The following is a 45384-nucleotide window of genomic DNA, read 5'->3' as shown; positions in this document are numbered from 1 at the left end:
GTCCGCGCCCGCCACCGCCGCTTCACCCCGCACACGTGGACCAACGGGCTCGGCCTGCTCGCGAACCTGCACGTCGCGGCCGGCGTCGGTGCCGGGCCCTACCTCGAGTTCCCCGACGACCCGGCCGCCCGGGTCGCCCAGGAGGAGATCTTCGGGCCGGTCCTGGCCGTGAGCACCTGCGACGGCCCGGCGGAGGGGATCGCCGTCGCCAACGGCACGCGCTTCGGGCTCGCGGCGTCGGTGTGGAGCGCGGACCTCTCGACCGCGCACCGCACGGCGGCCGCGCTGCGGGCGGGCACCGTGTGGGTCAACACCTTCGACGCCGCGTCGGTGACCACGCCCTTCGGCGGCTTCGGCGACTCCGGCGGCGGCCGGGACCGCGCGCTGCAGGCGCTCGACGCGTCCTCCGCGGCCAAGACGACCTGGTACGCGCTGTGAGCGGGCCGGTCACGACCTCGCCGTGCGCCGGCGTGGCGGCGGGCACCTTCCTGTCCGGCGCGGGGCCGGTCGTCGACTTCGGGCCCGGCGCGGTGGCCCGGATTCCCGACCACCTCGCCGGGCTGGGGGCCCGCCGCATCCTCGTGGTGACCGACGCCGGGCTGCGCGCGGCCGGGGTCGTCGACGCGGTCACCGGCCCGCTCTCCGCGTCCGGGGTCGGGGCCGAGGTGTTCGACGCCGTGCGCGGCAACCCCACCGTGACGGTCGTCGAGCAGGGCGGCGAGCACGCGCGGGCGCTCGGTGTCGACGCCGTCCTCGCCCTCGGCGGCGGGTCGAGCCTCGACGCCGCCAAGGGGATCGCGCTGCTCGCGCCCAGCCCCGGCGCCCGGGCCGACGGCAGCGGGGCGACGCCCGCCGCGGGGCTGCCCGTGGTGGCCGTGCCGACGACGGCGGGCACGGGCGCGGAGACCAACGGCTTCGGCGTGCTCGAGGACCTCGACACCCGGCAGAAGGTCTACTGCGGCGACGCCAGCGTGGTGCCGCGGGTCGCCGTCCTCGACCCCGAGCTCACCTACGGCCTGCCCGCGGGACCCACGGCCGCGACCGGTGTCGACGCGCTGGTCCACGGCCTCGAGTCGCTGGCCTCGCGGGGCCGCGACCCGATGTCCGAGGCCTTCGCCGCCGAGGCGGTGCGCCGGGCGTGGGCGTGGCTGCCGGCGGCGGTGGCCCACGGTCAGGAGACGGAGCGCAGCGGAGCACGACTCGACGGGACCGCTCGACGGGCGCGCGCGGAGATGCTCGTCGCCGCGCACCTGGCCGGGCAGGCGCTCACGCGCAGCGGGCTGGGCCTGGTGCACGGGTTCGCGCACGCGCTGAGCCTGCACACGGGCGCGGTGCACGGCCTCGCGCTGGCCGCGGTGCTGCCGGAGGTGGTCGCCTGGCAGCTCGACGCCGAGCCCGCCGGGTGGGGGCGCGCCGCCGAGGCGGCCGGGCTGCCGGGCGCCGCGGCGCTGCCCGACGCGCTGGCCGCGGTGCTGGAGACGGTCGGGACACGGGTCACCGTCGCCGACCTCGGCGCCCGTCCCGAGCAGCACGAGGCGCTGGCGCGCACGGCCCTCGCCGACCCCGTGACGCGCAACACGCCCCGTCACCCCGGGTCGGTGGCGGAGCTCGTCGCGCTGCTGGAGCGCTGCTGACCGTCACTCCGTGCCACCGACGGCGCCGGATTTGTGGTTGTGCAACAGGTTTGCTCCCCGATCCCTCGCTGCGCGCGTAGAGACCGGGGCAAGGCGGTCCTTACCGTCGAGAGTGATCGACCAGCGGGCACACGTGGGCGACGACCCGACCTCGTAGCCCCGCTCCCCCGGATCCCTCAGGAGGACCCGTGACCGCACTCGAGACGATCCCCGAGCACGTCACCCGCATCAACGACGCCAAGACGCCGACCGGACCCGGTCGCCCGGGCGCCAGCACGGCCCACATCACCCCGTCGACCGAGCACCTCACCGTCGAGGACATCGAGCGCCTCGGCGCCGAGCTCGAGCGGCTCCGCGAGCGCGTCATGTCCTCGCTCGGCGAGGACGACGCCCGCTACATCCGCCGCGTCATCCGCGCCCAGCGCGGCCTCGAGGCGGCGGGCCGCGTGCTGCTGCTCGGCGCGCTGTTCCCGCCGGCGTTCCTCGCCGGCACCGCGTCGCTCGCCCTCGCCAAGATCCTCGAGAACATGGAGATCGGGCACAACGTCCTGCACGGGCAGTGGGACTGGATGCGCGACCCGGAGATCAACTCCACGACGTGGGAGTGGGACCACGTCTCGACGGCCCGCAGCTGGCAGCAGACCCACAACTACCTGCACCACACGTACACCAACGTGCACGGCAAGGACCGCGACATCGGCTACAACGTGCTCCGGGTCGACCCGGAGCAGGAGTGGAAGCCGATCTACCTCTTCCAGACCGTCACCAACGCCGGCCTGGCGATGATCTTCGAGTGGGGCATCGCGGCCTTCGACCTCGAGCTGGACCAGATCCAGCGCGGCGAGGCCACGTGGAAGGACAAGCTGCCCGAGCTCAAGGCGATGGGCCGCAAGGCGGGCAAGCAGGCGCTCAAGGACTTCGTGGTCTTCCCGGCGCTGTCCGGGCCCTCGTTCGTGCCGGCGCTGGTGGGCAGCGTGCTCGCCAACGTCATCCGCAACATCTGGTCCCACGCGGTGATCTTCTGCGGCCACTTCCCGGTCGAGGTCGAGACCTTCGACGAGGAGCGGCTGGAGGACGAGTCGCAGGCCGAGTGGTACGTGCGCCAGATGCTGGGCTCGGCGAACATCGAGGGCTCGGTCCTGCTGCACGTCATGACCGGGAACCTGTCGCACCAGATCGAGCACCACCTCTTCCCGGACATGCCCTCGCGCCGCTACCGCACCATCGCGCCCGAGATCCGTGACCTCTGCCGCCGCTACGGCCTGCCCTACCACTCGGGGCCGATGTGGAAGCAGTACGGCGGCGTGCTGGCGAAGATCGCCCGGCTGTCCTTCCCCGGCGGCCACGAGCGCACGCTCAAGCAGCGGCTGCGCGCCCTGCCCTTCGGCCGCCGCCGCGCCGAGTCGCTGCGCGGGCGCCGCGCGGAGGCCGTCGCGGCCTGAGACCCGTGCCCGCGGCTCCGGTGGCCCGAGCCCTCAGCCCTCGGCGAGGGACGGGCCGCCGGCGCGCAGGGCCAGCGCGACCTCGAGGCGCCCGACGGGGTCGTCGAGCACGCCCGCGAACGCCTCGCGCAGCCGCGCGAGCCGGTAGCGCACGGTCTGCGGGTGCACGTGCAGGCGCGTCGCCGCCTCGGCGACGTCGCCGTGGGCGTCGAGCCACGCGGTCAGCGTCGTCACGGCCCGGTCGCGCGCCGTGGCCGTCATCCGGCGCAGCGGCTCGAGGCGCTGGGCGACGAGGTCGGCGGTCAGCGTGACGTCGGCGTGCAGGAGCAGGACGAGCAGGTGGTCGTCGGCGCGCACGAGGCCGTCGTCGGGCAGGTGGCCGTCCTGCTGCAGCGCCCAGGCCGCGCGGGCCCGGGTGACGGTGCGCGGGGTCTGGTCAGGTGTCACCGTCGGTCCGAGGACCGCGGCGGTCCCGCGCAGGGCGTCGGCGACGGCGTCGAGACGTCCCGGCCCGTCGGGGTCGGGCACGAACACCACGCCGACCCGGTCGACGACCGACGCCGCGATGTCCGGCGGCAGGCGCCGGCAGACCGTCGCGAGCGACTCCTCGGCCACGACCAGCGCGCCCACCGACTTCGGCGGCGCCCACTCCGCCTCGCGGGCCAGGGCGTCGAGCTCCGGGGGCTCGGGGGCCGGCGTGCGGCACAGGCGCTCGACGAGCGCGTGCTGGCGGGCCTGGCGCGACCCGGCCGCGAGCGACTGCTCGTAGGCGTAGCCGGACACCGACGCCGCTGCGAGCTGCTCGATGTAGGCGAAGAGGGCCTCGGCCAGCCGGAAGATCGCGTCGGGGCCCAGGCCGAGGTCGTCGGCGGCGCGGTCGCCGTCCCCGTTCCCGGTGTCGCTCGCCGCCGCTATCCGCCGCCACAGCACCCGCGAGCCGATCCGGTAGGCGCTCTGTAGGGCGTCCATCGTGCGGCCGTGGCGGTGCTCGACGCGGCCGAGCTCGAAGTAGACCCGGGTGTCGGGCAGTGCGGCGTCGGTGCCCAGCAGGTCGAGGAACTGGTCGAGCGCCACCGACACCCCGAGGCGGATGCGGCGCCCGAACTCGCCGTCCATCGACAGCGCGTACTCGGCGACCTCGGCGCGCACCGTCGCGATGATCTCGTCGCCGGTGCCCAGCACGATCGGGCGCAGGCGGGCGCGCGCGGTCGCCGGCACGTCGGCCCACGGGTGCCGTCGCGATGCGTCCGTCACCGGGCACACACCGTCGCTCACCCCGCCAGTGTCGCAGGATCGCGGAGGGACGCCAGGATCCGAGCGCCGTCAGCGTCGGGGACGTGGCGCACGTGACTCGGCGCGCCACCGCGGGGGCGGGGGGTCCACGATGGCCGCGTGACCTCGCCGGTGCGTGCGCTGCCGGGCGCGCTCCGGAGGACGCTGCAGACCGAGCTGCGCGAGCCCGGCGCGCGCACGGCCCTGCTGGTGGGCACCGTGGCGCTGCTCGTCGCCGGCTCCGGGCTGCGGCCGCTGACCCGGCGCTGGCCCGCCGCGGTGGTCGGCAGCCTGCTCTCCTCGACGGCCACCGAGACCCCGCGCGCGACCGCCGTGCTCGTCGGGGCGGCCGCAGGCGTGGCGGTGCGCCGGGGCGCGGCGGGCAACCCGGCGGGCCGCGTCGGGCTCGGGGCGGCGGCCGCCGCGGTCGCGGTGCTCCTGGCGCTGGACCGCGGCGCGCGGGCCGACGCCGAGACCCTCGCCGACGCCCTGTCCGCCGAGCTGGGGCCGGTCGATCTGTCCGCGCGCGGAAGGGTGCTGGGCTCGGTGCTGGCCCGCCGGCGCTACGCCTCGGCGCGCGACGTCGCCTACGGCCCCGACCCGGTCGCGAACCTCCTCGACGTCTGGCGCGACCCGGAGCTCCCGCGCGACGCCCGGGCGCCGGTGCTGCTGCAGATCCACGGCGGGGCGTGGTCGTCGGGCAGCAAGGCGGCCGACGCCCACCCGCTGATGGCGCACCTCGTCGCCCGCGGCTGGGTGTGCGTCAGCGTCGACTACCGCCTCGGGCCCGCCGAGCGCTGGCCCGCGCAGATCGTCGACGTCAAGCGCGCGCTGGCCTGGACCCGCGCGCACATCGCCGAGCACGGCGGCGACCCCGACCGCATCGCCATCACCGGCGGCTCGTCGGGCGCCCACCTCGCGGCGCTCGCCGCGCTGACGCCCGGGGCCTGGCAGCCGGGGTTCGCCGACGCCGACACCTCGGTCGCCGCCGCCGTCTGCCTCTACGGCATCTACGACCTGACCAGCGACGACGGCAGCGGCACCCTCGACGAGCTGCTCGCCGAGACGATGATGCCCACGGTGCTCGACGAGGACGCCCACCCCTACGTCGCCGCCTCCCCGGCCGCGCGCGTGCACCCGGACGCGCCCCCGTTCATGGTCCTGCACGGCACCGGCGACGCGATCGTCGTGCCCGCGCAGAGCCGTGCCTTCGTCGCGCGGCTGCGGGCGGTGTCGCGGGCGCCGGTGGTGCACGCCGAGCTCGCGCGCGCCCAGCACGGCTTCGACCTCGTGCCCACCGCCCGCACCCTCGCCACGGTCCGGGCCGTCACGGCGTTCCTCGAGGCGGTGATGGGGACGGGGGCGGGGACGGTGGTGGGGGACGCCACCGCCCCCGCGACCGCGCCCGCCACCCGGCGTCGCCGGGGTCGATAGGCTCGGGGAACCACCCTCGACACCGGAGGAGAGACCGTCGTGTCCTCGCTCGCCCCGCCCCAGCCCCTCGTCGCCGACAGCGTCCGGGTGACCGCGGGCACCACGGCGGGCCAGGCGGTCCGCGATGCGGGGTTGCCGACCACGGGTCCGCAGACGGTCGTCGTCGTGCGAGCCCCCGACGGCACGCTCAAGGACCTCGCCTGGAGCCCGGCCGAGGACATCGACGTGCAGCCGGTCGCGGCCGACACCGAGGACGGGCGCGCCGTGATCCGCCACTCGGCCGCACACGTGCTGGCCCAGGCGGTCCAGCAGATGTTCCCGGAGGCCAAGCTCGGCATCGGCCCGCCGGTCACCGACGGCTTCTACTACGACTTCGCCGTCGACCGCCCGTTCACGCCCGAGGACCTCGAGGCCCTCGAGAAGGCGATGCGCAGGATCGTCAAGGCGAAGCAGCGGTTCGTGCGCCGCGAGTACCCCTCGCTGGAGGCCGCCCGCGAGGAGCTGGCCGACGAGCCGTTCAAGCTCGAGCTGGTCGACCTCAAGGGGTCGGCCGAGGACGACGGCGTCGACACGTCGGAGATCATGGAGGTCGGGGCGGGCAACCTCACCGCCTACGACAACGTGCACGCCCACACGGGCGAGCGCGTGTGGGGCGACCTGTGCCGCGGCCCGCACATCCCCACCACGGGCTTCATCCCCGCCTTCAAGATCACGCGCAGCGCCGCCGCCTACTGGCGCGGCGACCAGCGCAACGCCCAGCTCCAGCGCATCTACGGCACGGCGTGGGAGTCGCCGGAGGCCCAGGACGCCTACCTGGAGCGGGTCGCCGAGGCCGAGCGCCGCGACCACCGCCGCCTCGGCGCCGAGCTCGACCTGTTCAGCTTCCCCGACGAGATCGGCTCGGGCCTGCCGGTCTTCCACCCCAAGGGCGGCATCGTCCGCAAGGAGCTGGAGGACTACAGCCGCCGGCGTCACGCCGAGGCCGGCTACGAGTTCGTCAACACCCCGCACGCCACCAAGGGCGAGCTGTTCCAGGTCTCGGGCCACCTCGACTGGTACCGCGAGGGCATGTTCCCGGCGATGCACCTCGACGCCGAGTACGGCGAGGACGGCGAGGTCAGGCGGCAGGGCGTCGACTACTACCTCAAGCCGATGAACTGCCCCATGCACAACCTGATCTACCGGGCGCGTGGGCGGTCGTACCGCGAGCTGCCGCTGCGGCTCTTCGAGTTCGGCACGGTGTACCGGTACGAGAAGTCCGGCGTGGTGCACGGGCTGACGCGCGCCCGCGGGTTCACCCAGGACGACGCGCACATCTACTGCACGCGCGACCAGATGCGCGACGAGATCCGCTCGCTGCTGCAGTTCGTGCTCGACCTGCTGCGCGACTACGGCCTCGACGACTTCTACCTCGAGCTCTCCACCCGCAACCCCGAGAAGTCGATCGGCTCGGACGAGGCGTGGGAGGAGGCGACCGAGGTCCTGCGCGAGGTCGCCGAGGGCGCGGGCCTCGACCTCGTCCTCGACCCGGGCGGTGCCGCGTTCTACGCGCCGAAGATCTCGGTGCAGGCCAAGGACGCGATCGGGCGCACCTGGCAGATGTCGACGATCCAGGTCGACCTCATGCTCCCGGACCGCTTCGAGCTCGAGTACACGGCGCCGGACGGCTCGCGGCAGCGGCCCGTGATGATCCACCGCGCGCTGTTCGGGTCGATCGAGCGCTTCTTCGGCGTGCTCACCGAGCACTACGCCGGCGCGTTCCCGGCCTGGCTGGCGCCGGTCCAGGTCGTCGGCATCCCGGTCTCGGGCGACCAGGCCGAGTACGTCGCGCAGGTCGCCGCCCGCCTGCGGGCCGAGGGGCTGCGGGTCGAGGTCGACGACTCCGACGACCGGATGCAGAAGAAGATCCGTACCCACACGCTGCAGAAGGTGCCGTTCCTGCTGCTCGCGGGCGGGAAGGACGTCGAGGCCTCGGGCGAGCGGAGCGACGGGTCGGTGTGGAACGGCGCGGTGTCGTTCCGGTTCCGCGACGGCTCGCAGCGCAACGGCGTGCCCGTGGACGACGCGGTCGCGGCCGTCGTCGACTGGGTGCGCCGCCGCGAGAACGCCTCCCCGGACGCGGAGAAGTTCACCCCCTGATGTCGGAGGACGTGGGCCGGGAACCGGGAGACGGAGCGCAGCGGAGCTCGACCATGGGGGCGACGGACCTGGACGAGCTCTGGGGTGCCGGCACGCCCGACGGCTTCCGCCGGCTGTGGGCACCGCACCGGATGGCCTACATCGCGGGGGAGACCGGGACCGGCGAGGAGTCCGGCAAGTGCCCGCTGTGCCGCATCCCGACCCTGTCCGACGGGGACGGCCTGGTCCTGCACCGCGGCGAGCGGGTGTACGCGGTGCTCAACCTGCACCCGTACAACCCCGGGCACCTCATGGTCGTGCCGTACCGCCACGTCGCCGGCCTCGACGAGCTCGACGAGGGGGAGTCCGCGGAGCTCGTCGCCGTGACCCAGCAGGCGGTGCGGGCGCTGCGCGCGGTCGCGGCGCCGCACGGGTTCAACGTCGGCATCAACCTCGGCCACGTCGCGGGCGGGTCCCTCGCCGACCACCTGCACCAGCACGTCGTCCCGCGCTGGGGCGGCGACGCCAACTTCATCACCGTCGTCGGGCAGACGAAGGTGATCCCGCAGCTGCTGGCCGAGACGCGGTCGCGGCTCGCCGAGGCGTGGCCGGGCGACGGCGTGCAGCGGAGCTCGACCCGTGGAGTGAGCTCGTCGTGATCAACGAGTGGGCCCGCGCCGCGATGAGGGGCGGGGTCGAGCCGACGGCGGCGTGGCTGGTCCGCCGCGGCATCCACCCGGACGCCGTCACGATCTTCGGCACGGTCGCGTCGACCGCCTCGGCCCTGCTGCTCATCCCCACCGGACACCTGTTCGCGGCGTCGCTGATCGTGTGGGGCTTCGCGATGCTGGACGTGCTCGACGGCGCGATGGCCCGCGCCCGGGGGGTGAAGAGTCCCTTCGGGGGCGTGCTCGACTCCGTCGGCGACCGGCTCGTGGACGGCGCGGTGTTCGCCGGCATCGCGTGGTGGGCGTTCACCGTCGACCGGCCCCTGCTCGCCGCGCTCGCGCTCACCTGCCTCATCACCGGCCAGCTCATCTCGTACATCAAGGCGCGCGCCGAGGCGGCCGGCCTGCGCGCCGACGGTGGCCTGGTCGAGCGCGCGGAGCGGCTCATCCTCGGGCTCGGCGGCTGCGGCCTCGTCGGCCTCGGCGTGCCCTACGCCCTCGATGTGGCGCTGTGGCTGCTCGCGGTCGGGTCGGTGATCACGGTCGGGCAGCGGGTCGTCGCCGTGTGGCGCAGCGCCCGCGACCAGTACGGCGCGGCCACCGGACACACCCCGGAGCGGCAGCAGTCCGGTGAGCCCGGGGAGCCGGCCGAGTCCGCCGAGCCCCGCCGGACGACCCCGGACGACGGGGCGGGGGGCACGCCGTGAGCGCGCGGACCCTGTCGCTGCCCGCCCTGCGGTCGCAGGTGGCGGAGCGCGCGGGCGAGCTCGGCTACGCCGCGGGGTGGCGCCTGGTGCGCACGATCCCGGAGCCCGTGGCGCGGTGGGCGTTCCGTGCCGGGGCCGACCTCGCGGCGCGCCGCGGCGGGCCGGGCACCCGGCGGCTGCGCGCCAACCTCGCCCGCGTGCGCCCCGACCTGGGTCCCGAGGCGCTCGACGCCCTCACCCGCGCCGCGCTGCGGTCGTACGCCCGGTACTGGCGCGAGGCCTTCCGCCTGCCCGGCACGGACCACGCGGTGCTCGCGCGCCGGCCCGTGGTGGAGGGGCAGGAGCACCTCGACGCGGCGCTGGCCGCCGGGAAGGGCGCGGTCGTCGCCCTGCCGCACTCGGGCAACTGGGACATGGCCGGGCTCTGGCTGGTGGCGCACTCGGGGCGCTTCACCACGGTCGCGGAGCGGTTGAAGCCCGAGTCGCTCTACGAGCGGTTCGTCGCCTACCGCGAGTCGCTGGGCTTCGAGATCCTGCCCATGACCGGCGGCGAGGCCCCCGTGCGCGGGCTCCTGCGGGCCCTGCGCGAGGGCCGGGTGGTGTGCCTGGTGGCCGACCGCGACCTCTCCGCCCACGGCGTGCCCGTCACGTTCTTCGGCGCGCGGGCCACGATGCCGCCCGGCCCCGCCTCGTTGGCCGCGACCACCGGCGCGGCGCTCCTGCCGGTCGGGCTGTGGTTCAGCACGGATCCGGTCACGGGGGAGGAGGGCTGGCACTTCCGCATCCACCCGCCCGTCCCCGTGCCCGGCCGCGAGGCCGTGCCCGCGGCCACCCAGCGGGTCGCGGACGCCTTCGCCGGCGACATCGCCGAGCACCCCGAGGACTGGCACATGCTCCAGCGCATCTGGACCGACCCGGCCTGACCGGCTCGCCGGCGGGTCGTGTCGTGGGGAGCATGCGACGTCGCGGAACGGACGGGCGCTCCGCGTCGGTGTGTCGTCGTTCGCGGACGAGGTGACGTGGAGCACACGTGCGCGCGGTAGAGTTCATCTCATGAACACGGCGTCACGCCCCGGCTCGCCGGCCGGCCTGCGCGACGCGAACCGCCGCCGGGTGCTCGACGCCGTGCGCGCGGGCGGGGCCCCGACCCAGGCCGAGATCGCCGCGGTCACCGGCCTGGCGCCGGCGACGGTGTCGAACATCGTGCGCGACCTCGGCGCCGCCGGCGTGCTCGCGGCCGGTGACGAGGTCCGCGGGGGGCGCCGGGTGCGCGCGGTCCGCCTGGTCCGCGGGGCCGGCGTCGTGGCCGGCATCGACGTCGGGCACCGGCACGTGCGCGTGGCGCTGGCCGACGTCGCCGCCCCGGCCGTCGCCGCGGCCCCCGAGCGCACCGAGGTGCGCGCGGACCTGCCCGACGGCCACGGGGTCGCCGACGGCCTGGCCACGGCCGCCGACCTGCTCGAGCGGGCGCTGGACGAGGCCGGGGCCCGGCGCGCCGCGCTGCGGGGGGCCGTCCTCGGGCTGCCCGCCCCGCTCGACCTCGCGACCGGGGCCGTCGGCGCCTCCGGGGTGCTGCCCGGCTGGGTGGGCGTGCCCGTGGCCGGCCGGGTCGCCGAGCACCTCGGCGTGCCGAGCTGGGTGGACAACGACGCGACCCTCGGCACCCTGGCCGAGCAGCGGTGGGGCGCCCTGCGGGGGGTCGACGACGGGATCTTCCTCAAGCTCTCCGACGGGGTCGGCGCCGGCCTGGTCCTGGACGGCCGGCTCTACCGCGGTCCCGACGGCACCGCCGGCGAGATCGGCCACGTCGCCGTCGACCCGGGGGACCGGTTCGCGGCGGTGTGCCGGTGCGGGCACCGTGGCTGCCTCGAGACCCTGGTGTCGACGCGCACCGTGACCGCCATGCTCGAGCCGCTGCTCGGTGCCCCGCTCACGGTCGCCGACGTGGTCGCCCGCGCCCGCGACGGCGACGCGCCCTCGGCCCGGGTCCTCGCCGACACCGGGCACCACGTCGGGGTCGCGCTCGCCGGCCTGTGCACCGTGCTGACCCCGCGGCGCATCGTCGTCGGCGGGGAGCTCGCCCAGGCCGGTGACCTGCTGCTGGGCCCGTTGCACGCCGCACTCGGGGCGGCCGCGCTGCCCGGCACCACGCGCACCGCCGACGTGGTCGTCGCCGAGCTCGCCGAGCACGCGCCGGTGCTGGGGGCGCTCGCGCTCGCGCTCGACCGCTGCGCCGTCTGAGCGCGCGCTCCACCGGCCGGCGGAACGCTCCGGACGGGTGGTGTCCCAGCGTGCGGGCGGGGCCCTGGTGGTCCAGGATGCGCGACGCTGTGTTCATCCGTTGACGACGTCCGGGTGCCGTCCTAGCCTGTGGTTCGCATCACACGACACCGGCGCCCCGAGATGCGGAGGCCCCTCGTGACCGTGCCCGCAGACGACGGGCGGGCTCCGCAGCGCGGCGCGCCCGTCACCACGACGGCGGACCGGTTGCCGCACGCGCTCGACGCCCCCGAGGTGTCGCAGCGCCTGGCCGGGCGCCGCCCCGCGGTCTTCCTCGACTACGACGGGGTGCTCACCCCGATCGTGCCGCGGCCCGAGGACGCGATCATGAGCGACGCGATGCGCGACGTGCTGCGCTCACTCGCGGCCCGCTGCCCGGTGTGCATCGTCTCGGGACGCGACCGGGCCGTCGTCGCCGAGCTGTCCGGCGTCGACGACCTCGTCATCGCCGGCAGCCACGGCTTCGACATCCACGACCCGCAGCGCGGCGTCATCGAGCACGAGGCCTCGCGCGGCTGGGAGGACCTGGTCGCCGAGGTCACCGAGCGGGTCCGCACCGGCGCCGCGGCGATCGAGGGCACGCAGGTCGAGCCCAAGCACGCCTCGGTCGCCGTGCACGACCGGCACGTCGCCGACGCCGACCGCCCGCGCGTGCAGGAGCTCGTCGACGCGGTCCTCGCCGAGCACCCCGGCCGGCTGCGCGTCACGCCGGGCAAGTTCGTCCACGAGATCCAGCCGAAGATCGACTGGAACAAGGGCAAGGCCGTCGAGCACCTCATCGGCGTCCTCGACCTGGACCACCCCGCGCCAGACGGTCGACCCAGCGTGCCGATCTACCTCGGCGACGACATCACCGACGAGGACGCCTTCCGCGCGCTCGCCGCCCGGGGGAGCGGCGATGGTGATCACCGCGAGCCCGGACTGGGCATCCTCGTCATCGACCCGTCCGATGCGCCGTCGCGCGACACCGCCGCGACGGCCGTGCTCGCCACGGTCGACGAGGTCGCCCGCTTCCTCGACGGCCTCGCCCGCTGAGTCCGCCGGCCCTGCCGAGCCCGCTCCCACGACCCGCCGCCCGCTCCTGGAGACCGGAGACGTCCGTGACCACGACGACGACCGAAGACCAGACCCCCAGCACCACGACCGACGGCCGGAGCACGCCGTCGTCGTCCGACGTCCTGCCCGGCGGCGCCGTCGCCGACGACTTCACGCTCACCTGGACCGGCCTCGAGCCCGACGACGAGGGCCTGCGCGAGGCGCTGACCAGCACCGGCAACGGCTACTTCTGCACCCGCGGCGCGGCCGAGTGGGAGGACACCGACGCGCCCCGGCACTACGCCGGCACCTACGCCCACGGCGCCTACAACCGCGAGACGACCATCCTCGGCGGCCGCCCGGTCCTCAACGAGGACCTCGTCAACCTGCCGAACTGGCTCGTCCTCAAGCTGCGCATCGAGGGCGAGGAGGCCATCCGCCTCGACAACGTCGAGGTGCTGGACTACCGGCACTCCTACGACATCCGCACCGCGACCGTCAGCCGCGTCTTCCGCTTCCGCGACCGGGCCGGGCGCGAGACGACGCTGCAGAGCCGGCGCTTCGTCTCGATGGCCCACAGCCACCAGGCGGCGATGGAGTGGACGGTCACCGCCGAGAACTGGTCGGGCCGCATCGGGATCGTCTCGGCGATCGACGGCCGCGTCGACAACACCATGGTCGCCCGCTACCGCGACCTCGAGGGCCGCCACCTCGACCCCGTCACCCCGCGGACGTTCGGGCCGGAGATCATCGCGCTGAAGGTGCGGACCCGGCAGTCGAACCTCTACGTCTCCGAGGCCGCCCGCACGCGGGTCTACCGGGGCCGGGGCCGCGGCTGGGAGAAGATCGAGCCCGCCCGCACGCTCCACCAGATGAACGACTACGTCCAGCAGGTGCTCGACCTCGACGTCACCGAGGGCGAGACCGTGCGGGTCGAGAAGATCGTCTCGTTCTTCACCAGCCACGACAACGCGATCACCGAGACGCTGACCGCGGCCGGCCGCCACGTCGAGCGCTACCCCGACTTCGCCGGCTGCCTCGCCGAGCACGTCGACGCCTGGGACGAGTACTGGGACGTCTGCGACCTCGAGGTGCCGCGCGAGCCGCGCGTCCAGCTGCTGCTGCGCTTCCACATGGCCCACGTGCTGCAGGTGTGCTCGCGGCACACCGCGCGCCACGACGCGGGCGTCCCCGCCCGCGGGCTCAACGGCGAGGCCTACCGCGGGCACGTGTTCTGGGACGAGCTCTACGTCTACCCGTTCCTCAACTACCGCCTGCCGGAGATCACCCGCGGCCTCCTGATGTACCGCTACCGCCGCCTCGCCGAGGCCCGCGCGGCCGCGGCCGAGGCCGGCTACCGCGGGGCGATGTTCCCCTGGCAGTCGGGCAGCGACGGCACCGAGGAGACGCAGGTCGTCCACCTCAACCCGCTCTCGGGCCAGTGGGACCCCGACCACTCCCACAACCAGCGCCACGTCAACGCGGCGATCTTCTACAACGTCTGGCAGTACTACCAGGCCACCGACGACCTCGAGTTCCTGCGCGACTACGGCGCCGAGCTCATGCTCGAGATCGCCCGGTTCTGGGCCTCGATCGCGCACCGGAACCCGAACACCGGCCGCTACGAGATCCACGGCGTGATGGGGCCCGACGAGTTCCACGAGCGCTACCCGGGCGCCGAGGACGGCGGGCTGCGCAACAACGCCTACACCAACGTCATGGTGGCGTGGATCTGCGCGACCGCGCCGAAGGTGCTCGCGCTGCTGCCCAAGAGCCGCCGCCGCGCGCTGCGCAGCCGCCTCGGCATCACCGACGACGAGATCACGCGCTGGTCGGAGATGTGCACGTCGATGATGGTGCCGACCCACCTCGACGACGACGGCCACGCGGTGATCACCCAGTTCGAGGGCTACGAGGCGCTCACCGAGCTCGACTGGGAGGGCTACCGGTCGCGGCACAAGAACATCCAGCGGATGGACCGCATCCTCAAGGCCGAGGGTGACGACCCCGACCGCTACAAGCTCGCCAAGCAGGCCGACGCGGTCATGCTGTTCTTCCTGTTCGGCGACGACGAGCTGCGTGAGATCTTCTCCCGGCTCGGCTACGACGAGATCGCCGACGACGGCGACCTCGCGCGGCGCACCATCGCCTACTACGACCGCCGCACCTCGCACGGCTCGACGCTCTCGCTCGTCGCGCACGCCGCGGTGCTGGCCGGCATCGATCCCGAGAGCTCCTGGGAGCGCTTCCTCGTCGCCGTCGAGTCCGACATCGGCGACGTGCAGGGCGGCACCACCAAGGAGGGCATCCACATGGGGGTCATGTCGGGGACCCTCGACCTGCTCCAGCGGGCCTACCTCGGTGCCGGGGCCCGCGACGGCGTGCTGACGTTCTCGCCGCGCCTGACGCCGCGCCTCGACGGGCTCGCGCTCTCGCTGGTGTTCCAGGGCACGACGCTGCGCGTCTCGGTGGGCGACGGCGCGCTCACCGTCGCCGTGCAGTCCGAGGGCTTCAGCCACCCGGTGCGCATCGGCCTCGGCGACGAGGTGCGCGAGCTCGGCGCCGGCCAGGAGTGGACGGTGCCCCTCGACCCCGACGGCCGCATCCGTGCGGGCTCCTCCACGGCCGCGACCGTGACGTCCGGCGCGGGGGACGACGGCACCGCCCCCATCTCGACGACCACCGGCGGGCACGACCACGAAGGGAACGGCGCATGAGCGGCACGGCACGGTCCGGATTCGGCGGAGCGATCTTCGACGTGGACGGGGTCCTCGTCGACTCGCCGCACGAGGAGGCCTGGCGCGAGTCCCTGCGCGAGCTCATGGAGGGCCCGTGGTCGGACATCGTCGACCAGACGAGCTGGTCGCCGGAGAAGTTCACGCCGACGCTCTACCACGAGCGGATGTCGGGCAAGCCGCGCACGGCCGGCGCGACCGCGGCGCTCGAGTACTTCGGCGTCCCCGACATCGAGCGGCGCGTGCAGGAGTACGGCGAGTACAAGCAGGAGATGATCATCCGGCTGATCTCCGAGGGGCGCTTCTCGGCCTATGACGACGCCGTGCAGTTCGTGGTGAGCGTCAAGCAGTCCGGCATCCCGATCGCCGCGGCGTCGTCGTCGAAGAACGCCAAGCTGTTCCTCGAGCGCGTCGACCTGTCGCGCTTCGGCGCCGAGGGGAACCTGCACGGCTACTTCGACGTCGACGTCTCCGGCCGCGACTTCGCGCAGGGCAAGCCCAACCCGGAGATCTTCCTGACCGCCGCGTCCGAGCTCGGCGTCGAGCCCGCGAACGCGTTCGTCGCGGAGGACGCGGTCAACGGCATCCAGGCGGCGAAGGCCGGCGGGTTCGGTGCGCTCGGGGTGTCCCGTGCCGACGACGTCGACGCGCTGGCCGCCGAGGGGGCCGACGTCGTCGTCACCGACATGGGCGAGATCGACCTGTCCGCACTCGCGCGCGGGGAGCTGGTGAAGAAGTCATGAGCGAGCTGACCGTCGGCGTCGACGTCGGTGGCACCAAGATCGCGGCGGGGGTCGTCGACGAGGCGGGCAAGCTGATCGCCTCGACCCGCCGGGAGACCCCGGCGACCGACACACGGATGGTGCTCGAGGCCATCGCCGACGCGGTGCGGGAGCTGCGCAGCGGTCACGAGATCGTCGGTGTCGGCATCGGCGCGGCCGGCTTCGTCGACGCGGGCCGCGCGAAGGTGATGTTCGCGCCGAACCTCGCGTGGCGCGACGAGGACCTGCGCGGCCAGCTCTCCGTGGCCCTCGACCTGCCGGTGGTCGTCGAGAACGACGCGAACGCCGTCGCCTGGGCGGAGTCCCGCTTCGGGGCGGGCCGCGACCACGACGACCTCGTCGCCATCACCATCGGCACCGGCGTGGGCGGCGGCATCGTCACCGGCGGGCGGCTGGTGCGTGGCGGGTTCGGGGTGGCCGCGGAGATCGGCCACATCACCATGGTCCCGTACGGGCGCCGGTGCGGCTGCGGGCTGCAGGGCTGCTGGGAGCAGTACGGGTCGGGGCGCGCGCTGCTCACCGAGGCCCTCGAGATCGCCCGGCACTCGCCGGCCTTCGCCGCGGGCCTCATCGCGGCGGCCGGCGGCGACCCCGAGGCGATCACCGGGGAGATGGTCACCGCGACCGCCCAGCAGGGCGACGTGGGCGCGCTGCACTGCTTCGACGAGATCGGCCGCTGGATCGGCCTCGGTCTCGCCCAGCTCGCGGCGGTGCTCGACCCCACGCTCTTCGTCATCGGCGGCGGCGTGTCCGCCGCGGGCGAGGTGCTGCGGGGCCGGGTGGAGGAGGTCTTCCGGGCCAACCTCACGGGACGCGGCCACCGGCCCGTCGCCGAGGTACGGCTCGCGGAGCTCGGGTGGGAATCCGGCATGGTCGGCGCCGCCGACCTCGCCCGGACCAATTTCGACAGTGCCGTACCGGGGAGTGACCGATGACCAGTCCAGGATCGGGGTCGGGCGCGCCCGGCTCACGGGAGAAGACGACCGCCAAGGCGATCCTCATCTCCATCGTCGCCGCCGTCGGCGGCTTCCTCTTCGGCTTCGACTCGAGCGTCATCAACGGCGCCGTCGAGGCCATCAACGCACAGTTCGGGCTGGAGAACAGCCCGTTCCTGTCCGGCTTCGCCGTGGCGGTGGCGCTGCTCGGCTCGGCCGTCGGCGCCTGGTTCGCCGGCCCGACGGCCGACCGCTACGGGCGCGTCCGCGTCATGCTCATCGCCGCCGCTGCGTTCGCCATCAGCTCCGTGCTGTCCGGCCTCGCGTTCGCGGTGTGGGACCTCATCCTCTGGCGCTTCATCGCCGGCATCGGCATCGGCATCGCCTCGGTGATCGCGCCCGCCTACATCGCCGAGATCGCGCCCGCCCACATCCGCGGACGCCTGGCCTCGCTGCAGCAGATGGCCATCGTGCTCGGCATCTTCGTCGCGCTGCTCTCGGACGCCCTGCTCGCCTACGGCGCCGGGTCGGCGGCCAACGTGCTGTTCCTGGGTGCCGAGGCGTGGCGCTGGATGTTCATCGTCGGCGTCATCCCGGCGATCATCTACGCGGTCCTCGCCCTGCGGATCCCCGAGTCGCCGCGCTACCTCGTCGCCAAGCAACGCAACGAGGAGGCCGCGCGCGTGCTGGCGAGCGTCAACGGGACGAGCGTCGACGCCGTCCAGCCCAAGATCGCCGAGATCGCCGAGACGCTGCGCCGCGAGGACAAGCCCAGCCTGCGCGACCTCACCGCGCCCGGCACCGGCCTGCGCCCGATCGTGTGGGTCGGCATCCTGCTGTCGGTCTTCCAGCAGTTCGTCGGCATCAACGTGATCTTCTACTACTCGACGACGCTGTGGCAGGCCGTCGGCTTCTCCGAGCAGGACTCGTTCACCGCGTCGGTGATCAACGCCCTGATCAACGTCGTGTCGACGATCGTCGCCATCCTCATCGTCGACAAGGTCGGCCGGAAGCCGATGCTGCTCGGCGGCTCGGCCGGCATGGTCGTGACGCTGACGATCATGGCCGTCGCGTTCTCGCAGGCCGTCGAGACGGTCGGGGCCGACGGTGAGCTGTCGCCGAGCCTGCCCGGCGTCTGGGGCCCGGTCGCCCTGGTCGCCGCGAACCTCTACGTGGTCTCCTTCGCGGTCACGTGGGGCCCGGTCGTCTGGGTGCTGCTCGGCGAGATCTTCCCGAACTGGCTGCGGGCCGCCGCGCTCGCCGTCGCCGCGGCCGCGCAGTGGTTGGCGAACTTCGTGGTCACGGTGACGTTCCAGGCCCTCGCCGACCTCAGCCTGGCGTTCGCCTACGGCATCTACGCGGCCATGGCCCTGATCTCCTTCTTCTTCGTCAGCCGCTACGTGCAGGAGACGAAGGGCAAGGAGCTCGAGGAGATGGTCGGCTGACCCGCCGCTGATCACCCCGCCGCTGATCACCCGGCCGAGGGGCACCTCCTGTGCGGGGTGCCCCTCGTCCTGCTGCTCAAGGCCCCGGGCCGCGACGGGGAGCCCACGCGGCCGTCGTTAGGCTGGGCGCGCCATGCGCATCGGGATCGTGTGTCCGTACTCGCTGGACGTGGCCGGCGGGGTCCAGGCGCACGTCCTCGACCTCGCCCGCGCGCTGACGGGCCTGGGCCACCGCGTCGACGTGCTCGCGCCGGCCGGCGAGGACACCCCGGTGCCGGCGGGGGTGACGCGCGCGGGGCGCTCGCTCGGCATCCCGTACAACGGCTCGGTCGCCCGGCTGACGTTCGGGCCGGTGTCGCTCGCGCGGGTCCGGCGGTGGCTGCGCGACGGCGACTTCGACGTCCTGCACGTCCACGAGCCCACCGCGCCGAGCCTGTCGTTCCTCGCGCTGGTCGTGGCCAGCCAGGAGGATCGGGTCGGCCCGGTGGTGGCGACGTTCCACACCTCGACCCCGCGCTCGCGCACCATGACCTTCTTCGAGCCGGTGCTGCGCCCGCTGCTCGAGCGCGTCACCGCCCGGATCGCGGTGTCGCCGCTGGCGCGCCAGGTCTACGTCGAGCACCTCGGGGGCGACGCCGTCGAGATCCCCAACGGCGTGGACGTCGCCGCCTTCGCCGACGCGCCGCCGCTGCCCGGGCACGCCCACCACGGGAACGGGGCGACGGTCGGCTTCGTCGGCCGCTACACCGAGCCGCGCAAGGGGATGCCGCTGCTGCTCGAGGCGCTGCGCCCGCTGGCCACGACCCGTCCCGACCTGCGGCTCGTCGTGGTGGGCCGGGGTGACGAGGACGAGCTGCGCGAGCAGGCGGGCCCGGAGCTCGCCGACCGCATCGAGCTCCTCGGCGCGGTCGACGAGCCGACCAAGGCCTCGATGCTCGCCTCGGTGGACCTGCTCGCGACGCCCAACACGGGCGGCGAGAGCTTCGGGGTCGTGCTCGCCGAGGGCATGGCGGCCGGGGCGCCGGTGGTCGCGAGCGACATCGACGCGTTCCGCCGCGTGCTCGGCGAGCCGCCGGCGGGCGTCGCGGTGCGCAGCGGGGACGCCGCGGCGTGGGGCGCGGCGATCGCCGCGCTGCTCGACGACCCCGCCCGGCGCGACGCCCTGCGCACCGCCGGCCGGCGTCGCGTGGCGGCGTTCGACTGGTCGGTCGTCGCCGCCGCCGTCCTGCGGGTGTACGAGGTGGCCGTGGCGGCCGATCCCCGCCGCGTGGGGGCGAGTCCGCTCCCGAGAAGGGCGGACCGCGCGCCGGCCGGCGCGGGCCACGACCTACCGTCCTCCCCGTGACCCTCCTCGGCCCCACCGGCGTGCTGGTGGTCATCGTCGTCACCGCGGTGCTGCTGCTGGTGATCGTCACCGCGGCCGTGCTGATCGGCCGGGCCCGCCGGCTGGACCGGTTGCACGTGCGCACCGACGCCGCGGCCGCGGGGCTCGCGGCCGTGCTCGACCGGCGCGCGGCCATCGTCCGGGCGATCGCCGCGACGGCCGGCCCCGTGGCGCTCGCCGACGCCGACCGGCGGGCCCTGCGGTCCGCGGCCCGGGCGGCCACCGCGACGCGCGCCGCCGGCGAGGGTGTCCTCGACGCCGAGCGCGAGGAGACCGAGAACGACCTCACCCGCGCGCTGGCCCCGCTCGACACCGCGGCCCTGCCCGCCGACCTCGCCGCCGAGCTCGCCGACGTCCACGCTCGGATCTCCGTCGCGCGGCGCATCTACAACGACGCGGTGCGTGACACCCGCGCCCTGCGCGGGCGGCGGATGGTGCGCTGGCTGCGCCTCGCCGGCACGGCCCCGATGCCCCCGTACTTCGAGATCGCCGAGCCGGGTCCCGACGGCGTCGTGCTCGAGCCCGCCGCGGTGCGCGTGGCGCAGGACGCGGTGCGGGCGGTGGTCGTCGACGACGACGGGCGGGTGCTGTTGTTCGAGGGCGTCGACCCGGCCCGGCCGGCGGAGGCGTTCTGGTTCGCCCCCGGCGGCGGCGTCGCGACGGGCGAGGACCCCGCGGCCGCCGTCGCGCGCACGGTGGGGGAGGAGACGGGCCTCGCCGTGGACACCGAGCAGGTCCGCGGGCCGCTGTGGGTGCGCGAGGTGGTCTTCGAGGCTGACGGCACCACCTACGCCGGGCGCGAGCTCTTCCACGCCGTGCACGTCCCGTCCGGCGACATCGACGCGACCGCGTTCACCGAGCACGAGGCCCGGACCGTGCGCGGGCACCGCTGGTGGACCCCGGCCGAGCTCGCGGTGACCCTCGACGTCGTACACCCGCACCAGCTGCCCGACCTGCTCGCCGACCCGCGCGCCCTCGAGCCGGGCCCGGTGCCGCTCGCGATCCACTAGCCCACGACCGCCTCCTCGTACGCGGCCCCGACCGGGATCTCGGTGATCACGTCGACGAGCACGCCGGCCGGGTCGGCGACGATGAAGTGGCGCTGGCCGAACTCCTCGGAGCGCAGGTCGAGCTCGGGGCGCAGGCTCCCGCGGACGACGAGGCGCTGGTACTCCGCGTCGACGTCGGGCACCTCGACGTTGAGCAGCAGCCCGCGGACCTCCGCGCGGAAGCCGGCGGGCACGGTCGGGTGGTCGGCGGCGACGAACGCCAGCTCGTGGTGGCCGCGGCGCAGGCTGACGTACCAGTCGACGGCGAAGACGACCTCGAAGCCGAAGTGCTCGACCCAGAAGCGCCGCGAGGCCTCCACGTCGGCGACACCGAGGACGGGGTAGAAGCCGGTCGGGTCCATGACGGTTCCTTTCGCGTACCTTTGGTACGTCAGATGGTGCTCACGTACCATCGGTACGTCAAGTGGGGCGGGGAGGCGTCGTGGCCGGGGTGCGGGTCGAGCAGAAGGCGCGCACGCGTCGCACGCTCGTCGGGGCGGCACGCACGCTGTTCGCCACGCGCGGCTACGGCGACGTCGGCCTGGCCGAGATCGTCGCGGCCGCGGGCGTCACCAAGGGCGCGCTGTACCACCAGTTCGACGGCAAGACCGCGCTGTTCCGGGCGGTGCTCGGCGAGGTCCTGGACGAGGTCGCGGACGCCGTCGTCACGGCGGCGCGGGCGGCGGGCGACGACCCGTGGGCGCAGCTGCGGGCCGGGTGTCGGGCCTTCCTCGTGGCGAGCACCGACCCCGCCCGGGTCCGGATCGCTCTCGTCGACGGCCCCGCGGTGCTCGGGTGGGCGCAGTGGCGCGCGCTGGACGAGGCGACCTCGCAGCGCCACCTCGTCGAGGCGCTCGAGGGCCTCGTCGCGCGGGGTCTGCTGGCGCCGCGCCCCGTCGCCCCGCTCGCGCACCTCCTCGGCGGGGCCATGAACGAGGCGGCCCTGTGGCTCGCCGACGAGCCGGACGCGCTCGAGCCGGCGTGGACGGAGCTCGCCGCGATGCTCGACGCCCTGCGGTGAGGGTGCGCGCAGGGTGCACCGCATCACGTCACCCGGACCTCACCCGGCCGTACGATCGCGGGGGACCCCTCAACCGACACAGCCGTCGTACGCGCACCGGAGGACCACCGTGACCAGGCCCGACACCGCTCACACCACCGGCACCGGAGGGGTCAAGCGCGGCCTCGCCGACATGCTCAAGGGCGGCGTGATCATGGACGTGGTCACCCCCGAGCAGGCGAGGATCGCCGAGGACGCCGGCGCCGTGGCCGTCATGGCCCTCGAGCGCGTGCCCGCCGACATCCGCGCCGACGGGGGTGTCGCCCGGATGTCCGACCCCGACATGGTGCGCGGCATCGTCGACGCCGTCTCGATCCCGGTGATGGCCAAGGCCCGCATCGGCCACTTCGTCGAGGCGCAGGTGCTGCAGTCGCTCGGCGTCGACTACGTCGACGAGTCCGAGGTGCTCACCCCCGCCGACGAGGCCCACCACATCGACAAGTGGGCGTTCACCGTGCCGTTCGTGTGCGGGGCGACCAACCTCGGCGAGGCGCTGCGGCGCATCGGCGAGGGCGCGGCGATGATCCGCTCGAAGGGCGAGGCCGGCACCGGCAACGTCGTCGAGGCCACCCGGCACATGCGGGCGATCCGGTCGGAGATCCGGGCGCTGTCGCGCATGGACGCCCAGGAGCTCTACGCCGCCGCCAAGGAGCTGCGCGCGCCGGTGACGCTGGTGCAGGAGGTCGCCGAGTCCGGGCGCCTGCCGGTGGTGCTGTTCACCGCGGGCGGCATCGCGACCCCCGCCGACGCCGCGATGATGATGCAGCTCGGCGCCGAGGGCGTGTTCGTCGGCTCGGGCATCTTCAAGTCCGGCGACCCGGCGCGCCGCGCCGAGGCGATCGTGCGGGCGACGACCTTCCACGACGACCCGGACGTCATCGCCAAGGTCTCGGCGGGGCTCGGCGAGGCGATGGTCGGGCGCACCACCGCCGACATGCCCGACTCGGAGCGGCTCGCCACCCGCGGCTGGTGAGGCTCACCGGACGATCACACCGGCGCGTGGGACGATCGGCACGATGACCACCTCGCACGGCTCCCCGCGCCGGCTGGTCGACCTCCAGGGACAGGCGCAGGCCCCGTCGCAGCCCCCGTCGGAGGCACCCGTCGACCCGGACGCCCGGACCGACGTGATGCGGGCGGTGGGGGACCAGCCCCCCGCCGCACCCGCCCCTGCCCGCCGGCAGCCCGCCGAGGAGCCCGAACCGGTCGAGGAGCCCACCCGGCGCAACGGCATGGGCACCCCGGCGCTGGTGCTCGGCCTGCTCGCCGCCGCCACGTGCTGGACCGGCTGGGCGGGCGTGGTGCTGGGGCTGCCCGCGGTGATCGCCGGCTACCTGGGGGCGCGGCGCGCGTTCCACGACCTCGCGACGGACGGCGCGTCGTCGCTCGGCGGGCTCGTCGCGGGCGCCGTCGGGCTCGTCGTCGGCGCGGTCGTCGTGTGGCCGACGCTCTTCGGCTCCGGCGGGTTCGGCGACGGGCTGACGCTCGACCAGTGCATGGCCCAGTCGACGACGGCGCGCGAGATGCACATGTGCAAGTCGCAGCACCTCGCCGAGTTCAACCAGCGCTACCCGAACGCCGCCGAGTGAGGGCCGCTGGCACGATGCCGGCATGACGTCGGCGCCGCCCCCTGCCCGGCAGGACCGCGACCAGCGGGACCCGCGTGAGCGCGACGGCGGGCTCGGCACCGCCGCGCTCGCCCTCGGCCTCGTCGCCGCGGGGACGGGGCTGACCGCGGCCCTGTGGGCCGGCATGGACTGGCTGGGCTGGGTCGCCCTCGTGCTGGGCCTGGTCGGGCTGGTCGTGGGGTTCATCGGCTCGCGGCGCGCGTTCCACGACCCGCAGCGCAGCGGCGGGATGTCGCTCGGTGGCTTCGTGCTCGCCCTCGTGGGGCTGATCGTCGGGGCGTGGCTGGTCGTGCCCGGCCTGCTCGGCATCGGCACGTTCGGCGAGGGCCTGACCCTCGACGAGTGCATGGCCCAGGCCCAGGGCCAGCAGGAGGAGCGCATGTGCGCCTCCCAGCACCTCGACGAGTACCGGGCCCGCTTCGGGGATCCGGGCGGGACCGGCGGCTAGACGGATATCGCGCCGCCCGATCGGTGACCCCCACCGGATGAGTGGTCACCAGCAGGAGCACCCCGGGTACGAGCACGCGATGACGCCGCCGAGCGACTGCGGCGAGGAGAGCTACACCGGCTCCGGCCGGCTGACCGGCAAGGTCGCGCTGATCACGGGCGGCGACAGCGGCATCGGGCGGGCCGTCGCGATCGCCTTCGCCCGCGAGGGCGCCGACGTCGCGTTCGGGCACCTGCCGGCCGAGGAGGAGGACGGCAAGGAGGTCGAGCGCCTCGTCACCGACGCGGGCCGCCGCGCGCTGCGTCTGCCCGGCGACCTCACCGACCCGCAGGCGTGCCGCGACCTCGTCGCCCGCACCGTCGAGGAGTTCGGCCGCCTCGACGTGCTGGTCAACAACGCGGCGTTCCAGATGGTCCGCGACCGCCTCGAGGACATCCCGGACGAGGAGTGGGACCGCACGATCGCCACCAACCTCGATGCGATGTTCCACATCACGAAGGCCGCGCTGCCCCACCTCGGCGCGGGGGCGTCGATCATCAACACGACGTCGATCAACTCCGACAACCCGCCGCCCGGGCTCATCGCCTACGACACGACGAAGGCCGGCATCGCCAACTTCACCGCCGCGCTGGCCCGCCAGTACGGCGACCGCGGCATCCGCGCCAACAGCGTCGCGCCCGGCCCGATCTGGACCCCGCTGATCCCCGCGACGATGCCCGCCGAGGCCGTCGAATCCTTCGGCCAGGACACGCCGCTGGGGCGCGCGGGCCAGCCCGTCGAGCTCGCCCCGGTGTACGTGATGCTGGCCTCCGACGAGGCGAGCTACGTCTCGGGGGCCCGGATCGCGGTCACCGGCGGGACACCGATCCTGTGACGGCCCGGCGGCCGCCCTCACTGCCACTGCACCTGTCCACCCCGGTCGCGCGCCACGTCTTCGGCGGGCGCGCGATCGTCGACCGCCTGGGCCGCGACGACCTGCCCGGCGGCCGGATCGCCGAGGCGTGGGAGGTCAGCGACGTCGACGGGACGGCGTCGGTGGTCGTCGACGGGCCGCTCGCCGGGCGGCCGCTGCGCGAGCTGGTCGCGACCTGGCCCGAGGAGCTCCTCGGGCCGGGCTGCGACGACGCGGTCTTCCCGTTCCTCACCAAGCTCATCGACGCCGCGGGCACGCTCCCGGTCCACCTGCACGCCGACGACGAGACCGCCCGGCGGCTCGAGGGCACGCCGACGGGCAAGACCGAGGCCTGGCACGTCCTGGACGCCGCGCCCGGAGCGACCGCGCTGTGCGGCACGCAGCCCGGCGTCGACGCCGACCGCCTGCGCGAGGCCCTGCTCGCGGGCGACTTCGACGACGTGCTGCGCCGCCTGCCGGTGCGCGCGGGCGAGACCATCTACGTGCCGGGCGGGACGCTGCACTCGTTCGGCCCCGACACCCTCGTGCACGAGATCGAGCAGACCTCCGACGTCGTGCAGCACGCGATGCCCTGGCACATGGAGGACGGCTCGCCGGTCCCGCCCGGCGAGCAGCGGGCGAACATCGAGGCGCTGCTCGCGGAGTGGGACCCCGCGCCGCGCCCGGAGTTCCGGCCCGGGCTCGCGATCGACGTCGACGACGGCGTCTCGCGGGTGGTGCTCACCGCCGGGCCGTACTTCGCCCTCGACCGCTGGCGCGTCGCCCGGCGCGCCGCGATCGACGTCGCCTCGGCGACGGTGCTGACCAACGTCGGCGCCCCGGTGCGGCTGCGGGTCGGCGACCACGTCGAGGGCCTGGGTCGCGGGCGGTCGGTGCTGCTGCCGGCGGCGCTCGGGTCGGTCACCGTCGAGGGGCCGGCCGACGTCCTCGCCGGCTACCGCCCCGACCTCGAGCGGGACGTGTCGGCGCCGCTGCGGGCGGCGGGGTACGGGGCGGACGCGGTCGCACGCCTGGGTGCGGGAGACCGTTGACCCGGATGCGAGCGGCGCGCTCCGCCGGGCCGGGCCGGGGCTCCCCGGTCCGTAGCGTGGGGGAGCATGAGCCGCCCCCTGACACCGCTCGAGGTCTGGACGCGCGCCGTGCGGATCTACGTCGAGACGCCCGTGAAGGCGTGGGACGAGGGCGTGACCGCCGTCGCGCTGTCCCCGATCACGGCGTGGACGCGGGCCGCGAGCTCGATCGCCGAGGCCCCGATCGACGCCTGGAGCCGGGGCGCGAAGTCCGTGGTCACCGCCCCGATCAGCGCGTGGGGCCACGCGGCGACGTCGGCGACCCAGCGCGTGCTGCGTCTCGTCCTGCCGCGCTGACGGGTTCCTAGACTGGAGGGCGTGAGCGCACCCGTCGGCGTCCTGGCCCTCCAGGGCAACGTCCCCGAGCACCTCGACGCCCTGCGTGCGTGCGGGGCGGACGCCCGACCGGTGCGCCGCCCGTCGGAGCTCGCCGAGGTCGCGGGCCTCGTGCTGCCGGGCGGCGAGTCGACGACGCTGTCGAAGCTGCTCGAGGCGTTCGAGCTGCTCGAGCCCCTGCGCGAGCGCCTGCGCGCCGGGATGCCGGCGTTCGGGTCGTGCGCCGGGATGATCCTGCTGGCCCGCGAGGCCGTCGACGCGCGCCCCGACCAGCACCAGCTCGGCGCGCTCGACATCACCGTGCGCCGCAACGCGTTCGGGCGTCAGGTGCAGTCGTTCGAGACCGACCTCGCGGTCACCGGCATCGCCGGCGGCCCCGTGCGGGCGGTGTTCATCCGCGCGCCGTGGGTCGAGTCGACGGGACGCGGCGTCGAGGTGCTCGCCCGCGTGCCCGGGACGGTGCGGGGCCCGGCGTCCGGCAAGATCGTCGCCGTCCGCCAGGGCCCGGTGCTGGCCACGGCGTTCCACCCCGAGCAGACCGGCGACGCCCGCCTCCACGACCTGTTCCTGCGCCAGGTCCGCGACCGCGTCACGTCCGCGGGGTGAGGCGGTCGCGGATCAGCCGCGTGGAGCCGGCGGGCAGGCTCGCACACCCCGCGGCGGGCGTCCTGGCCATGCGCGTCGGTGCATGACTCCGTCGCTGGATATCGGGGACGCACCCAGCTCGGTAGGCTCCTCGCGACGCCGTTGTCGACGCCCGAGGAGGACGCCCGTGCGCTACGCCGACTGCCCCACCGTCGAGGCGTCCGTCCACGTCGCGGCGCCGCCCGCGCGGGTGTGGCCGCTGGTCAGGGACATCGGGGTCGTCGCCGAGACCTCCGAGGAGCTGCAGGAGGCGCACTGGCTCCCGGCTCCGGACGGGCCGGGCGAGGGCGAGGAGCCGGCGGTCGGCCATCGCTTCCGCGGCCGCAACGCCCACCCGCAGGCCGGCGAGTGGGAGACGGTCTCGACGGTCGTCGAGTGTGACGAGGCCCGCTGCTTCTCCTGGGTGGTCATGGACCCCGACAACCCCACCGCGACGTGGCGCTTCACGCTCACGCCCACCGCCGACGGCACGGAGCTGCGCCAGTGGGCCCGGATGGGGCCGGGGCCGTCGAACCTCAACGGCGTCATCGAGCGCATGCCCGACAAGGAGGAGCGCATCGTCGCCGGGCGCGTGCGCGAGTGGCAGCAGAGCATCGAGCGCACGCTGGCCGGGATCAAGGAGCGCGCCGAGCGGTGAGGGCGCGATGAGGACGGCGACGACCATCGAGGCCTCCGGCGCGCCGTGGGGCGAGACGGTCGACTTCGTCGTCGAGGCCGAGCGCCTCGGGCTCGACGTGTGCTGGGTGGCCGAGGCGTGGGGCTCGGACGCGCCGTCGCCGCTGGGCTACCTCGCCGCGCGCACCGAGGGGATGATGCTCGGGTCGGGCATCGTGCAGGTCGGCACCCGGTCGCCGGCGCTGATCGCGCAGACCGCGCTGACCCTGCAGACCATGTCGCAGGGCCGCTTCCTGCTCGGCCTGGGCAGCTCGGGGCCGCAGGTGCTCGAGGGCCTGCACGGCGTGCCGTTCGCCCACCCGCTGGGGCGCATGCGCGAGACCGTCGAGGTGGTCCGCCGGGTGATGGCGGGGGAGAAGGTCACCTACGACGGCCGGCACGTGACGCTCCCGCTGCCCGGCGGCGAGGCCCGGCCGATGCGGGTGTCGGTGTCCGCCGACGTCCGCGTCCCGATCCACCTCGCCACCCTGTCGCCGCGGATGCTGCACCTGACCGGCGAGGTCGCCGACGGCTGGCTCGGCACGAGCTTCGTGCCGGAGGGGGCGGCCACGTCGCTGGAGCCGCTGGCCGCGGGCGCGGCGGCGGCCGGGCGCACGCTCGCGGACCTCGACCTGTGCCAGGGCGCCGAGGTCGCGTTCGCGCGGGACGAGGCCGAGCTCGCGACCATGCTCGACGACCGGCGCGCGGGCCTCGCGTTCAGCCTCGGCGGCATGGGCTCGGCGACGCGGAACTTCTACCACGACGCCTACGCCCGCCAGGGCTTCGCCGACGTCGCCGCGGAGGTCCGCGCGCTGTGGCAGGCGGGGCGGCGGGAGGACGCGGCTGCCGCGGTGCCGCGGGACATGGTCGTCGCGACGACGCTGATCGGCACCGAGGACGGGGTGCGCGCGCGGCTGCGGGTGTGGCGCGACGCGGGGATCACGACGGTGCGGCTCTACCCCGCCGGGGCGGACCTCACGGCGCGCCTGGAGACGCTGGCGCGGGCGATCGAGCTGGTGCGGGAGGTCTCGGCATGACGGAGGTACCCCTGCGCTGGCGCGACCTCGACAGCGGCGCCTGCTCGATCGCGCGCACGATGACGGTGCTCGGCGAGCCGTGGACGGTGCTCGTCGTCCGTGACCTGCTGCACGGCGTGCGACGCTTCGACGACCTCGTCGCCCACCTCGGGATCGCGCGCACGGTCCTCGCCCGGCGTCTCGCGGCGCTGGCGGAGGCGGGGCTCGTGGAGACCGCGGAGTACCGCGAGCCGGGGCGTCGGACCCGCCGCGAGTACCGCCTCACCGACGCCGGGCAGGACCTGCGCCCGGTGCTCATGGCGCTCATGGAGTACGGCGACCGGCACCGCGCCGACGAGCCGCCGGTGGTGGTGCGCCACGAGGGCTGCGGGGAGCCGGTGACGCTGGTGGCCGAGTGCGCCGCCGGCCACCGCGTCGGCGCCGGCGACCGGGTCCGCAGCACGCCGGGGCCCGGCGCGCGCGGCCCGGACCCCGGCTGACGACCGGGAGGTCGCTCAGGAGGTGGCGGCCTCGGCGACCCGGTCGATCGTCTGCCCCATCTGCTCCTCGGTGACCAGCGGGAAGAAGCCCTTGAACTGCTCGTCCCGGACACCGCTCCAGTCGTAGGTCTGGGTGACCTCGGTGCCCGTGCCGGACGGCTCGAGCCGCCAGCGCCACACGTGGCCCTTGCCCTCCACGTCGCCGAGCTTGTCGGTGTAGCCGTCGAGCGGGTGCAGCTGCGGCGCCCAGGCGATCTCGCGGTCCTGCTCGTAGGTGGTGACGGTGTTGAGCATCTGGTAGTCGCCCAGCGCGTCGTTGCGCATGTTCATGACGAACTGGTCGCCGACGCCGCTGACCGTCGCGTTGCCCTCGACGCCCTGGAGCATGCCCGCCCCGTCGAACTCGTGGTGACGCCCCGGCGTCGCCAGCAGCGAGAACAGCTGGTCGGGCTTGGCGTCGACGGTGCGGGTGACGGTGATCTGCTCGCTCATGGGGTCCCCTCCGTGGTCGTGACGGGGGTCTCGTGCCCGGCCCGCGCGCGCCACAAACGGTGGGGCACGACCAACCGGAACCGCTCCCCGTCAGCGCCCCGGCGGCGCCACCCGGTAGACGGCGTCGGCGCCGTCGTCGGTGACGTACACGGCGCCGTCCGGGCCGGGCACGGCCGCGACCGGGCGCCCCCAGCGCGAGCCGTCGGGGCCCTGGAAGCCGCCGACGAGCGTGCGCTGGCCGTCGAGGCCGCCGCCCCGCCAGCGGTAGAACGACACCTCGGGCGCCCGCGGCGTCTGCCGGTTCCACGAGCCGTGCACCCCGACCAGCGCGCCCTGCCCGTACGGCGCGGGCAGCGTCCCGAACGCCATCCCGAGCGGCGCGGAGTGCGCGCCCATCGTCTGCTCGACCGGCGTGAGGGTCGCGCACTCCAGCGCCCGCCCGTCCGGGTTGGTCTCGGCGTCGGCGACGAACGGGACGTCGGAGGGGTCCAGCGCGCTGTTCGGGACGCCCGGGTCGACGTCGGGGTCGGGGTTGCAGTACGGCCAGCCCACGTCGCGTCCCGGGTAGAGGCGCACGAGCTCCTCGGGCGGGTGGTCGTCGACGTAGTCGGGGATCACCCGGCCGCGGGCCGAGCCGTCGTCCTCGCCGTAGGGCCGGTCGTAGGGGAACGGGATGTTGTCGCGGTTGTTCACGGCGGACCAGACGGCACCGTCGGGGGCGACGGCGAGCCCGGTGCCGTTGCGCACGCCGCGGGCGAAGGGCTCGGCGGGCCCGCCCTCGGGCGGGACGCGCAGGATCGCGGCGCGCTGCGGCGTCGACTCGCGGTCCTGCGGCGAGACGTTGCCGGTCGACCCGACCGAGACGTACACCGAGCCGTCCGGGCCCACCGCGACGCTCTTGAGCGCGTGGGCGTAGGCCCCACGCAGGTCGGGGCTGCGCGCGTCGGGCAGGCCGTCGACGACCGTCGTCGCCTCTCCGAGCCGCCCGCCGGCGTACGGGTACGACCGCACCGCGTCGCTCTCCGCGACGTAGAGCGTCGAGCCCGAGAACCACAGCCCGTGCGGCTGGGTCAGGCCGCCGACCAGGGGCGTGCTCGTCGTGCCCCCGGGCCCGGCGACGAGGCGCACCACCTCGCCGGCACCGGGACGCGAGACGAGCAGCGCGCCGTCCGGGGCGAACGCCGCGAGCCGGGCGCCGGGCACGCGCGCCCACACCGCGATCGACCAGCCGGCCGGCACGAGGGCCTGGCGCGCGGTGTCGAACGGTTCCGCGCCGAGCCCGGGCGGCACGGTCACCGGCGTCGACACCAGGCCCTCGGTCGCGGCACCGGCCGGCGCGGGACCGTCACCGGGGCCGGCCGAGGCGGTCCGGGCCGGGTCCGGGGGCCCCGCCGGCGGGGTGGGGGCGGCCGCGCCGCCACCGCACGCGGCGACGAACGCGAGGACCGCGAGGACCGCGAGGACCGCGAGGACCGCGGCGAGCAACCCCCGCGACGGGTCGAGCTCCGCTGCGCTGCGTCTCCCTCGATCCATCTCGACCCTTCGTCCACGGCGCCCGGCGGATCGAGCCCACCACACGCCCGGCGCCACTCCGCGGCGGGTCTCCCTAGCCGGGCAGGATCAAACAGCTCGACGTCGCCTCGGCCACCAGCCGCCCGGCGCCGTCGACCAGCTCCGCGCGGGCCAGCGCGGTACGGCGTCCGGCGTGCACGACGTGGCCGGTGGCGCGGCAGGTGCCGGAGTCGGCGGTGAGGCGGCGCAGGAACTTCACCGACAGGTCGAGGCTGGTGTAGCCGACGCCGGCCTCGAGGGTGCTCTGCACCGCGCAGCCGGTGGCGGAGTCGAGGAACGTCGCGTAGACGCCGCCGTGCACCGAGCCGATCGGGTTGTAGTGGTACTCGGCGGGGTCGAGCGTGAACACGACGCGGCCGCGCTCGACGGACTCGATGCCGCCGCCGACCAGCGTCATGATCGGGGGCGGGGGCAGCGTCCCGTCGGCCATGGCCTGCAGGAAGGCGAGCCCGTCGCGGCCGGTCGCCTCGGCGGCGAGCGCCCGCGGGTCCGACCAGGTGTGGGTGCGCTCGCGCGTGGTGACGTCCATCGGGCTCCCTGTCGTCCGGGGGTCTCGTCGGGGTGTCTCTTCTGGGTATCGCACTGATACTCAGCTGTGTCGGCACCGTACCGTCCCGGAGCCACGGCGAGGACCTCGGTAGACTGGATCGTTGGATGCGTGCGCGGCGGTGAGCCGCGCGTCAGTGCCGGCCGGGCCCCCGGGAGCGGCGCCGCGGGAGGTCCCGCGAGACGGACGCGCGAGACGAAGGGCGGGAGACGATGAGCGGCCACTCCAAGTGGGCGACCACGAAGCACAAGAAGGCCGCGATCGACGCGAAGCGCGGCAAGATGTTCGCGAAGCTGATCAAGAACATCGAGGTCGCGGCCCGCACCGGCGGCGGTGACCCGTCGGCCAACCCGACGCTCTACGACGCCATCCAGAAGGCGAAGAAGACCTCGGTGCCCAACGACAACATCGACCGCGCCGTCAAGCGCGGGTCGGGTGCCGAGGCCGGCGGGGCCGACTACCAGGCGATCACCTACGAGGGCTACGCCCCGGGCGGCATCGCGGTGCTCATCGAGTGCCTCACCGACAACAAGAACCGGGCCGCGGGCGAGGTCCGCACGGCCATGAACCGCAACGGCGGGGCCATGGCGGACCCGGGCTCGGTGGCGTACCTGTTCAACCGCAAGGGCGTCATCATCGTCCCCAAGGCGCAGGCGTCCGGCGAGCTCGCCGAGGACGACCTCCTGCTCGCCGTGCTCGAGGCGGGCGCCGAGGAGGTCAACGACTACGGCGAGAGCTTCGAGGTGCTCACGGAGGCCTCCGACCTCGTCACCGTGCGGACCGCCCTGCAGGAGGCGGACATCGACTACGACTCCGCCGAGGTGTCGTTCGTGCCGTCGATGAACGTCGAGGTCGACGCCGACGGGGCCCGCAAGGTGCTGCGGATCATCGACGCGCTCGAGGACTCCGACGACGTCCAGAACGTCTACTCGAACTTCGACGCCTCCGACGAGGTCATGGCCGAGGTCGGCTGAGGCCGATGCCCCTCGCGCCCTGCGTCGTCGCCGTGCTCGACGCGGCCGACGCCGGCGAGGCGCTGACCGTGCAGTACGCGGCCTACCTCTCCGAGGCGCGCCGCTACGGCACCACCGAGATCCCTCCGCTGCGCGAGACGGTCGCCGAGCTCGCCGCGGACCTCGGGCGTCCCGACGTCCGGGCCTTCGGCGCGTGGGTCGGGGAGCGCCTGGTCGGGTCGGTGCGCCTGCGCGGGGGCGGCGTCGGCACCGGGTCGGGGTGCGTCGAGCTCGCCCGGTACTCCGTCGCGCCCGACGCGCAGGGGCACGGCATCGGGCGCGCGCTGATGGAGCGCGCCCACGCCGAGCTCGCGGCCGGCGACGTGAGCTGGCTGGTCACGGGTGCACGCAGCGACGAGAACCTGCGCCTCTACCGGCGCGCGGGCTACGAGGAGACCGGCCGGCTCGTCGACAGCGCCGGCGTGGAGCTCCTGCGCCTCGAGCGCGTGGCACCGGTCTGACCGTGGCGCGGCTGGTCACCGCCCTGCTCGGGGTCGCCGCCGCGGTCGTGGCGGCCTGGGTGCCGTTCTGGTGGTGGGCCCCGACGGGTTCCGCGGCGGCCTTCGCCCTGCTCGCCCTGACGCCGATCGTCGCCGCGCTCGCGGTGGTGGTGGCGGTGCTCGCCGGGGTTCTGCGCCGGTGGGTGCCCGCGGTCGTCGCGCTGGTGGCGGCCGTCGTCCTCGCGGTCGTGGTCGTCCCGCGGGCCCTCGGCGACGACGACCCGGCCGTCCCGCCCGGCCGTCCCGGCAGCGCGACGGTGACGGTGGCGTCGGTGAACCTGCAGTTCGGGCGGGCGGACCCGGCGTCCGTGGTGGCCCTGGTCCGCGAGCACCGCGTCGACGTCCTCGGGCTGACCGAGCTGACGCCCGCGTCGGAGCGCGCGCTCGCGGCGGCGGGCCTGACCGCGGAGCTGCCGTTCGTCAGCTCGCGCGCCCGCCGCGGGGCGGGCGGCACCGCGCTGCTGGCCCGCCAGCCGCTCGCGCCGTCCGGGATCGTCCTGCGCGAGGGCGTGTTCGCGCAGGTCGAGGGCCGGCTCCTCGCGCCCGGCGGGCCCGTCGACGTCGTCGTCGCCCACCCCGCGGCGCCGGTCTTCCGCGACGACCCGGAGGGCTGGGCGCGGGAGATCGCCGAGCTCCCGGCCCCGGCGTCGTCGGGCGAGCCGCCGCGCCTGATCGTCGGCGACCTCAACGCCACCCTGGACCACCGCCCGCTGCGCACGCTGCTCGCCGGCCCGTGGGAGGACGCGGCCGACGCCGTCGGCGCCGGCCTGCGGGGCACCTGGCCGACCGACCGGGCCGTCCCGCCGTTCGCGGCGATCGACCACGTCCTCGTGTCGGGGCCCGCGAGCCCGGTCGACGTGCTCACCCGCGAGCCACCGGGCACCGACCACGCGGGCCTGGTGGTGACGCTCGCCGTCGACGGCGGGCGTACGGGGGTCACGCCGGCGCCGTGAGCTCCCGGCCCAGCACACGGCTCCACGTCGCGCGCTCCGCCTCCGGCACGGCGACGGGATCCTCGAACGGGGTGACGGCGAGGCGGCCGTCGTCGGCGCTCCAGGTGGCCACCACCCGGCCGTCGTCCACGACCACCGGCGCGATCCAGCCCGCGGCGCGGCTCACCTCGCGGCGGTGCCCGGGCGGCACGAGGTCCGGGTCGGCGGTTCCTGCGCCGAGCACGTAGGGGTCGAAGGGGCCGAGGAGGCGCCGGTCGACGGGGCCGGCACCGTCCAGGTCGTCGAGGTCGGCGGTGCGCGCGTGGCGGGTCCCGCCGTCGACGGTGACCTCGGTGAGCGTGCCGTCGGCGACCAGGTCGGCGAACCAGCGCCGCAGCCGCGCCTTCGGGGTCCCGCCGCGCAGGAGCCAGGCGTCGAACGCGGTGGGCGTCGCCGGGCCGTGGGCGGCGAGGAAGGCGGGCACGACCGTGCGCGCGGCGTCGTCGGGGTCGGGCAGGCCGGGCCAGTCGCGGACCGCGGTGCGCGGGCTCGTGAACGTCACGCGGGTGCCGGTCGGCGGGCCGTGGCAGAGCAGCCCCTGCCAGGCCAGCGGCTTGAGCACCGCGCCCCAGCCCGACCCGAGCGCCGCGGAGAGGTCGGTGTGGCCGCTGTGGGCGACGAGGGCGGCGGTGAGCTCCTCGCGGGTGAGCACGGCGCCGTCGGCGAGCACCTCGACCACCGCGGCCTCGAGCGCGCGCATCTGCTCGGCGGTCGCGAACTCGCGCTGCCAGGAGCCCTTGTCCCAGGTCCGCGCCGCGGCGAGGAGCGCGAGCAGGGCGGGCGCCTGGTCGGCGGCGAGCAGGTGGAGCGTGCCGCGCGCCGACCACGTGCGCACGAGCGTGCCGGCGGCGAGCGCGGCGTCGACGGTGCCGTCGTCGGCGCGGCCCGTGGCCGTGCGCGACGCGACCGCCTGCGCCGCGGCCGAGGGCACCTGCGCCTGCACGCCGAGCAGCCGGCGCGCGATCGCCACCGGCCCCTCGCCGTCACGGTCGGCGAGGTGCTGGCGGCGCAGGCGGAAGCGGCGGACCTGGAGGGCGGTGGTCCTCACGTCTCCTCGAACGACCGCGACCCCTGCGGCTCGGTGTCGCTGACCTCGACGTCGCTGACCCGGGCCTGCGGCGACCCCTCGCGGGCCCAGGCGATCATGCGGTCGACGGCGTCCTCGTCGCCCTCGACGAGCATCTCGACGGTGCCGTCGTCGCGGTTGCGCACCCATCCGGTGACGCCGAGCCCGTTCGCGGTGTCCCGCGCGCTCGACCGGTAGAAGACTCCCTGCACCTGACCGTGGACGACGACGTGCTTGCTGGCCACGGGGCCTCCTGGAGAGCTCGAACATGTGTTCTACTGGGCGGCGATGACCGCAGCATGGACGCCCTCGCTCTTCGGCGGGGGCGAGAGCGCCGAGGGCCCGGGCGTGGACCCGACGGTCGTGCCGCGCCGCATCGTCCTCGACGATCGCTCGTGGGTCGACCTGGCCCCCGCCTGGATCACCGGGGCGGACGCGTGGTTCGACACGATCGTCGCCGAGGCGCCGTGGGACCAGCGCCGGCGTCGCATGTACGACCCAGCCAGTGGACGATCCGGGACCGTCATGGAGCCGCGGCTCACCTGCGGGTGGCGCATCCACGAGGCGCCCGACCCGATGCCCCTCGTCGCCGCGGCGCTCTCGGAGCGCTACGGCGTGCGGTTCGACCGCGTCGGCTGCAACTACTACCGCCACGGCGACGACTCGGTGGCCTGGCACGGCGACCGCGTGCGCTTCACCCACGCGGCACCGATCGTCGCCATCGTCTCGCTGGGCGCGCCGCGGCGCTTCGGGCTGCGGCCCATCGGCGGGGGCGCGTCGACGCGGCTGACCGTGGCCGGGGGCGACCTCCTGGTCATGGGCGGGCGCTGCCAGCACGAGTGGCAGCACACGGTGCCGAAGTGGCCGGGGGCCGGTCCGCGGGTCAGCGTGACCTTCCGGCACGACGACCCGGGGCCACGGCCCGAGCGCCCCTAGATCGGGATCTCGCTCGTGTCCCCGTCGGGGCGCGGGCCGTGCAGCCGGCGCTCCTCCTCGGCGATGCGGACGTCGTTGATGCTCGCCTCGCGCCGGGCCATGAGCCCGTTGTCGGCGAACTCCCAGTTCTCGTTGCCGTAGCAGCGCCACCACTGCCCGGCGGCGTCGCGGCACTCGTACTGGAAGCGCACGGCGATGCGGTGGCCGCCGTAGGTCCACAGCGACTTGCGCAGCACGTAGTCCCGCTCGCGCTCCCACTTGCGGGTCAGGAAGTCGACGACCTCCTGCCGGCCGGTGACCCACTCGTCGCGATTGCGCCAGACCGTGTCCACCGTGTACGCGAGCGCGACCTTCTCGGGGTCGCGCGTGTTCCACGCGTTCTCCGCGGCGAGCACCTTGGCCCGCGCCGACTCCTCGTCGAACGGCGGGAACGGCGGGCGGGGCTCCTCGGTGGGGCTGGTGGTCACGGTGGGTCCTCCTCGCGGGTGGCGCCGGCGCGGGCCAGCATGCCGATCCCGCCGTCGCCGGTCGATGATCAGGGGCGATGTCACGGACGTCGGGAGCCCCGGCGGGTGCGTGAGGGCGCCCGTGATCACCGGGACACGCCGGTCCGGGGGCCGAGGGCCGGGTCGCGGGCCGGGCGCCGCGTAGCGTCGGAGCCCATGCGGGTGCTGGGCGTCGACCCCGGGCTGACCCGGTGCGGTCTGGGCGTGGTCGAGGGTGGCGGCGGGCGGGCGGTGCGCGCCGTGGCCGTCGACGTCGTCCGCACCCCGCCCGAGGCGGACGTCGCCGCGCGCCTGGGCGCCGTCGCGGACGTCGTCGAGGCGTGGATCGCGGAGCACCGTCCCGACGTCGTCGCGGTGGAGCGGGTGTTCGCCCAGCACAACGTGCGCACGGTGATGGGCACGGCCCAGGTCGGCGGGGTCGTGGCGCTGGTGGCGGGCCGCGCGGGGCTGCCGGTGGCGTTCCACACGCCCAGCGAGGTCAAGGCCGCGGTGACGGGCTCGGGGCGCGCGGGCAAGGAGCAGGTGACGACGATGGTCACCCGCGTGCTCGCGCTGGAGACCGCCCCGCGACCGGCCGACGCCGCCGACGCCCTCGCGCTCGCCGTGTGCCACTGCTGGCGCGCGCCGATGATCGCGCGCATGGCGGAGGCCGAGGCCCGCGCCGCCGAGGTCGCCAAGCACCACCGCGCCCGCCTCGCCGCCGCGCGTCGCGCCGCCCGGTGACGCTCGCGCACGTCACGTCGGCGGACGGCACCCGGCTCGCGGTCGAGACGCTGGGCGCGGGCCCGCCCCTCGTGCTGACCACCGGCGCGCTGCAGGACCGGGCGAGCGTGCGGCTGCTCGCCGAGACCCTCGCCGACCGCGCGACCGTCCACCTCTGGGACCGCCGCGGCCGGGGCGACAGCGGCGGCGCGCCCGACCCGTCGGTGGACGCCGGGGGCCCGGACGGCGAGGACCTGGTCGCCGCGGAGGTCGCCGACCTCGCCGCCGTCGTCGCCCACGCCGGGGGCACCCCCGCGCACTACGGCCACTCGGCCGGCGCGGTCCTCGTGCTCGAGGCGGTGATGCGGGGCGTGCCGGCGGCCCGGGTCGTCGCGCACGAGCCGCCCTGGGGTGGCGGCGACGACGATGCCGCTCCGCGTCGGGCGCTCGCCGACGCCGTGCTGTCCGCGCTGCGCGAGGGCCGGCACGACGACGCCGCGGCCGCGTTCCTCGACGGCTTCCCGGCGGCCGCACCCGCCCCGGTCGCGCGCCTGCGCACCACCCCGTTCTGGGCGCGCACCGTGGCCCTGGCCCCCTCGTTGCCGTGCGACGTCGCCCTCGTCGCGCGCGGGCCGGTGCCCGTCACTCGGCTCGCCGGCCTCGCCGTCCCGCTGCTCGCCCTCGACGGGGGCGCGAGCCCGGCGTGGGTGCGCACCGGCGTCGACGCCGTCGCCGCCGCGGTCCCGAGCGCGGAGCGCCGCACCCTGCCCGACCAGGCGCACGTCGTGCTCCCCGCCGTGCTGGCGCCGGTGCTGGCGGAGTTCCTCCTGGCGTGACGACGCCGAGGGGCGCCGTCGGCTCTCCCACGCCCGTCGGACCGGGCACCGTGGCCCCTTGCCCGACGGGGGAGCCCGGGCGCGGCGGTCCGCGGGAGCGTCGGGGGTGGCCGGTAGCCTTCGAACGCATGTTCGTCGGGGAGGACCGGAGGGTCGTGCGGTGATCTCGTCGGTGCGGGGGGAGGTCCTGGCGGTCGGGCTCGACCACGCCGTGGTGGAGGTCGGCGGGGTGGGGCTGGCCGTGCAGGCCACGCCGGGGACGCTCGCCCGCCTGCGCCGCGGTCAGCAGGCGCGTCTCGACACCGCGCTGGTGGTCCGGGAGGACTCGCTGACGCTCTACGGGTTCGCCGACGCCGCCGAGCGCGAGATGTTCCTGCTGCTGCAGACGGTGTCGGGCGTGGGGCCGCGGGTCGCGCTCGCGACGCTGGCGGTGCTCGACCCCGCGGCGCTGAGCCACGCGCTCGCCGACGGCAACCTCACGACGCTGATGAGCGTGCCGGGCATTGGGCGCAAGGGTGCCGAGCGGCTGGTCGTCGAGCTGCGGGACAAGGTCGCCCCGCCCGGCCCCGCCGGCACCGACGGCGAGGTGGCGAGCAGCCCGGTCGCCGCCGGCACCCTGCGCGACCAGGTCGTCGAGGCGCTGGTCGGCCTCGGCTTCGCCGCCAAGCCCGCGGAGAAGGCCGTCGACGAGGTGCTGGGCGGCAACGGCAGCGGCAACGGCAGCAGCAACGGCACCTCGGACTCCTCGGCCGTGCTCCGGGCCGCGCTGTCGCGCCTCGGGCCGGCGCGGTGAACGACCACGACGTCGAGGGCAGCCTCCAGCGCGCCCTCGACGCCACGGTCGAGGACGGCGAGAGCGACCTCGAGAACCGCCTGCGCCCCGCCCGGCTGGGGGAGTTCATCGGCCAGCCCCGGGTGCGCGAGCAGCTCGACCTCGTGCTCCAGGGCGCGCTGCGCCGCGGCCGCCCGCCGGACCACGTGCTGCTCTCCGGCCCGCCCGGGCTCGGCAAGACGAGCCTCGCGATGATCATCGGCCACGAGCTCGGCAGCGCCGTCCGCATCACCTCGGGGCCGGCGCTCGAACGCGCGGGCGACCTCGCGGCGATGCTGTCGAACCTGCTCGAGGGCGACGTCCTGTTCATCGACGAGATCCACCGCATGGCCCGGCCCGCCGAGGAGATGCTCTACCTCGCGATGGAGGACTTCCGGGTCGACGTCGTCGTCGGCAAGGGCCCGGGGGCGACGTCGATCCCGCTGGACGTCGCCCCGTTCACGCTGGTGGGGGCGACGACCCGTGCCGGCGCGCTCACCGGCCCGCTGCGCGACCGCTTCGGCTTCACCGCGCACATGGAGTTCTACGAGCCCAGCGACCTCGAGCAGGTGCTGACGCGCAGCGCCCGCATCCTCGAGGTCGACCTGCGCCCCGACGGCGCCCGCGAGATCGCCGGCCGGTCGCGGGGCACGCCGCGCATCGCCAACCGCCTGCTGCGTCGGGTGCGCGACTACGCCGAGGTGCGCGCCGACGGGGCGGTCACCCGCGAGGTCGCCCGCTCGGCGCTCGCCGTGTACGACGTCGACGAGCTGGGTCTCGACCGGCTCGACCGGGCCGTCCTCGGCGCGCTGGTGCGCTCGTTCGGCGGGGGACCGGTCGGGGTGTCGACGCTCGCGGTGGCCGTGGGGGAGGAGCCCGGCACGGTCGAGGAGGTGTGCGAGCCCTACCTCGTGCGCGCCGGGATGCTCGCCCGGACGCCACGTGGGCGTGTCGCGACGCCCGCGGCGTGGCGCCACCTGGGGCAGGAGCCGCCCGCCGACCGGAGCGATGACGACCGGGGCCAGGGGACCCTGTTCGCCTGAGCTGGCAGACTCGGAATCGGACAGTGCGGGGTGCGAGACGTACGCGCCCGCCCGGTGATCGGAGAACGATGGACCTGATCTTCCCCCTGCTCATCCTGTTCATGATCGGTCTGGTGTTCATGTCCAGCCGGCAGCGCAAGAAGCAGGAGAACCAGCAGAAGGACCTGCAGAACAGCCTGCACGTCGGCGACGTCGTCGTCATGACGTCCGGCATCAGCGGCACGGTGGTCGACGTCGACGACGAGCGCACCATCGACCTGGAGATCGCGCCGGACGTCGTCACCACGTGGCTGCGCGCGGCGGTGCGCGAGAAGCTCGTGGCCGAGGAGGCCGTGGTCGACGTCGACGGTGACGCGGCCGACGCCGCCGACGCGCTGCCCGAGTCGTCGGTGCCCACCGAGTCCACCCCGGTCGTCGACGGCACGCCGACGGCGGACCGGAAGGACCCCGCGCACCCCACGACGGACACCAAGTCGGACACGACGGACAACGTCTCCTCGCCGCGCTCGTCCTGACGCTGCGCACGACGTGTAGCGGGCGGGGCGGCGCGGGGAGCGTCGGGCCCGGCGCCTACCCTCGCGTCGAGCCCCTCCCCGGCTGACCCCACCCGACCTCCTGGAGCAACGCAGCGTGGCCCCTCCGACCGTGCGCTTCTCACCTGGGCGCTACCTCGCCGCCTTCGTGGTGATCGTGGCCGCGCTGTACGGGCTGGTGTTCTTCACCGGGGACGGGTCGCCGACGCCGAAGCTCGGCATCGACCTCCAGGGCGGCACGCGGGTGACGCTGACGGCGCGCACCGAGACCGGTGCGGCGCCGACGCCCGACCAGCTCAACCTGGCGCGCACGATCATCGACCAGCGCGTCAACGGCCTCGGGGTGAGCGGTGCCGAGGTCGTGCAGGACGGCAACAACCTGGTCATCACCGTGCCCGGCCAGGAGGGCGACCAGGCCCGGTCGCTGGGGCAGACCGCGCGGCTGTACTTCCGCCCGGTGATCGGCGGCCCGATCCCGGCGCAGCAGCCCGGCCAGCCCGGGCAGCCGGGCCAGCCGGGCGCGCCCCCGGCCGAGGGCGCGGCGACACCCGGCGGCGCGACCGGCGCCGGCACACCCGGCCAGACGCCGGGCGGGCAGAGCGCCCCGATCGCCGCGCCGGAGCAGCCGCCCGTGCCGACGCCGCCGCCCGGGGGCGGTGTCGCCGGCGGCGGCACGTCGCAGGACCCGCGCCAGGCCCAGGCCATCGCCGAGGCCAAGGCGACCCGCCAGAGCGAGGACCCGGCGGTCCAGGAGCAGGCGGCGCTGGCGCTGGACTGCGCCGTCGAGGACCCGCTGCGCGGCTACGACGACCCGACGAAGCCGCTGGTCACCTGCAACCGCGAGGGCACCGAGAAGTACCTGCTCGGCCCGGCGATCCTCTCGGGCACCGACGTCGCCAGCGCGACGCCGAACCCGAACCCGCAGGGCGTCGGCTGGGTCATCAACCTCGCGTTCAAGTCCGAGGCCGCGGGCACCTGGGCCGACTACACCAGCGCGAACGTCAACAACTCGAACGCGGTGGTGCTCGACTCGCAGGTCGTCTCGGCCCTGCGGATCGTGCAGCCGCTGCTCGACGGCAACGCGCAGATCTCGGGCAACTTCAACCAGGGCTCGGCCACCGACTTCGCCAACGTGCTGCGCTACGGCTCGCTGCCGCTGTCGTTCGACGTGTCCGAGGCGCAGACCGTGTCGGCGACCCTGGGTCTCGCCTCGCTGCAGGCCGGGCTCATCGCGGGCGTCGTCGGCCTCGCGCTGGTGTTCCTCTACTCGCTGTTCTACTACCGCGCCCTCGGCGTGCTGACGATCCTGTCGCTCATCCTGTCCGGGCTCGTCGTCTACGCCGTGCTCGTGCTGCTCGGGCGCGGGATCGGCTTCACCCTCGACCTCGCCGGCGTCGCCGGGTTCATCGTGGCCATCGGCATCACGGCGGACTCGTTCGTCATCTTCTTCGAACGGATCAAGGACGAGGTCCGGGAAGGGCGGAGTTTCCGGTCCGCGGTGCCCCGGGGCTGGGTGCGGGCGCGCCGGACGATCCTGTCCGGCGACGCGGTCAGCTTCCTCGCGGCCGTCGTGCTCTACGTCCTCGCGGTCGGCCAGGTCAAGGGCTTCGCCTTCACCCTGGGCATGTCCACCGTCCTCGACCTCGTCGTGGTGTTCCTCGTGACGCACCCCCTGCTCGCCCTCGCGTCGAACTCCCGCCTGTTCGCGAGCCCGGCCTGGTCCGGGCTCGGGGAGGTGGTGCGCCACGCGCCCCGGTCCGGCTCCGGCCCACCCCGTACGGGCGGGCGACGACCGGCGGGCCGGCCGGGCACGTCGGGCTCGTCCGGCGCTGCCTCGTCGCGCGCCGGCGCCCGGGCAGGCGCGGGCACCGCCCGCAGCCGCACGCAGCGCGGGGGTGACCGATGACCCACTCCACGGGACCCACCGGCCGCCGCCCGCAGTTCCACAGCGGGACGGGCGAGCCGGTCGGCGGCGAGCGCCTCGACGACCTGGACCGCGACGACCTCGCCGACCGCGACGAGGACGCCGACCTCGACGACGCACGGGACGAGCCCGTCGACGACACCGCCGAGGCGCCCGCAGCGGGCACGCCCCGCCGGCGCAGCCGGCTCGACGCGCTCTACCGCGGCAACGGCGGGCTGGACATCGTCGGGCGGTCGAAGACCTGGTACGCGGTCTTCGGCGCGGCCTTGATCATCTGCATCCTGTCGATGGTCATCCGGGGCTTCAACTTCGGCATCGACTTCGAGGGCGGCACGAGCGTCCAGCTGCCCGCCACGGGGGCGAACGGGCCCATCGAGACCGCCCAGGTCGAGGAGACCTACCAGCAGACGCTGGGCTTCCCGGCCACGACGGTGCAGAGCGCCGGCCAGGGCGCGACGTCGACGATCATCATCCGCTCCGAGCGCCTCGACATCGCGCAGGTCGTGGCGCTGCGGGAGGCGCTGTTCGACCGGTTCCAGCCGCTCGGCGTCACCGGGGCGCCCGACCCGAACGCGATCTCCGACAGCGCGGTCAGCGCGAGCTGGGGCGGGGAGATCACGCAGCAGGCGCTGATCGCGCTCGCGGTGTTCCTCGTCCTGGTGACGATCTACCTCTCGTTCTACTTCGAGAGACGCATGGCGTTCGCCGCCCTCGTGGCGCTGGCCAACGACATCATCATCACCGCCGGCGTGTACTCGCTGGTCGGCTTCGAGGTCTCGCCCGCCACGGTCATCGGCCTGCTGACCATCCTCGGGTTCTCGCTCTACGACACGGTCGTGGTGTTCGACAAGGTCCGCGAGAACACCCGCGGCCTGCTCGGGCTCACGCGGCGCACCTACGCCGAGGCCGCGAACCTCGCGGTCAACCAGACCCTCATGCGGTCGCTGAACACCTCGCTCATCGCCGCGCTCCCGCTGATCGGGCTCTTCGTCATCGGCGTGGTGCTGCTCGGCGTCGGCGTGCTCGGCGACCTGGCGCTGGTCCAGCTCGTCGGCACCATCGTCGGGGCGGCGTCGTCGGTGCTGCTCGCGACGCCGATCGTCGTGGACCTCGCGATGCGCGACAAGCGCTGGGCCGCGCAGGCCGAGAAGGTCGCGGCGCGCCGGGCCAAGGCCGCGCGCAAGGCCGCGGCGCCCGCGGGCGACGGCGACGGGTCGGCCGCCTCGGGCACGTCGGGCCCCAGCACCGACGTCCTCGACACCCGCGAGGTCGCCGCGGCCGGGGCGGGCCGGTCGGGCACCCCCCGCACGGGGAGCGCCGGCAGCCGGGCCGCCGCCGGGGCGGGCGCGCCGCGTCCGGGTGCGCGTCCCGCGGGCAAGGCCGGCCGGCCGTCGGGCAAGCGGCGCCGGTGAAGGCCCCCGGCACGGACACCGGCACCGACTCCGGCACCGATCTGGGCGTCGTCGCCGGGCTCCTGCGCGACGTCCCGGACTTCCCGACGCCGGGCATCCGGTTCTGGGACCTGTCGGCCCTGCTCGCCGACGGCGCCGGGCTCGCCGCGACCACCCGCCTGCTCGCCGCGAGCGCCGGGGCGGGCGAGCACGCCGTCGACGTCGTCGTGGGCATCGAGGCGCGCGGCTTCCTGCTCGGGGCGGCGGTGGCGCACGCGCTCGGCGTGGGCGTCGTGGCGGTGCGCAAGCAGGGCAAGCTCCCGGTGGTGGCCGCGCGCCGGTCCTACGAGCTCGAGTACGGCTCGGCGACCCTCGAGCTCCCCGCGGACGTGCTGCGCCCGGGCGAGCGGGCCCTGCTGGTGGACGACGTGCTCGCCACCGGCGGCACCGCGGCCGCCGCGTCCGAGCTGGTCGAGGGCGCGGGCGCGGAGGTCGCGGCGATCTCCATGGTGCTCGAGCTGCCCGCCCTCGGCGGGCGCGCGCGGCTGGGCGACCGCCCCGTTCACACCCTGCTCGCCCGCTGAGCGCACACCGCCGCGCCGCCGGTCGCAGCCCGCGCCGCCGGACGGAGGGCGCCCCTCGTGACCGCCGACCCGCTCCCCGCGCCGTGACCGACGGCCGTCGGACCGTCCGTCGCAGTGCGGGCGCCGCCCCGACCGTGGCGGCCGCCGCGGCCCACGCGTACCGATCGTGGGCGACCGATGGCCCGATCGGGCCCCGACCGTCCGGACACGTCGCCCGTGCGGAGATACCCTGGATGGATTCCGGGCGTGCCGGCACAGGAGTGCGACGGACCGGCCGGAGGAGAGGGGACGACGCGTGAGCCAGGACGTCGACGCCGCGGGCACGCCGCTGTCCACCGGGCCGGGCTCCCCACCCGCCACGAGCACCGGCTCCGGTCCCGCCGACGTGTCCTCCGCCTCCGAGGACGCCGTCCTCGACGCCGCCGGCCTCTCGCCCGCGCGGCCGATCAGCCCCACGCGCCCGCCGTCGGCCACCCGCCGCGTCCGCGCCCGCATCGCGCGGCGCATCACCGCCCAGCGCTCCGGCGCGGTCAAGCCGGTGCTCGAGCCGCTGGCCGCGGTGCACCGCGAGCTGCACCCGTCGGCGGACATGGCCACGCTGCAGCGCGCCTACGACACGGCCGAGCGCTTCCACGACGGCCAGATGCGCAAGAGCGGGGACCCCTACATCACCCACCCGCTGGCCGTCGCCACCATCCTCGGCGAGCTCGGGATGGACACGACGACGCTGGTCGCGGCCCTGCTGC

Annotated in this window: 48 protein-coding genes (1 of these 48 running past the window's edge); 40 read left to right on the top strand and 8 right to left on the bottom strand. The window is 75.3% G+C overall.

Annotated elements, in window-relative coordinates:
* The 3 genes from PGB27_RS06880 to PGB27_RS06870 all read left to right on the top strand — a co-directional run.
* The coding region (locus PGB27_RS06880) for an aldehyde dehydrogenase family protein (protein WP_274199596.1) at nt 1-438 on the top strand (438 nt) is incomplete at its 5' end.
* Nucleotides 435-1634, top strand: a complete 1200-nt coding sequence (locus PGB27_RS06875) for an iron-containing alcohol dehydrogenase family protein (RefSeq protein ID WP_274199595.1) — start codon at nt 435-437, stop codon at nt 1632-1634. The genes PGB27_RS06880 and PGB27_RS06875, both read left to right, overlap by 4 nt.
* A gap of 284 nt (nt 1635-1918) precedes the next feature.
* Nucleotides 1919-3076 carry a fatty acid desaturase family protein gene (locus tag PGB27_RS06870; protein ID WP_274199633.1) on the top strand — a complete coding sequence of 386 codons (1158 nt, stop codon included), beginning with the start codon at nt 1919-1921 and terminating at the stop codon, nt 3074-3076.
* A 33-nt stretch (nt 3077-3109) separates the two neighbouring features.
* Here PGB27_RS06870 and PGB27_RS06865 read toward each other — a convergent pair whose 3' ends face one another.
* Nucleotides 3110-4330 (bottom strand): helix-turn-helix domain-containing protein, encoded by a 1221-nt coding sequence (locus PGB27_RS06865; RefSeq protein WP_274199594.1) that lies wholly within the window; start codon nt 4328-4330, stop codon nt 3110-3112.
* 138 nt (nt 4331-4468) lie between these two features.
* Between PGB27_RS06865 and PGB27_RS06860 the strand changes: the two genes are divergently transcribed.
* The 13 genes from PGB27_RS06860 to PGB27_RS06800 all read left to right on the top strand — a co-directional run bounded on the left by PGB27_RS06860 (nt 4469) and on the right by PGB27_RS06800 (nt 20881).
* Nucleotides 4469-5782: an alpha/beta hydrolase gene (locus PGB27_RS06860; protein WP_274199593.1), complete on the top strand. Its 1314-nt coding sequence runs from the start codon at nt 4469-4471 to the stop codon at nt 5780-5782.
* A 39-nt stretch (nt 5783-5821) separates the two neighbouring features.
* The gene (gene thrS / locus PGB27_RS06855; protein ID WP_274199592.1) at nt 5822-7921 is read left to right on the top strand and encodes a threonine--tRNA ligase; all 2100 of its coding nucleotides are present in this window, start codon (nt 5822-5824) and stop codon (nt 7919-7921) included.
* 53 nt (nt 7922-7974) lie between these two features.
* Nucleotides 7975-8559, top strand: a complete 585-nt coding sequence (locus tag PGB27_RS06850) for an HIT family protein (RefSeq protein ID WP_274199591.1) — start codon at nt 7975-7977, stop codon at nt 8557-8559.
* Nucleotides 8556-9275: a phosphatidylinositol phosphate synthase gene (gene pgsA, locus PGB27_RS06845; RefSeq protein ID WP_274199590.1), complete on the top strand. Its 720-nt coding sequence runs from the start codon at nt 8556-8558 to the stop codon at nt 9273-9275. The genes PGB27_RS06850 and pgsA overlap by 4 nt, the downstream gene beginning before the upstream one ends.
* A complete protein-coding gene (locus tag PGB27_RS06840) occupies nt 9272-10198 on the top strand; it encodes a phosphatidylinositol mannoside acyltransferase (RefSeq protein WP_274199589.1) in 927 nt (308 codons plus the stop codon). Before pgsA ends, PGB27_RS06840 begins: the two co-directional genes overlap by 4 nt.
* A 130-nt stretch (nt 10199-10328) precedes the next feature.
* A complete protein-coding gene (locus PGB27_RS06835) occupies nt 10329-11516 on the top strand; it encodes an ROK family transcriptional regulator (RefSeq protein ID WP_274199588.1) in 1188 nt (395 codons plus the stop codon).
* Between the two features lie 177 nt (nt 11517-11693).
* Nucleotides 11694-12590, top strand: coding sequence for a trehalose-phosphatase (gene otsB / locus PGB27_RS06830; RefSeq protein ID WP_274199587.1), 897 nt, complete (start codon nt 11694-11696; stop codon nt 12588-12590).
* Nucleotides 12591-12655: 65 nt separating this feature from the next.
* On the top strand, nt 12656-15307 hold the full coding sequence (locus PGB27_RS06825) for a glycoside hydrolase family 65 protein (protein ID WP_274199586.1): 2652 nt from the start codon (nt 12656-12658) through the stop codon (nt 15305-15307).
* Nucleotides 15304-16068, top strand: a complete 765-nt coding sequence (locus tag PGB27_RS06820) for an HAD family hydrolase (RefSeq protein ID WP_274199585.1) — start codon at nt 15304-15306, stop codon at nt 16066-16068. The genes PGB27_RS06825 and PGB27_RS06820 overlap by 4 nt, the downstream gene beginning before the upstream one ends.
* Nucleotides 16065-17042, top strand: coding sequence for an ROK family glucokinase (locus PGB27_RS06815; protein ID WP_274199584.1), 978 nt, complete (start codon nt 16065-16067; stop codon nt 17040-17042). The genes PGB27_RS06820 and PGB27_RS06815 overlap by 4 nt, the downstream gene beginning before the upstream one ends.
* The gene (locus PGB27_RS06810) at nt 17039-18487 is read left to right on the top strand and encodes a sugar porter family MFS transporter (protein WP_274199583.1); all 1449 of its coding nucleotides are present in this window, start codon (nt 17039-17041) and stop codon (nt 18485-18487) included. The genes PGB27_RS06815 and PGB27_RS06810 overlap by 4 nt, the downstream gene beginning before the upstream one ends.
* A gap of 133 nt (nt 18488-18620) precedes the next feature.
* On the top strand, nt 18621-19832 hold the full coding sequence (locus PGB27_RS06805) for a glycosyltransferase family 4 protein (protein ID WP_274199582.1): 1212 nt from the start codon (nt 18621-18623) through the stop codon (nt 19830-19832).
* A complete protein-coding gene (locus PGB27_RS06800) occupies nt 19829-20881 on the top strand; it encodes an NUDIX hydrolase (RefSeq protein WP_274199581.1) in 1053 nt (350 codons plus the stop codon). The genes PGB27_RS06805 and PGB27_RS06800 overlap by 4 nt, the downstream gene beginning before the upstream one ends.
* On the opposite strand, the gene PGB27_RS06795 is transcribed toward PGB27_RS06800, so the two are convergent.
* On the bottom strand, nt 20878-21282 hold the full coding sequence (locus PGB27_RS06795) for a VOC family protein (RefSeq protein ID WP_274199580.1): 405 nt from the start codon (nt 21280-21282) through the stop codon (nt 20878-20880). The genes PGB27_RS06800 and PGB27_RS06795 overlap by 4 nt on opposite strands.
* Nucleotides 21283-21362: 80 nt before the next feature.
* Here PGB27_RS06795 and PGB27_RS06790 point away from each other — a divergent pair, with 80 nt between their 5' ends.
* From PGB27_RS06790 to PGB27_RS06740, 11 genes are all read left to right on the top strand, one after another.
* Nucleotides 21363-21941, top strand: coding sequence for a TetR/AcrR family transcriptional regulator (locus PGB27_RS06790; RefSeq protein ID WP_274199579.1), 579 nt, complete (start codon nt 21363-21365; stop codon nt 21939-21941).
* 109 nt (nt 21942-22050) lie between these two features.
* Nucleotides 22051-22953 carry a pyridoxal 5'-phosphate synthase lyase subunit PdxS gene (pdxS, locus tag PGB27_RS06785; RefSeq protein ID WP_274199578.1) on the top strand — a complete coding sequence of 301 codons (903 nt, stop codon included), beginning with the start codon at nt 22051-22053 and terminating at the stop codon, nt 22951-22953.
* Nucleotides 22954-22996: 43 nt separating this feature from the next.
* Nucleotides 22997-23569: a hypothetical protein gene (locus tag PGB27_RS06780; protein WP_274199577.1), complete on the top strand. Its 573-nt coding sequence runs from the start codon at nt 22997-22999 to the stop codon at nt 23567-23569.
* Nucleotides 23570-23591: 22 nt separating this feature from the next.
* A complete protein-coding gene (locus tag PGB27_RS06775) occupies nt 23592-24056 on the top strand; it encodes a hypothetical protein (protein ID WP_274199576.1) in 465 nt (154 codons plus the stop codon).
* Nucleotides 24057-24093: 37 nt separating this feature from the next.
* Nucleotides 24094-24930: an SDR family oxidoreductase gene (locus PGB27_RS06770; protein WP_274199575.1), complete on the top strand. Its 837-nt coding sequence runs from the start codon at nt 24094-24096 to the stop codon at nt 24928-24930.
* Nucleotides 24927-26000, top strand: coding sequence for a class I mannose-6-phosphate isomerase (locus PGB27_RS06765; RefSeq protein ID WP_274199574.1), 1074 nt, complete (start codon nt 24927-24929; stop codon nt 25998-26000). The genes PGB27_RS06770 and PGB27_RS06765 overlap by 4 nt, the downstream gene beginning before the upstream one ends.
* A gap of 66 nt (nt 26001-26066) precedes the next feature.
* On the top strand, nt 26067-26336 hold the full coding sequence (locus PGB27_RS06760; protein ID WP_274199573.1) for a hypothetical protein: 270 nt from the start codon (nt 26067-26069) through the stop codon (nt 26334-26336).
* Between the two features lie 21 nt (nt 26337-26357).
* Nucleotides 26358-26981 carry a pyridoxal 5'-phosphate synthase glutaminase subunit PdxT gene (pdxT, locus tag PGB27_RS06755; RefSeq protein WP_274199572.1) on the top strand — a complete coding sequence of 208 codons (624 nt, stop codon included), beginning with the start codon at nt 26358-26360 and terminating at the stop codon, nt 26979-26981.
* Nucleotides 26982-27147: 166 nt separating this feature from the next.
* Entirely contained in the window at nt 27148-27657 is a 510-nt protein-coding gene (locus PGB27_RS06750; protein WP_274199571.1) for an SRPBCC family protein, read from the top strand.
* A 7-nt stretch (nt 27658-27664) separates the two neighbouring features.
* Nucleotides 27665-28711 (top strand): LLM class flavin-dependent oxidoreductase, encoded by a 1047-nt coding sequence (locus tag PGB27_RS06745; protein WP_274199570.1) that lies wholly within the window; start codon nt 27665-27667, stop codon nt 28709-28711.
* Entirely contained in the window at nt 28708-29190 is a 483-nt protein-coding gene (locus tag PGB27_RS06740; RefSeq protein ID WP_274199569.1) for a winged helix-turn-helix transcriptional regulator, read from the top strand. Before PGB27_RS06745 ends, PGB27_RS06740 begins: the two co-directional genes overlap by 4 nt.
* 15 nt (nt 29191-29205) lie before the next feature.
* On the opposite strand, the gene PGB27_RS06735 is transcribed toward PGB27_RS06740, so the two are convergent.
* The 3 genes from PGB27_RS06735 to PGB27_RS06725 form a co-directional block, all read right to left on the bottom strand.
* Nucleotides 29206-29682, bottom strand: a complete 477-nt coding sequence (locus tag PGB27_RS06735; protein WP_274199568.1) for an SRPBCC family protein — start codon at nt 29680-29682, stop codon at nt 29206-29208.
* A gap of 90 nt (nt 29683-29772) precedes the next feature.
* Nucleotides 29773-31215 (bottom strand): PQQ-dependent sugar dehydrogenase, encoded by a 1443-nt coding sequence (locus tag PGB27_RS06730; RefSeq protein ID WP_274199567.1) that lies wholly within the window; start codon nt 31213-31215, stop codon nt 29773-29775.
* 73 nt (nt 31216-31288) lie between these two features.
* Nucleotides 31289-31837, bottom strand: coding sequence for a PaaI family thioesterase (locus PGB27_RS06725; RefSeq protein WP_274199566.1), 549 nt, complete (start codon nt 31835-31837; stop codon nt 31289-31291).
* 176 nt (nt 31838-32013) lie between these two features.
* Here PGB27_RS06725 and PGB27_RS06720 point away from each other — a divergent pair, with 176 nt between their 5' ends.
* From PGB27_RS06720 to PGB27_RS06710, 3 genes are read left to right on the top strand one after another with little or no spacing between them, the layout of a single operon-like run.
* Nucleotides 32014-32775: a YebC/PmpR family DNA-binding transcriptional regulator gene (locus PGB27_RS06720; protein WP_274199565.1), complete on the top strand. Its 762-nt coding sequence runs from the start codon at nt 32014-32016 to the stop codon at nt 32773-32775.
* A gap of 5 nt (nt 32776-32780) precedes the next feature.
* Entirely contained in the window at nt 32781-33275 is a 495-nt protein-coding gene (locus PGB27_RS06715; RefSeq protein ID WP_274199564.1) for a GNAT family N-acetyltransferase, read from the top strand.
* 2 nt (nt 33276-33277) lie between these two features.
* Nucleotides 33278-34267: an endonuclease/exonuclease/phosphatase family protein gene (locus PGB27_RS06710; protein ID WP_274199563.1), complete on the top strand. Its 990-nt coding sequence runs from the start codon at nt 33278-33280 to the stop codon at nt 34265-34267.
* On the opposite strand, the gene PGB27_RS06705 is transcribed toward PGB27_RS06710, so the two are convergent.
* Both PGB27_RS06705 and PGB27_RS06700 read right to left on the bottom strand, forming a co-directional pair.
* Nucleotides 34251-35354, bottom strand: coding sequence for a winged helix DNA-binding domain-containing protein (locus PGB27_RS06705; protein ID WP_274199562.1), 1104 nt, complete (start codon nt 35352-35354; stop codon nt 34251-34253). The two genes, PGB27_RS06710 and PGB27_RS06705, sit on opposite strands and share 17 nt — an antisense overlap.
* Entirely contained in the window at nt 35351-35617 is a 267-nt protein-coding gene (locus PGB27_RS06700) for an acylphosphatase (RefSeq protein ID WP_274199561.1), read from the bottom strand. The genes PGB27_RS06705 and PGB27_RS06700 overlap by 4 nt, the downstream gene beginning before the upstream one ends.
* Before the next feature lie 43 nt (nt 35618-35660).
* Between PGB27_RS06700 and PGB27_RS06695 the strand changes: the two genes are divergently transcribed.
* Nucleotides 35661-36308 carry an alpha-ketoglutarate-dependent dioxygenase AlkB gene (locus PGB27_RS06695; RefSeq protein WP_274199560.1) on the top strand — a complete coding sequence of 216 codons (648 nt, stop codon included), beginning with the start codon at nt 35661-35663 and terminating at the stop codon, nt 36306-36308.
* On the opposite strand, the gene PGB27_RS06690 is transcribed toward PGB27_RS06695, so the two are convergent.
* Nucleotides 36305-36775, bottom strand: coding sequence for a nuclear transport factor 2 family protein (locus PGB27_RS06690; protein WP_274199559.1), 471 nt, complete (start codon nt 36773-36775; stop codon nt 36305-36307). The genes PGB27_RS06695 and PGB27_RS06690 overlap by 4 nt on opposite strands.
* A 195-nt stretch (nt 36776-36970) precedes the next feature.
* On the opposite strand from PGB27_RS06690, the gene PGB27_RS06685 reads away from it, so the two are divergent.
* The 9 genes from PGB27_RS06685 to PGB27_RS06645 all read left to right on the top strand — a co-directional run.
* Nucleotides 36971-37537 (top strand): crossover junction endodeoxyribonuclease RuvC, encoded by a 567-nt coding sequence (locus PGB27_RS06685; RefSeq protein ID WP_274199558.1) that lies wholly within the window; start codon nt 36971-36973, stop codon nt 37535-37537.
* Nucleotides 37534-38352 (top strand): alpha/beta fold hydrolase, encoded by an 819-nt coding sequence (locus tag PGB27_RS06680; protein WP_274199557.1) that lies wholly within the window; start codon nt 37534-37536, stop codon nt 38350-38352. Before PGB27_RS06685 ends, PGB27_RS06680 begins: the two co-directional genes overlap by 4 nt.
* 160 nt (nt 38353-38512) lie before the next feature.
* Nucleotides 38513-39145 (top strand): Holliday junction branch migration protein RuvA, encoded by a 633-nt coding sequence (ruvA, locus tag PGB27_RS06675; RefSeq protein ID WP_274199556.1) that lies wholly within the window; start codon nt 38513-38515, stop codon nt 39143-39145.
* Entirely contained in the window at nt 39142-40206 is a 1065-nt protein-coding gene (ruvB, locus tag PGB27_RS06670; protein ID WP_274199555.1) for a Holliday junction branch migration DNA helicase RuvB, read from the top strand. The genes ruvA and ruvB overlap by 4 nt, the downstream gene beginning before the upstream one ends.
* Nucleotides 40207-40274: 68 nt before the next feature.
* Entirely contained in the window at nt 40275-40721 is a 447-nt protein-coding gene (gene yajC / locus PGB27_RS06665; RefSeq protein ID WP_274199554.1) for a preprotein translocase subunit YajC, read from the top strand.
* 115 nt (nt 40722-40836) lie between these two features.
* Complete coding sequence (secD, locus tag PGB27_RS06660) at nt 40837-42645, top strand: protein translocase subunit SecD (protein ID WP_274199553.1); 1809 nt, start codon at nt 40837-40839, stop codon at nt 42643-42645.
* Nucleotides 42642-44075 carry a protein translocase subunit SecF gene (gene secF / locus PGB27_RS06655; RefSeq protein ID WP_274199552.1) on the top strand — a complete coding sequence of 478 codons (1434 nt, stop codon included), beginning with the start codon at nt 42642-42644 and terminating at the stop codon, nt 44073-44075. Before secD ends, secF begins: the two co-directional genes overlap by 4 nt.
* Entirely contained in the window at nt 44072-44638 is a 567-nt protein-coding gene (locus PGB27_RS06650) for an adenine phosphoribosyltransferase (protein ID WP_274199551.1), read from the top strand. The genes secF and PGB27_RS06650 overlap by 4 nt, the downstream gene beginning before the upstream one ends.
* Nucleotides 44639-45083: 445 nt before the next feature.
* Nucleotides 45084-45384 carry the beginning of a RelA/SpoT family protein gene (locus PGB27_RS06645; RefSeq protein WP_274199632.1) on the top strand. 1997 nt of this gene lie beyond the right edge of the window, so the window shows 301 of its 2298 coding nt (coding positions 1-301); the start codon lies at nt 45084-45086; its stop codon lies beyond the right edge, outside the window.

Origin of the sequence: Actinomycetospora lemnae (assembly GCF_028737315.1) — a bacterium.
Taxonomy (GTDB): domain Bacteria; phylum Actinomycetota; class Actinomycetes; order Mycobacteriales; family Pseudonocardiaceae; genus Actinomycetospora; species Actinomycetospora lemnae.
This window is presented reverse-complemented; position numbering and strand designations above follow the sequence as displayed.

What these genes read in the sequence shown, in the direction of transcription:
- PGB27_RS06850 (WP_274199591.1), top strand. Translation starts at nt 7,975, where the DNA reads ATGGGGGCGACGGACCTGGACGAGCTCTGGGGTGCCGGCACGCCCGAC.
- PGB27_RS06835 (WP_274199588.1), top strand. Translation starts at nt 10,329, where the DNA reads ATGAACACGGCGTCACGCCCCGGCTCGCCGGCCGGCCTGCGCGACGCG.
- PGB27_RS06820 (WP_274199585.1), top strand. Translation starts at nt 15,304, where the DNA reads ATGAGCGGCACGGCACGGTCCGGATTCGGCGGAGCGATCTTCGACGTG.
- PGB27_RS06815 (WP_274199584.1), top strand. Translation starts at nt 16,065, where the DNA reads ATGAGCGAGCTGACCGTCGGCGTCGACGTCGGTGGCACCAAGATCGCG.
- PGB27_RS06810 (WP_274199583.1), top strand. Translation starts at nt 17,039, where the DNA reads ATGACCAGTCCAGGATCGGGGTCGGGCGCGCCCGGCTCACGGGAGAAG.
- PGB27_RS06805 (WP_274199582.1), top strand. Translation starts at nt 18,621, where the DNA reads ATGCGCATCGGGATCGTGTGTCCGTACTCGCTGGACGTGGCCGGCGGG.
- PGB27_RS06795 (WP_274199580.1), bottom strand. Translation starts at nt 21,282, where the DNA reads ATGGACCCGACCGGCTTCTACCCCGTCCTCGGTGTCGCCGACGTGGAG.
- PGB27_RS06780 (WP_274199577.1), top strand. Translation starts at nt 22,997, where the DNA reads ATGACCACCTCGCACGGCTCCCCGCGCCGGCTGGTCGACCTCCAGGGA.
- PGB27_RS06775 (WP_274199576.1), top strand. Translation starts at nt 23,592, where the DNA reads ATGACGTCGGCGCCGCCCCCTGCCCGGCAGGACCGCGACCAGCGGGAC.
- PGB27_RS06770 (WP_274199575.1), top strand. Translation starts at nt 24,094, where the DNA reads ATGAGTGGTCACCAGCAGGAGCACCCCGGGTACGAGCACGCGATGACG.
- PGB27_RS06760 (WP_274199573.1), top strand. Translation starts at nt 26,067, where the DNA reads ATGAGCCGCCCCCTGACACCGCTCGAGGTCTGGACGCGCGCCGTGCGG.
- PGB27_RS06745 (WP_274199570.1), top strand. Translation starts at nt 27,665, where the DNA reads ATGAGGACGGCGACGACCATCGAGGCCTCCGGCGCGCCGTGGGGCGAG.
- PGB27_RS06740 (WP_274199569.1), top strand. Translation starts at nt 28,708, where the DNA reads ATGACGGAGGTACCCCTGCGCTGGCGCGACCTCGACAGCGGCGCCTGC.
- PGB27_RS06735 (WP_274199568.1), bottom strand. Translation starts at nt 29,682, where the DNA reads ATGAGCGAGCAGATCACCGTCACCCGCACCGTCGACGCCAAGCCCGAC.
- PGB27_RS06730 (WP_274199567.1), bottom strand. Translation starts at nt 31,215, where the DNA reads ATGGATCGAGGGAGACGCAGCGCAGCGGAGCTCGACCCGTCGCGGGGG.
- PGB27_RS06720 (WP_274199565.1), top strand. Translation starts at nt 32,014, where the DNA reads ATGAGCGGCCACTCCAAGTGGGCGACCACGAAGCACAAGAAGGCCGCG.
- PGB27_RS06715 (WP_274199564.1), top strand. Translation starts at nt 32,781, where the DNA reads ATGCCCCTCGCGCCCTGCGTCGTCGCCGTGCTCGACGCGGCCGACGCC.
- PGB27_RS06695 (WP_274199560.1), top strand. Translation starts at nt 35,661, where the DNA reads ATGACCGCAGCATGGACGCCCTCGCTCTTCGGCGGGGGCGAGAGCGCC.
- PGB27_RS06685 (WP_274199558.1), top strand. Translation starts at nt 36,971, where the DNA reads ATGCGGGTGCTGGGCGTCGACCCCGGGCTGACCCGGTGCGGTCTGGGC.
- yajC (WP_274199554.1), top strand. Translation starts at nt 40,275, where the DNA reads ATGGACCTGATCTTCCCCCTGCTCATCCTGTTCATGATCGGTCTGGTG.
- secF (WP_274199552.1), top strand. Translation starts at nt 42,642, where the DNA reads ATGACCCACTCCACGGGACCCACCGGCCGCCGCCCGCAGTTCCACAGC.